Consider the following 57671-nt stretch of genomic DNA (forward strand, 5'->3'; position numbering starts at 1 on the left):
CTGACTAATACTAATCGATCGAGGACTTAACCTAAGAATTGATCATAATCGGATATGTTTTTCCTTGCCTTGTTATTTAGTTTTGAGTGAACAACATTTTTTTAAAAAACGCTTGCTTTTTCGAAAGAATGCTTGTATAATAGATAATGTTGCGTCACTTAACCAAAAGAATATGTCTGGTAACCATAGCCAAGAGGTCACACCTGTTCCCATGCCGAACACAGAAGTTAAGCTCTTGAGCGCCGATGGTAGTTGGGACTTTGTCCCTGTGAGAGTAGGACGTTGCCAGGCTAACCATATTCCACAGTAGCTCAGTGGTAGAGCTATCGGCTGTTAACCGATCGGTCGTAGGTTCGAATCCTACCTGTGGAGCCATTTGGAGAGCTGTCCGAGTGGTCGAAGGAGCACGATTGGAAATCGTGTAGGCGGCTAACGTTGTCTCAAGGGTTCGAATCCCTTGCTCTCCGCCACTACTCAACTTATGGCCCGTTGGTCAAGCGGTTAAGACACCGCCCTTTCACGGCGGTAACACGGGTTCGAATCCCGTACGGGTCACCATTTTACTATATTACATAGACTACTGTTTTTGTGGAGGATTAGCTCAGCTGGGAGAGCATCTGCCTTACAAGCAGAGGGTCGGCGGTTCGAGCCCGTCATCCTCCACCATTTAAACAACATATCGCGGGGTGGAGCAGTCTGGTAGCTCGTCGGGCTCATAACCCGAAGGTCGTAGGTTCAAATCCTGCCCCCGCAACCAAAAGGTCCCGTGGTGTAGCGGTTAACATGCCTGCCTGTCACGCAGGAGATCGCGGGTTCGATTCCCGTCGGGACCGCCATTATTTTGAAATTATATACGGCTCAGTAGCTCAGTTGGTAGAGCAATGGACTGAAAATCCATGTGTCGGCGGTTCGATTCCGTCCTGAGCCACCATTTATCATGTTTGACAATGAAGATGGAGGGGTAGCGAAGTGGCTAAACGCGGCAGACTGTAAATCTGCTCCCTCTGGGTTCGGCGGTTCGAATCCGTCCCCCTCCACCATTTCTTACAGGGGCATAGTTTAAAGGTAGAACAGAGGTCTCCAAAACCTCCGGTGTGGGTTCGATTCCTACTGCCCCTGCCAAATTAAAATGGCGGTTGTGGCGAAGTGGTTAACGCACCAGATTGTGGCTCTGGCACTCGTGGGTTCGATTCCCATCAATCGCCCCATTTAGTTTACATATAAAATACATATTATACTTTCAGGCATCATATAAATGGGCTATAGCCAAGCGGTAAGGCAACGGACTTTGACTCCGTCATGCGTTGGTTCGAATCCAGCTAGCCCAGCCAATATGCGGAAGTAGTTCAGTGGTAGAACACCACCTTGCCAAGGTGGGGGTCGCGGGTTCGAATCCCGTCTTCCGCTCCATCTATTTTAAGACGGCGGCATAGCCAAGTGGTAAGGCAGAGGTCTGCAAAACCTTTATCACCGGTTCAAATCCGGTTGCCGCCTTTTTTTGTATCTGCTATTTATAGCAGATTTGTTTTTTATATGCCGGTGTGGCGGAATTGGCAGACGCGCACGACTCAAAATCGTGTTCCTCTGGAGTGTCGGTTCGAACCCGACCACCGGTATCAGATATTGTAGTGAGATTAAGACTTCAACGATTAGGTTGAGGTCTTTTTTTGTGCTTGTTTAACATGATAAAATAAGCTTGAATTGTGTACGTATAGTTGTGTGCTTTAAGTTGTATTACTGAGAGGAAGTAGGAAATACACATAGAAATAAGTAAGAATAAATTCTTGCAAGAGAAAGTCTTTGAAGCATTTCTCAAAAGTTTATAATTTAAATATCATACATATAAAGAAGAAGAGAGGAAAGTATAAAAGTGGTTAAAGAATATTTTTGAAAATGTCTCATATGAAGGATTTTCCTCATATAGTTGCGAGTATGAAAGATATATCAATATATAAATGGAGTGGAGTATTATGTCCTTTAATGGAAGGGTTGTTGTTGTAACAGGAGCAGCAAATGGAATTGGGAAAGAGGTATCAAAACAATATGCAGCAAAAGGAGCAAACGTTATAATAGCTGATTTTGATGAAGAAGCAGGAAGAGAGCATGAAAAGCAAATTCGTCAAGATGGAGGCAAAGCAACCTTTATTAAAACAGATGTAAGAAATGAAAAGGATATTATCAACTTAATGACAGAAGCTGTTCGTACATATGGAAAGATTGATATTTTAATAAATAACGCTGGCGTTTCGAGATGGAAATCTCCTTATGAGCTATCCATTGAAGAATGGGATGACATAATTAATACAAACTTACGAAGCGTATTTTTATGTTCTAGAGAAGCTGCAAAGGAAATAAAGAAAAATGACATAGGTGGCGCTATTGTGAATATGGCTTCAACAAGGGCGGCAATGTCAGAACCACATACAGAAGGATACGCGGCAACAAAAGGAGGAATTGTGGCCTTAACGCATGCATTAGCTATTTCCTTTAGTGAGGATAAAATTACTGTTAATTCCATTTCACCAGGATGGATTGAAACAGATAATTATGAATCACTGCGCAACATTGATCATACTCAACATCCATCGCAACGAGTAGGAAAACCAAGTGATATTGCAAAAGCATGTTTATATCTAACACATCTTGACAATGATTTCGTAACAGGGACAAACCTTGTTGTAGATGGTGGAATGACCCGAAAAATGATTTATGAATATTGAAAGCAGGAGCAGTTCCTGCTTTTTTGGTAAGAAAAATTGAGGAGCCTAGAAACATTTGGTGAGGTATTCAACCTTTTAACCGATTTTCTTTGATAACTTACTTATGTCTATATTTATTATCAAAATGATAAGAGACCTTAAAGTAAAAACATTTATCATTTACAATAAAACGTATTCACTCTAACATGAAAAGTAACAAAGGTAATAAAGCTGGAATCTACGTATACATACCTCAAGCATTAATTATTGAAACTACATAAGGAATAGTTTAAGGAGGAAAATGAAGTGAAGAAAATCATTAATAATCCTGAAGATGTTGTTATGGAAATGTGCAATGGAATTGTAATGGCTCATCCAGAGCTTGAGCTTCTAAAGAAATATAAAGTGATTAAGAAAAAAGAAATGAACAACAACAAAGTGACGTTAATTAGCGGTGGTGGAAGCGGTCATGAACCATCACATGCGGGGCTGGTTGGAAAAGGTATGTTAGATGCAGCGGTATGTGGAGATATGTTTGCTTCTCCTTCTCAAATTCAAGTCTATCAAGCTATTAAAGCAACAGAGGGTAAAAAGGGCACACTACTAATCATTAAGAACTATAGCGGAGATATTATGAACTTTAAGAACGGAGCTCACTTAGCTTCAGAAGACGGTATTAATGTTGAATATGTTCGTGTTGACGATGATATTGCGGTAGAAGACAGTCTATATACAGTTGGTCGCCGTGGCGTAGCTGGTGTTGTGCTTGTGCACAAAATTGCTGGTGCTGCAGCTGAGGAAGGGAAAGACTTATTGGAAGTGAAGGCTATTGCAGAAAAGGCAGTGGAAAATGTGCGTAGTATAGGAGTTGCTCTTACATCTTGTACATTACCTGCAAGCGGTTCCCCAACGTTTAAGATTGATGAGGATGAAATGGAATATGGTGTAGGGATTCATGGAGAGCCAGGCATTAAACGAGAAAAAATTGCAAGTGCTGACGAGTTAGCAGAACGTATGGTGCGTGATTTACTAAAAGATTTAAACATAAAAGGTGAAGAGATAGCAGTATTAGTAAATGGATTCGGTGGAACGCCATTGCAGGAGCTTTATCTTTTTAACAATGCAGTAGCAAGAGAGTTCTCTAATCGAAAGATAAAAGTTAACCGAACTTTTGTTGGAAATTACATGACAAGCATTGATATGGCTGGTGTGTCACTATCTATTATGAAATTGGACGATGAATTAAAAACATTGCTTTCTAATAAATCAGATGCACCAGCATTTAAAGTAGATGGACCTGTTCAGCAAGTAGAGTATGCAGGTGTTGAGGAAGAAAAAACAGTAGGATCAGTTCATTTTGAAGTAGAGACAGAAGAAGAATATCGTGTTGTGAAAGATAATGTAATTTCGTTAGGAAATATGATTTATCTTGTTGATAAAATGAGTGAAGTGATTATTAAAAACGAGTTATCTTTTTGTAAGTTAGATTCTCATGCAGGTGACGGTGATTTTGGGACAAGTGTTGCTAAAGGGTTTAGACAGTTAAAGCGTGAGTGGAAAACAATTATCAATGAAGAGACATTAAGTATAGGTAGTTTCTTAGATAGCAGTTCAATGGTTATTATGGAACATTGTGGAGGAGCTTCTGGTCCAATATGGGGTGGGGCTTTTAGAGCAGCAGGTAAGGCTGTAGGAGAGAAACGTGCACTAACAGTGCAAGAGTTTTCTGACATGCTTCAAGCTGTTGTAGCGGGAATACAAGACATTGGAGAGCGTTCATTTGGCAGAGGAGCAGAAGTTGGCGATAAAACGCTCATAGATGCGCTTGTACCATGTGCCGATGCTTGGAAAGAGTGTGCAGAGCACGGTGAGGAGATGAAGACAGCCTTCCATAAAGGAGCAGAAGCGGCTGTAAACGGAGCTGAGAAGACAAAAGAAATCGTGGCTCGAATGGGACGGGCTGGTACTGTTGGAGAAAGAAGCTTAGGTCATCCTGATGCAGGAGCACATGCTTTAGGGTTTATTTTTACAGAACTTGCGGAGGTACTAAAATAAATGAATAAAGTTCAAGAGCCGGAAGAGCATAACGCTTCCGGCTCTTAATTTTATTTTTAATCTTCCAGCACTAAAATATCTAGCTGCTGTGCTGCTTTACAATCATATAGAGAGATAAGATCGATAAGAAGATAAGCGTCATATTCTCTGATTGCTTCTGCAACAGCCTCTAGGTCATCAAGTAGGTATAAGGTATTATCTTTACAACATAGCTCTTCCATGTATTTGAAAAGAAGCGCATTTTCTTTGAGTGGATGTATATTGAAGCCGTTTGCTAATACTTCAACGGCGCTTTTTACAAAATGATTTTCCAACGATTAGACTCCTTTATAAGATAATAAATGATGGTTATTCTTTTAAAAGTTTTCTTTCGCTAATACTTTTTCTAATTGAAGTTGAAAAAGTTCTGTTTGGAGAGGATCTTTTAATACTTCTTCAATGTTCGTTCTTTCAATAAAATTTCTCATTTCTGTATTCGCTTGAAACAGCGTTCCATATCTGTTCACTATTTCTTGAAACCATTTCTCTTTTTTTAGCCTTTTAAATTTAGTATTGATAAGTTTACTTCTGCATGACGAGACAGAGGTTAAGACTCCTTCAAGAATACTAAACAACAGGTTAGCCATTGTTGTTCCTCCTTTTGTTTCCTCAATATCTGTACTAATAAGACGGAGATAGTAAATGGAAGTTTCACTATAATTAGGAAAAAAGGCAATTTTTATTTTATAAGATGCGTCATTTTAACTTAAACTATAGGTTATAAAGGAAAGGGGACTTATTTAATGAAGGAGAACATTCGAGAATATACGTTGAAAAATGAGAAGTTAACAGTTAAGTTTATGAACTATGGTGCTTATATTACTCACATCTTATTGAAAAATGGGCAAAATGTTGTGATGAACTATGCTGATATTAATAGTTATTTTGATGATAAACACTGTTTGAATTGTTTTGTTGGTCCTGTTATTGGACGGATTGCAAATGCTGAATTTACGCTCGAAGAAAAAGAATATAAGCTTGAAAAAAATGATGGAGAACATAATTTGCATAGCGGATCTGCTAACTTAGCAACGAAGTTTTGGGATGTAGCTGTAAGCGAAGAAAATACTCTTGCTGTTCTTACATATCGTACAAAAGACGGAGAAGGCGGATTTCCTGGCAATGTTGACGTTTCGGTCACTTATAAACTAGAAGGAGAGACGCTAGTTATTAAAACAGAAGCAGAAACAGACAAACCGACTCTTTTTGCGCCATCCCTTCATTTTCATTTCAATCTTGAACATTTTGAAGAAGGGATTGAGAATCATATACTGAAAATCTCTGCCGAAAAGTTTACACAATTAACAGAGGAAGTTATACCGACAGGAACATTACTCAACGTAGAAGATACACCATTTGATTTTCGAGAGGATGTCAAGATAGGAAGATTCATCTCGAAAGATGACCCCCAGCTTAATATTGAAGGCGGATATGATCATGGGTTTTTACTTCAAGACAAAGAAGTTGTGCTGAAAAATAAAAACAAAACAGTTGAACTTCATGCAACAACAACAGAGCCAGCTGTTGTAATTTATACAAACAATGGGTTAACCGAAAAAGAGAGAATCAATGAAGGAAGGGCTGGCTTTAAACATGGTGCTATTTGCATTGAACTGCAAAAGTTACCTGATGCGATTCATCATGAGAATTTCCCTAGTGCTGTTCTTTATCCTGAAAAGCCGTTTCAAGAAGAAAGCCGTTATACATTTCGACTCAAATAGTAAAAAGAAGCACTTTAAAGTGCTTCTTTTTAAATTTTAACCGATTCATTTTGAGCATTCCACGTTCTTTTCCACGTTTGCTGGGCAACAACAAGAACGGTTAAAGCAACAAGAATAATGGCCGAAAAGGCGATAAAACCTGTTGCATACGTATTTGTCGTGCTTTTTAAAGTACCGAGTAAGTTTGGAACAAAAAAGCCTCCAATTCCGCCAGCAGCCCCAACAATTCCTGTAATCATACCGATTTGCTTTTGAAAGCGTTGTGGAACAAGTTGGAATACAGCGCCATTTCCCATACCAAGACAGGCCATAGCAATGAATAAAATGGCAATCGCAAGCCCAAGTCCAGGAAGTTGTGCAACACCAAACATACAAAGAGCAGCTCCAATATATAAGCACATAAGAATACGAGCTCCCCCAAATTTATCAGAAAGAAAACCACCGATTGGGCGAACGAAGCTTCCTGCTGCAACGCAAAGTGTGAGAAAGTCTCCTGCTGCAACTTTACTTAACCCATATTGATCAACGAAGAAAATACTTAAGAAGCTTGTAAGGCCCACAAATCCACCAAATGTTACGCTATAGAGAAGACAGAAAAACCATGTATCTCGATATTTAAAAACTTTAAGGTATTCTTTTAAAGGTTGTGGAGCAGGCTGTGAAGGAGCGTCTTTTGCTGTGAAAATAAAGATTAAGAATACGAGTAAAAGTGGGATAATAGCCATTCCCATTACACCGTGCCAACCGTATACTTCAGCAAGACGAGGGCCAAACAATGTAGCTAGAAGGGTTCCGCTATTTCCAGCGCCTGCAATCCCCATTGCAAGGCCTTGAAGATGTGGTGGATACCAGCGGCTTGCCATTGGTAAAGCAACAGAGAAGCTTGCACCTGCAACACCAAGCAAAATCCCGATTATGTACAGTTCGCCCATTGTATTTCCAAACTGCCATCCAAGCACAAGCGGAACTAGTGTGGCACACATGCCGATAATTGCTGTTTTCCTTGGTCCTATTCGGTCTGTTAGCATTCCTAAAAGAATACGGAAAATAGATCCTCCCAAAATAGGAATAGCGACAATTAAGCCTTTTTCACTTGGAGAAAGTCCAAAATCATTTGTAATATAAACGCCTAATGCACCGAGCATTACCCAAATCATAAAACTAACGTCAAAGTATAAAAAAGCTGAAAATAAAGATGGAGCATGACCACTTGTTCTCAATTGAGATAATTTCATTATTATTCCTCCTTCTAGTGATAAGTTGTAGATGACCTTCAAACTTAATAAAGATGTACGAAAAGGATATCTTTTTTTATTTATACTATCTGTGAAAAAATTAATAAATTGATATGTAAGGAAATGTAACGTGAAATAGGCGTTTTTTGTAGTGGATAGAAATGTTACTAGTTAATTTAACTAACGCGGAGAAGATTTTTTGGATAAGAAGTACAGTTGGTTGACTCGGTATTTAAAAATTTCGTACACTGACGAGTAGATAAGAAAAAGAAGGTGTTGGGCTATGTTAGAACAATTTGGCGTTTCTGAGCTGGTGTCACAAATGAAAGCGAAAAAACTTTCTCCAGTTGAAGTAACAGATTACTTTTTAAAACGAATTGAAGATCATAACGATAAAATTAATGCGTTTGTAACACTAAATGAAAAGGCAAGAGAAGAAGCAAAGAAAGCGGAAGAAAGATTAATGAAAGAAGAAAATGTAGGGGATTTTCACGGCATTCCAATTGCTATAAAAGATTTAACTTTAACAAATGGAATTCGCACCACGTTTGGTTCACCTGCTTTTCAAAACTATATTCCAGATCGAGATGCTGTAATTGTTGAACGATTGAAAAGGGCCGGAGCTATTGTGATTGGAAAAACAAACACCCCTGAGTTCGGTCATATTGGCACAACAGACAATCTATTGTTTGGGGCAACCAAAAATCCATGGAACGCTTCTAAAACATCGGGAGGATCGAGCGGTGGCTCTGCTGCAGCCGTTGGTGCTGGGCTTGTACCAATTGCAGAAGGAAATGACGGGGGAGGATCTATTCGTATTCCAGCCAGCTTTTGCGGAGTATACGGATTCAAGCCTACATATGGAGCTATTCCAAATACAAACAGCATAGCAAATGCTTTTGGTTCAACAGCTCCATTTGCCAATCATGGTGTTTTGAGTCATTCGCCACTGGATGCTGCCTTGTTTTTAGAAAATACACAAGGACCTTCCACAAGAGATCCTTTTTCATTGCCTGTGTACAACAAAGAGATAAGTCAAAAACTTAAAGAGGATTTAAAAGGAGTTAGAATTGCTTATACAGAAAACTTTGGTCTTTATGAAGTGGACAAGGAAGTTGCTCATATTGTTGAAAGTACGTTGTCAAAGTGGGAAGAGCTTGGTTGTACAGTTGAGAAAATTGATATGGATTTCGGCATGAACCTTGAGGGGTTTATCACCTTTTTCACAAGTATGTGGTATTCATCAGCAGCAGCTGGAAGCGGGCCTCTTTTAAATGAAAATCCAGAGTGGGTGACAGATTCCTATAAAGCAATGATTGAGGAAGGAACAAAATTAAATGCTGTACAATATAAAAATCTTGATCCAATCCGGACCTCTATTTGGAACAAAATGCAAGACTTTTTCGACTCGTATGATTTAATTTTATCTCCAACACTTGCTGTTCCAGCTTTTGATTACAGATTGCTTGGTCCTGATAAAATTAACGGTAAGAAAATCAGTTCTGTTTCAGACTGGCTGTTAACGCATTTATATAATACAACAGGATTTCCAGCAGCATCACTTCCTATTGGTTTTTCCGCCTCAGGGTTGCCAATTGGTCTTCAAATTGCAGGGAACCGATTTCAGGATGAATTAGTGCTGCGTGCTTCTTATGCTTATGATGAGGAATATAGTAAACAAAAGCGATTTCCATTTTAATCAAAAAAGGTTAGGGAAAATCCTAACCTTTTTTAGATAAAAGCCAATAGCTCAATCAATTGTAAAGTTTTTAAAAAAACTTTGTAAAAAACTCTTGCAATCTTAACAAAAAGTTAATATAATATTAATTGTCAGGTAGTTAAGAAACAAAATAAAGGACATGCGGGTGTAGTTTAGTGGTAAAACCTCAGCCTTCCAAGCTGATGTCGTGAGTTCGATTCTCATCACCCGCTCCAATAATACATAACCTAACCATCAATTACGTGTGCAACGCAGTGTTTCGTTTGATAATCAACGAAGCATTGCGTTTTTTATTATTTTTAAAAGAAGAGCGCTGGTTTTTAAGCGATAACCAGCGCTTTTCCTTCTCCACCGTGGATTTGATTAAACATTTGCTGAAGAGAAGAAAGTAATCGTTCTGCATTATCAAGGTCTGTTGACGGTTTTAGATAGACGATTTGCAGAGCATTTTTTGTTGTTTCCGTAACTTTTGTTCGGACAGAATCAACATAAGGACTGCCAAATGCACCTTGGTTATCAAGCGAAACAATACTGTTTGAAAACGTCACATTCCGTCCGTTCAGACCCTCATAATGAGCATTTTCATCTCCAATTGTAATAAGAATATCACCTTCTAAGGCATCGAGATCATAGAGACCTATTGGTACTTGATATTCTAAGGAGAAGAAATTATTTAAGTCTACTCCAGAATGGACAGGCTGTAGGTATGTATGTTTTTTGATACGTCTGTACAATGCCTCAATTGAAGGACGGTAGCGGCTTGGATCAGTTCCAACTGTTTTAAACACTTGGCGCCATTCTTTAATGCCATCGAAGTCTGTGATGTTTTTATCTTGTAAATCAAAATGAATTGATTCTTGGAATAACTGAAGTCTTCCACGCAGCATTTGGGGTGACTCCCCAATTTCGATGTTGTTGTATTGGATAACACCTACTTTAAAACCAGGAACTTTCTCAATAAGTGTATTAGAAAGTTTGATTTCCATTGGATTCCATCTCCTTTTTCAGTTCATTTCCTTTAGTATAAAGGGTAGAAAAGAAAACTACCAAAATTAAGTCTCAAACAGAAAGGAGGATTGGGATGGATATTAATCAACTTAAAGAAGAAATTATTGCTTATAGTAAAGAAATTGGTATTGATAAAATCGGCTTTGCGAGTGCTTCAGCATTTCAAACGTTAAAGAACCGCCTTGAACGTCATAGAGAGCTTGGTTATGAATCAGGGTTTGAAGAACCAGATTTAGAAAAGAGAACAAATCCAGAGCTTTTATTAGAAGAAGCAAAGTCTATTATTGCAATTGCCGTTGCTTATCCATCGAAAATGAAAGATGCTCCGCGGGGGACGAAGGAAGATCGTCGCGGTATTTTTTGTCGTGCTTCATGGGGGCATGATTATCATAACGTACTTCGTGATCGTCTTAATAAATTAGAAGCGTTTATTACAGAAAAAGTACCGGGTGCACGGTTGAAGTCGATGGTTGATACAGGAGAGCTTTCAGATCGCGCTGTTGCTGAGCGAGCAGGGATTGGCTGGAGCGGAAAGAACTGCGCCATTATTACCCCTGAATTTGGTTCCTATGTTTATCTTGGGGAGATGATTACAACTCTTCCATTAGAACCAGATCAGCCTGTTGAAGATGGCTGTGGCACGTGTAATAAATGTATTGATGTTTGCCCAACAGGTGCTCTTGTGCAAGGTGGACAGTTGAATTCAAATCGCTGTATTGCGTTCCTTACCCAAACAAAAGGATTTTTACCAGATGAATTTCGGACGAAAATTGGCAATCGCTTGTATGGGTGTGACACATGCCAGACGGTTTGTCCTGAAAACAAGGGAAAAGATTTTCATCTTCATGCTGAATTAGAACCAGATCCTGAAATTGCTAAACCAAAGTTAAAACCACTTCTTCAAATGAGCAATCGCGAATTTAAAGAGAAATATGGGCATGTTTCAGGTTCATGGAGAGGAAAGAAACCAATCCAACGTAATGCCATTATTGCGCTTGCTCATTTTAAAGACGAAACAGCAGTGCCAGAGTTAATAAAGCTTTTAAAGGCAGATGTGCGCCCTGTTATTAGAGGAACAGCAGCATGGGCACTGGGGAAAATCGGAACAAATGAAGCAGTAAGTGAATTAGAAATGGCTCTTTTAAAAGAAAAAGAGGAAGAAGTTATTGAAGAAATTAAGAAAGGGTTACGCCTTGTAAATAGTTAGCCTTTTTCCATCATAAGCTTTTAAGGGGTGATAAAGCTTATGAAAACAAAACGATATATTCTTCAGCTCTTAACAGAAGCAAGGGCGGCAAGTTATGCGAATGGAGAGATACGTAATGATTTTTGGACCCTTATTGAAGACCAATGTGAACGGAAGAAGGCTTCGTTAGAAAAAAGGGGAGCAATGATTGTTAAGTGTCAGGCAAAAGGGGCAGTTTCTTCTTATCGAGAAGAAGGAGAAGAAACGTTTGTTGAGTACAACGTTCATTTGAAGTCTTTTATTAAGCAAGGCGACTTCTTTTATATGGAAGAAAATGTGGAAAAACGCAGTGCTCAGTTTTTTAAAGATACACTTGTAAAAGATGAAGAGCATAATCCATTTATTAAAGAAACGAAAAGCAAAGCAGACTTGAAGTTTGAAGAAGTTGATACCCGCAGAACTTATAATCGTTTGCAAGCTATTCAATATGCGGAGCTTTGGTGGCAGGAACGAAATCCGAAGTATCATACATTTGAAGTGAACTGCACAAACTATATTTCTCAATGCCTTCACGAAGGTGGAATCTCGATGAGAGGGTATCCAAATCGTTCTAAAGGTTGGTGGATGCAAAATGATTCATGGAGCTACAGCTGGTCTGTTGCTAATGCTTTTCATCGCTTGCTGAAAAGTGGAGGACTTGGCGCGAAAGAAGTAGGAAGCGCCGAACAACTTATTCCAGGTGACGTTATTTGCTATGATTTTGAAGGCGATCGCAAGTGGAATCATACAACAATTGTTGTAAATCGGGATTTAAATGATATGCCACTTGTGAATGCTAACACGTATGACAGCAGAATGCGTTATTGGGACTATACAGACTCAACGGCTTATACGCCAAATATTAAATACGCTTTTTTTCATATTAATTCATAACCTTTAGTGGTATAATGATGGATAGATTTTTTTGTAGAGGTGACAATTGTGGGATTAAACGTTGTTTTATATCAACCAGAAATTCCGGCTAACACTGGAAACATTGCTCGTACATGCGCAGCAACAGATACAACATTACACTTAATTCGTCCATTAGGATTTTCAACAGACGATAAAATGTTAAAAAGAGCAGGACTTGATTATTGGCAGCACGTAAAAGTTGTTTATTATGATTCACTTGACGAACTATTTGAGAAAAATAAAGACGGCGATTTTTATTTTATTACAAAGTTCGGTGACCAAAACTATATGAAGTACGGGTTTGATCAACCTGACAAAGACTATTTCTTTGTATTTGGTCGTGAAACAAATGGTCTGCCAGACTATATTCAAGAAAAATATGCTGACAAATGCTTACGCTTGCCAATGAATGATAAAGTTCGAGCATTGAACTTATCAAATACGGCAGCTATTCTTGTGTATGAAGCGCTTCGTCAACAAAATTTCGCTCATTTAAAATAAAAATAACCCTAGCCTCTAGCTAGGGTTATTTTTTAGCTTTTCTACGACGTTTTGAATAAGCTGAACAATGGCTTCAGGCTGATCAATATGAAGGCCATGCCCTGCATTTTGGATAATCCTTCTTTCACTATGTACAGAAAGGCGAGTAAGGTCTCGCTGAAACAAATCCCATGCTGCAAAAGAGGCTTCTGTATGGTAGGAAGGCAAGCTTGCACTTGCTACAATGAGTGGGATATCTTCTAAAGAATGACAATTGCGAATTTGTTCTAGACTTTCTTCGAATTCTTCTAAAGAGGCTTCACTTCCTTCTGCAGAGAACTGTCCAAAATATCCTTCTTGTACTTCTTCGCTAAACAAAGGAGCCATCACTCTATTTTGATCTTCATGACAAGAATCTAAGAGAATCACTGCTTGTACTTCTTCGGGATATGTATGAGAAAATAATCTCGCATTTGCTCCTCCGAAAGAATGACCAATAAGAATATAGGGAGGTTGGATGTTAGCTTTTTGTAGAAGAAGGCGCAGATTTTCTACGCATTGTTTGCTGTGCTGGGGACGTCCATCATACGTGCTTTCTCCAATTCCTGCACGGTCATAGAAAAAGCAATTTGCAAATTCACTTACTTTATCTTTAATAGAATCCCAATAGATTGAAGGACATCCATAGCCCGATTCAAATATAAGTGTTGGCTGTTCTTCTTTTATATAAGAATGTTCATAATATAATTCAATTCCGCCAATATCTCTTTTTTTGATTTGTCTTACTTGCATTCTTTACATACTCCTATTCTGTAGTTGGTATAAATATAGTTGCTAACGTAAGTTTTGTCCGATCTTCATGAGGTGCTTTAGAAGAGAATTCTTCCATTAAAGCTTTATAACGGACGAAAAAATCTTTTTTCTCTTCTTTTGTTAAATGAAAAGGTGTAAATCCGTAGCCAAAATCTGTCGTTTTGTTTTCGTGTAATAAATAATTTTGTACTTCTGTTAAAAGGTGCGTATGATATGTCAAAAAGAAATGCAGATGTTCTTCATTTGAATAAGCTTGGAATTCTTCTCTAGAAATATTAACAGCACTTTTTACTGCCCCATATACTTTTTCAACAGATCCTTTAACCATTTTCTCTTCAATCACTTGTATGAGCTCTTCTTTGAGCAAAGTTTGGAGCTGTCGGTACATTGTAGCTTGTGGAACGTCTTTTAGTTCATGAATCAGCCCATAAGCTGTCATGTTTTCTTCAACAAGAGCTTGGACAATTCTCATCCTTACAGGGTGAAGCAGTAAGTCTGCTTTTTTCTTCATGAGGGCCATCTCCTTTACCATTATCATTATTGATAATAGTAGTATAAAAGAAAGTAAAAGTAAATATTTGGATAATACCTATATATGTGAATGGTTTTCATCTTTATGTAGCTTTATATAACATGAACAAAAATATTTTACTTTTATAGTTATCTTATCTGACATAAATGGTGAATCCCTTATTGTCTATTTTTATAATGTCATTAATTACAGTAAACAGTAAACAAAAAAAGGGAGAGATTTCATTGGGAATTAACAAAAAATTCGGAAATAAATTATTGGCTTTTATTTTGCCTTTTATGCTTCTTGTTGGATGTGGCACAACAGCGGAAGAGAAAGTCCAAGAAGATAGCAGTGTAAACGTATCCTCTTCAGAATCGAATGAAGAAGTAACAGACACAAAGGCTGGAGAAAATAACAAACTTCCAAACGTTCAAATTTTAGCAACTGGAGGTACTATTGCAGGGGGAGGAGAGTCAAATACTTCTACAACAGACTATAAAGCTGGGGAAGTTGGAGTTGATGAGCTTATTAAAGCCGTTCCTGAAATGAAGGAGATTGCTAATGTGGATGGGGAACAAGTTGTCAATATAGGCAGTGCTGATGTAACAAATGAGCTTCTTTTAAAATTAGGAAAACGAGTAAACGAGCTTCTCGCTTCAGATAATGTAGATGGAATTGTCATTACCCATGGTACAGATACATTGGAGGAAACGGCCTACTTTTTAAATCTTGTTGTAAAAAGTGACAAGCCTGTCGTTGTAGTAGGAGCAATGCGACCTGCAACAGCCATAAGTGCAGACGGCCCTTTAAATTTATACAATGCTGTGAAGGTAGCTTCAAGTAAAGAAGCACGAGGAAAAGGGACAATGGTTGTTTTGAACGACCGTATTGCTTCTGCTCGCTATGTGACAAAAACAAATACTACGGCTCCAGATACGTTTAAAGCTGAAGAAATGGGCTATTTAGGTACAATTGCTGATGATGTTTACTTTAATAATACGGTTACGCGTAAGCATACAACTGAAACAGACTTTGATATTTTAACAATCGAAAAGCTTCCGCAAGTTGATATTTTGTATGGGCACCAAAATGAAGGAACTTATTTATTCAAAGCAGCGGTTGATGCAGGTTCGAAAGGAATTGTTTATGCAGGTTCAGGAAATGGATCAATGTCAGAAGTAGCAGACGAAGCTGCGAAGGAAGCGGAAGGTGCTGGCGTAGAGGTTGTTAGATCTTCTCGCACAGGAAATGGAGTTGTAACACCTAAAGACTATATTTCTGCTAATTCCTTAAATCCTCAAAAGGCCCGAATTTTACTTATGCTCTCTTTAACAAAAACGGAGAATAAAGAGAAGATTCAAAAATACTTTGATGAATACTAATCAGCAGAATAGGGAAAGCAAAATCTTAGTTTTAAAGATTTTGCTTTCTTTTTTAATTTGTGCAGCTTTCGCTAGTGATTAATTACAAAAAAGAAAAAGACAAGGGAATGTTTTTCCTTGTCTTTCATATGTTAAAAACACGCTTCTATTTTCGTTTAACAGTCTGTTTGTCGTTATAACCTGCTGTAAAGATAGCTGATAAGAAAGCTAAGCTGACACCAATCATAATTAAAGTATGCATTGTTTGACATCTCCTTTCTTAAGCTCATTATAACGAATGAAGCGCTCTCTGTGAATGTGGTTATGGACAAAATTTAGCAATTATGTATTTAAAGAGCATGTTCAAGATTTTTGGTGCATAGAGTGTATTAATCTCGTTTTCTAGCATTGACGGTAGGAGGAGGTCCTGTTAATGGATATATTAAAAAAGGTGGAACAGTATAGAGAAGAAGAACAGCGCTTAAAGTGGGAAGGTACGTTTGGTGAGTATTTAGAGATGGTAAAGGAAAATCCTTGGATTGCTCAATCAGCACATGCTCGCGTTTATAACATGATTAAAAGCGCAGGAACAGAAAAAGTGAATGGAAAGAAGAAATATAACTTTTTTAGTGAAAGTTTATTTGGTCTTGAGGATTCGCTTGAGCGTTTAGTTGAAGAATACTTTCATCCAGCGGCAAAACGTCTTGATGTAAGAAAGCGTATTTTACTTCTCATGGGACCTGTTAGTGGCGGTAAATCAACGCTTGTAACAATGCTTAAAAGAGGACTTGAGCAATATTCTTTAACAGATGAAGGTGCAGTGTATGCGATCAAAGGATGCCCGATGCACGAAGATCCGCTTCATTTAATTCCACATCACCTTCGTGACGATTTCTTCAGTGAGTATGGCATTCGTATCGAAGGAAACTTATCACCGTTAAATACAATGCGCGTTGAACAAGACTATGATGGACGCATTGAAGATGTAATTGTTGAACGTATTTTCTTCTCAGAAGATAAACGAACAGGAATTGGAACATTCAGTCCATCAGATCCGAAATCTCAGGATATTGCAGATTTAACAGGAAGCATTGATTTTTCAACTATCGCAGAGTATGGATCTGAATCAGATCCACGCGCATACCGATTTGATGGAGAATTAAATAAAGCAAACCGAGGAATGATGGAGTTTCAGGAGATGTTAAAGTGTGATGAGAAGTTCCTTTGGCACCTTTTATCATTAACACAAGAAGGAAACTTCAAAGCAGGGCGCTTTGCATTAATTAGCGCTGATGAACTTATTGTGGCTCATACAAATGAAACAGAGTATCGCTCATTCATTGCAAATAAGAAGAATGAAGCATTGCATTCTCGAATTATTGTTATGCCTGTTCCATATAATTTAAAAGCAACGGAAGAAGAGAAAATTTATGAAAAAATGATTAGCGAAAGTGATGTATCTGACATCCACATTGCTCCACATACATTAAAAGTTGCTTCAATGTTTACGATTCTAACTCGTTTAAAAGAACCGAAAAAAGGCGATGTTGATCTTGTGAAGAAAATGCGCCTTTATGATGGTCAATCTGTTGAAGGCTATAATGAAGCAGATGTAGAGGAATTAAAAGCAGAGCATGCTGATGAAGGCATGAGCGGTATTGATCCACGTTATGTTATTAACCGCATATCTTCTACAATTATTCGAAAAGAGATGTCTACAATTAATGCTCTTGATGTGCTTCGTTCATTAAAAGAAGGGCTTGCACAGCATGCCTCAATCACCAATGAAGATAGAGAGCGTTACTTAAACTATATTTCACTTGCTCGTAAAGAGTATGATAACATCGCGAAAAAAGAAGTTCAAAAAGCTTTTGTCTACTCTTATGAAGAATCTGCTAAAACATTAATGGATAACTATCTTGATAATGTTGAAGCATACTGCAATAAAAATAAGCTTCGCGATCCGTTAACAGGAGAAGAAATGAGTCCAGATGAAAAACTTATGCGCTCCATTGAAGAACAAATTGGCATTTCAGAAAATGCGAAAAAAGCATTCCGTGAAGAGATCCTCATTCGTATTTCTGCCTATGCTCGCAAAGGAAAACGTTTTGACTACAATTCTCATGAACGTCTTCGTGAAGCCATTCAAAAGAAACTTTTTGCAGATTTAAAAGACGTTGTAAAAATCACAACGTCAACGAAAACACCTGATGAGCAGCAGCTGAAGAAAATTAATGAAGTTGTGGCACGCTTAATTGATGAACATGGATACAATTCTACGTCAGCAAATGATCTGCTTCGTTACGTTGGTAGTCTTTTGAACAGGTAACACGCTTATACCCCCACTGTTTAGCGATAAGTGGGGGTTTTCTTTTCATTACAAAAAGGTTGTCCAAATAGAAAGATAATTATCTAAAAAGTTTGTCAATTTCAGGGTAGTTTTGCATAGTATAGAGTAACAAACGCTTTAAGAGAGAGGAAGTCAGCATATTATATGCTGTTGAACTAGAAATTGTGAATATCGTGATTAATGGCTAACCAGATTTTTTCTGAGTTAGCCAAGTTTTTCTAAACATGTAAGGAGGGTACAAAATGAAAAAAGAAGATAAGCAAAGTTTTGCAATCTCACAGGAAAACTGGTCCCTCCACCGAAAAGGCTATGACGACCAAAAAAGACATCAGGAAAAAATTCAAGAAGCTATCAAAAACAATCTTCCAGATTTAATCTCAGAAGAAAACATTATTATGTCTAATGGTCGTGACGTTGTGAAAATCCCGATTCGTTCACTTGACGAATATCGTATTCGCTATAACTACGATAAAAACAAACATGTTGGTCAAGGGAATGGAAAAAGCAAAGTCGGAGATGTAGTAGCAAGAGATGGCTCAGGTGGGCAAGGTCAAAAAGGTGCAGGAAAAGGGCAAGGAGCAGGAGATCAAGCAGGAAATGATTATTATGAAGCAGAAGTATCCATTTTAGAGCTTGAAGAGGCATTGTTTTCGCAGCTTGAGCTTCCAAATTTAAAACGTAAAGAAAATGATGAAGTTACAATTGAACATATTGAATTTAATGACATTCGTCGAACAGGTCTTATGGGCAACATTGATAAAAAAAGAACAATGCTTTCTGCTTATAAGCGAAATGCAATGACAGGAAAGCCAAAATTTCATCCGATTTATCCAGAAGACTTAAAATTCAAAACGTGGAATGAGGTTCAAAAACGAGAATCCAAAGCAGTTGTACTTGCAATGATGGATACAAGTGGTTCGATGGGAATATGGGAGAAATATATGGCCCGAAGCTTTTTCTTTTGGATGGCTCGTTTCTTACGTACAAAGTATGAAACTGTAGATATTGAATTTATTGCTCATCATACAGAAGCTAAAGTTGTTACAGAAGAAGAATTCTTCTCAAAAGGAGAAAGCGGTGGAACGATTTGTTCGAGTGCTTACCGAAAAGCTCTTGAGCTTGTAAATGGTAAATACTCGCCAGAGCGATATAACATTTATCCGTTTCATTTCTCAGATGGAGATAATTTAACATCTGATAACGCTCGCTGTGTGAAACTTGTTGAAGAGCTTATGAAAGTGTCTAACATGTTTGGGTATGGAGAAGTGAATCAATATAACCGTCATTCAACGCTTATGAGTGCTTACCGAAACATGAATGATCCAAAGTTCCGCCACTTTATTTTAAAACAAAAAGCAGACGTTTTTCATGCAATGAAAAGCTTTTTCCGAAAAGAAGAAGATGGAACGAAATACGCATAGAAGCAGGCAATTTGCCTGTTTCTTTTTTTTGGAGAAAAACATCAAGAAAAAATTGGAATTAAAATACCTGTTTAGTTTTGGTCCATGGCGTGTACATAATTTATAAATCACTTTAGTTAAGGAGTGATAAACAAGTTGATTACGAGAAAGACGCTGTGGATTAGCAGTTTAATTTCTGGATTAGGAATCACCACAGCCTTTGCATTAAGAAAAAGAAAAATAAAAAAACGTAAAACCTTGAACCGAAGAAGAACAAAGTATTTAACAATGAATGAAGATAAGGCTTATGGTAATGAAACATATCAATACTATAGAAAACGTTTCCAGGGAGGGAAAGCACATGACTAAACAAGCAAAAAGTCAAACAGAAAAGAAAAGTGGAACTCGAAAAGGAACGACAAAACAAAGTAAATCTTCACAAGAAAAAAATGAATTAACGCTAGATTCATTGAAAGATGTTTTATCTGAGGTAGAACAAGAAGATGCGAAGGAAATTCTTCAATCTCTTATCGGAAAGTTATCACAGGAAGATCGTCAAGAAATCCGAAGCATGTTTCAAGATGAAGAAAGTGAAGAGAGCGGGGAAAGCGAGGAAAGCGAGGACTCCGTACAAGAAGCGCTATCTTCTCTCGATGAGAAGCTTTCACAAGTGTTAGACAACATCGAAAAATTAAGCGATGATTTCTCTTCTCAACAATCAGGCGGAGAAAAAACAGAGAGAGACGGTCTTATCGATAAAATTATTACGCTTCTAAATGGAGAATCGAAAGAAAGCGGAAGTATCGATGAAGTGAAAGACCTTGTTGGTCAACTTGATAGTGAAGGAAGAGACGGATTAATTGATAAGCTTATTACACTTTTGAATGGAGAATCAAAAGAAAGCGGAGACAGTGATGATGTAAAGAAGCTGCTAAGTCAGCTTGACGGAGGAGAGGAAATCGCAGATCAATTAAGCGATGAGCAGCTTCAGTCTTTGCAAGATAAGCTTTCAGGTGGAAAAGAAGAAAGTGGAAAAGAAGAAAGTGGAGAGGGCGATTCAAACGAATCAGATAATGAAGATCAGGAGACAAGCGGAATTAACAAGGAAGATCTTCAAAAAATGCTACAAGATTCAGATTCACAAGATAGCGGCGAGCTGCTTGGTCAGCTAACAGATCAGCTTAGCGATAATCAAATCAATGCTTTAACAGAGAAGTTGTCGGCTGGAGGAGATGAGGCAAAAAACCTTCTGAAGCAGCTTACATCTGGAGACGTACAGAACGTTGCCCAAGGATTAACAGGAAATCTGCTTGGCGGTAATGATAGCGATGATGATGGTGATCCGGTTGAACAGTTAACAGCACAGCTTCAAAACTTAGGGAACGATACAAGCGGAGTGAAGACAAGCTCTGACATTAAAGGGGCAAATGACATTAAAAACGTTACATCTTCTAAAGGAAAAAAACAGTAAAAATAAAGGAGTGATGCCAAATGGCTGCCATTCAGAAAAGTACTGATGGCTCAAGTCTTGCAGAAGTTGTTGACCGTATCCTCGATAAAGGAGTAGTAATTGATGCTTACGCAAAAATTTCTCTTGTTGGAATTGAGCTTATTACAGTAGAAGCCCGAGTTGTTATTGCAAGTGTTGATACATGGTTACGATATGCTGAAGCCGTTGGTTTAATCCGGGATGATCTAATGGATGAAGGAGAATTCCAACTTCAGCAACCAAGCAATGCTAGAGCAAGAGGATAAGAAAACAAAAGCCAGGGCAGTTTTCTGCCTTGGCTACTCCATTCATTAAGGGGACTTATAAAGATGAGTATGAGAAAGATTTTAGATGAAATTCATGTATTTTTTGAGGAATATATTAATCCTCCACACAAAGTAATTTCTGTAAAACCAAATGATGAAGGGTGGGAAGCTTTTGTAGAAGTGCTGGAAGAGCGAGAGTATATGAAAGCATACGCAAAAGATGAGCTTATCGGGGTCTATCATACCCAAGTAAATGAGGAAATGGAAGTCGTTTCTTTTGAACGAAGAAGTCTTAGACCACGCAGTGAAGTAATTGTTCCTGATTAGTCTTCTTCGCGTATTTGAGAAAGGAGAAGAATGATGAAAAATGGAAAAACTACAAGAACGACTCAACAACGAATTTATTCTTTATCCAGAGTTAGAAGACCTAGCAAATCGTGCTGTTGACTATTTATCCGCACGTTTTCCAGTTCATTTTACAGGACCATCTGGAGTCGGAAAAACATCACTTGCTCTTTATGTAGCAAGCCGCATGAATCGTCCACTAACTTTTTTGCAAGGAAACTATGAAATGAGAAATGAAGATTTACTTGGCGGAATGAGCGGTTATACGAGTAATAAGACAGTAGATAATTTCGTTCGCTCTGTTCGGAAACAAGAAGAGAAACTAACAGAAAATAGAGTTGATGGTCGCTTAGTAAGAGCTGTGAAAAATGGTCATACCGTTGTATACGATGAATTCACGAGATCAAAACCTGAAACAAACAATTTGTTTCTATCCGTTGTTGAAGAAGGAATTCTTCCTTTATACGGTATAAAAGGAGAAGAATCTCATATTCCAGTTCATCCCGATTTCTCCATCATTTTCACAAGCAATCCTGAAGAATACGTTGGTACTTATCGAACACAGGATGCGCTTCAAGACCGAATGATTACAATTGATGTAGATACAGTAGATGAGCGGACAGAGGCTTACATTTTAAAAGACCGCACAGAAGTTAGTGATAGAGAAGCAGCTTTTATTATTACATTCATGAAAAAAATTCGTTCAAAATGTATGGAAAATGGTGAAGGTGGTCCTGGTCTGCGTTCATCTATTATGATTGGCTCTATTGCCCAAAAAGCAAAAATTGAGATTAATCCAGACAATGAACGATTTCAAATGCTGATTTTTGACATTATTGAATTTACCATTCATAGAAATTTGGGGTATAAAAGCAAAGAGCAAACTCGCAATTATCTTGTAAGAGAAATGAAAAAATTATGGGGAGGAAACTAAGATGAGTGAAGAATTAGGGAAGTATCCATTTTGTATTATTAAAAAAGACAGTGTAGATGATTTAGGAAGGGCTGTACTTGAAGGAGAAGAACGTCAGCTTTTTGCTATCCCTTATAAAGAATTTGCAATGGTGGTAGCAGAGGCACCTATTAAAATTTATCACCCTAAAAAAGAAAATGTCATGAACCATCAAAATACGATTTCAGCTGTTATGGAGCAAACAGATGTGATTCCAATGAGTTTTGGTAACGTATTTCAATCAGAAGAAGACATTGAGCTTTTACTCCAAAATTTATATGAAAACCTTCAAGAACTCTTTCCACAAATCGAAGGTCGATTTGAAGTAGGGTTAAAAGTTATTGCGAAAAAGGAATGGCTGCAGGAAGAGATGAACAATCAGTCAAAAGCACAGAAGCTAAAGAAAAAAATCGAAAACAAATCAAAAGAAGCATCCTACTATGACAGAATTGAGCTTGGAGATTTTGCAAGAAACTTTATGAAAAGCAAAGGGGAAGAAGCCGCGCAAGCCATTTTTCTACCGTTAGCTGAGATTGCAGCTTCGGCTAAACAAACACAAACACTAGGAGAAAAAATGCTTCTTAATACATCATTTCTTGTTGACGCGGAAAAAGAAGAAGAATTTGATGCTAAAGTAAACGAGCTTTATGAACAGTGGGAAGATAAAGTAGAGTTTAAATATACAGGACCATGGCCTGCTTACAACTTTATTGATATCAAACTAGAGGCAAGGAAAGTTCAATGATTCAAAAAATCGTTACAGGGCCAATTGATCTTGTTGTAAAGCTCGGAGAAAAAATTAAAGAAGAAGCAGACAGACAGCTCTACGATATTAACCACATTCAGCAACAGCTCATGAATCTGCAAATGATGCACGAAATGGAAGAGATATCAGAGCGTGATTATGAAGAAAAGGAACAGGAGCTTCTAGAACGATACGAAGTTGCAAAGCGACGTGAGCAAGAGCAATGGGAAGAGATGAAAAACTCAAAGTAAGGAGGATACACATTGAAAACTGCGACAAGCACAAAATTAATTTACGTATATGGATTTGTTCCTTCATCTGAAGTTCCAGAAGGTAATTTGGAATCCTTCGTAGGATTTGATGGGGAACATCCTATATATACCCTAGAACAACAAGGAATCACTGCGATTGCCTGTAAATTAAATGATGAGCATTATAGTGAAGAGACATTAGAAAAGAAAACAGAAGACATGAAGTGGCTTCATGAAAAAGCTCTACATCACCATGAGACGCTTAAAAAGCTGAATAAAGAATATACACTTTTACCGCTTCATTTTTGCACAGTTTTCAAAAGTGAAGAAAATGTACAAGAGAAGATGAGTTCAGTGAACAAAGAACTTTCTAAGCTTTTTAAGGAGCTTGTAGGAAAAGAAGAGTGGACGCTAAAAATATATAGCGATGAAAAACAGTTAAAACCATATGTTGAAGAAAATAATAAAGATATAAAAACAAAAAGTGAGGAAATTAAGTCACTATCAAAAGGAAGACAGTATTTTGAACGTAAGAAGTTAGATCGGTTATTACAAGAGAAAATCAGTGAAGAGAAAAAAAGGCTTTCAAAAGAAATTCATGAAGAGCTAAGTGCTTTAACAAGTAAGTCAGGAATTAAAAAGAATTGGAATCAAAAGGTAACAGGACGACAAGATGAGATGAGCTGGAATAGTGTGTATCTTATTAAAGAAGGCGATGTAAAATGCTTTTTAGATGAAGTCGAAAAATTAGGAGAAAAATATAAGACGTACGGATTACAGCTTGAAGCAACAGGACCATGGCCTTGCTACTATTTCGCTAAAGTAGAAGGAGAGTGATGGGGAGTGCATGAAGAAGTAACTGTTGAAGATAGACATCAGGAAGTAACATTACTTGATATTCTTGACGTTATTTTAGATAAAGGAATCGCACTTCGAGGTGAGCTCGTTATTTCGATTGCCGATATTGATCTTGTGTATTTAGATTTACGTGTCCTCGTTGTAGCCGTTGAAAAAATGATGACTTTATCAACAAACACGATTGAAGGGAGTGCAGAAGAATATGGGAGCACTTAAGCAAGACAAGGGGCGAATTGAGCTTGATCCCGAAAATGCCGAGCAAGGTTTAGCACAGCTTGTTCTTACATTAGTAGAGCTCATCAGACAACTTGTTGAACGACATGCGATGCGTCGCGTTGAAGGGGGATCTTTGACAGACGAAGAGATTGAGAAGCTTGGAACAGCTCTTATGAACTTAGAAATGAAAATGGAAGAACTAAGAGATATATTTGATCTTGATGAAGAAGATCTAAACATTAATTTAGGCCCTCTTGGTAATTTAATGTAGCAAAGGAGTGTGAACAATGGAACATTCATCAAATTCAGCTACAATTGTAGATGTATTAGAAACAATTCTAGATAAAGGGGTTGTAATTGCAGGAGACATTAAAGTTGGTTTGGCAGATGTTGAACTTTTAACAATTAAAATTAGGCTTGTAGTTGCTTCAGTTGATAAAGCAAAAGAAATGGGAATGGACTGGTGGGAAACTGATTCCTACTTTTCTTCAAAAGCAACAGAACAGCTTGAGCATCAAAATTTAAAATTAAATGAGCGAATTGAGCAGTTAGAGAAAAAATTAGAAACAAAAGAAATTGAGGGTGAGAAAAAATGAGAGGAATAAAATTATACCATTGGAAAGGAAAAGAGAAAATGGTTTGCTCTTATCCTTTTCAATGGCATAAACAGGCTATTCGTTTAGATGAAGAATATATCCTTTACCACGGATAACTTCAATCGTAAAATCATTATGAAGTTTTCTTCTCATTCGATAAACAAGGGCATTTAGCTCTTCTGCATGAACATCAGGGACTCCGTCCTCTAAAAGTTCACGCTCAGGCCATACCTCTTTTTTTATATCTGTTTTTAAAACAAACTCATTTAAAGAATGAGCAAGCTTATGGAAGAAAAGAAATTCCTTGTCGGAAAGTGTACATGTTTGTTTTTTATATGTGACAGTTTGTTTGATTTCATCCATTGTAAAAGGTAAAGAAGGACCATTACATTGAATCATTTCATGTGAAATAGGTTGAAAATCAAGCGTTTGATCAAGATCTAATGAAGAAAAATGTAAAACTACTGTTTCATTTGCAGCTGAAATGATATCACCATGCTTTAATGTAAAAGGTAAGTGTGGAGTTAAAGAACGTTTATTTACCTTTGTTCCATGCTTGCTGTTTAAATCAACGATGGATGCTTGGCCATTGCTATATTGAATAGCGAAATGCCTTCTCGAAACGAAAGCATTCGAAAAAGCAATATCAGGTTTTGAGTTTGTTCCAACTCTACCAAATAAAATTTCAAACTGATCTACATATATATATGCTCCTTGTGTGAAAGGTTCTCCACATTCAACGAACAATTTTGGATAAGTATCCATTGGGACGACAGGCTCCTTTTTGGTATCTGTTTTTTCAGACAATTATCATCTTATTTTCAGTTTTCTTTCATTGTCACATCATTGCTTACTCGCTATGATAACATTAGACAATGTTAGCAAGGAGGGAAAACAATGAAAAGGACTGTTAGCCTTGTTATTGTTTTACTAATTGCTTTTGTGGTCATTTACCTTGTAGAACATACAAAAGCACAATCGGGTTTTCCAAAAGAACTAAGCGTTGAAAAAATGGACGTGCAAGATGAGTTTAATGGAAAGAAAGGCACATTCATCTTACGAGACTTAGAGAATAATAAGACATTAATATATAATAAAAAAAGAGCTTCGAGTCGTCAAGCACCTATTGGAACTTTTCAAATTCCTAGTTCTTTAATTGCTCTCGAAACGAAAACAGTTAAAGATGAATATGAAGTAAAAAGATGGGATGGAAGTGATCAAGGTGTGGACGAGTGGAACAAAGATCTTACCCTTGCTTCATCATTACGTAGCTCAGCTCCTTGGTATGAAAAAGAGATCGTCCAAGATATTGGAGTAAATAACATAAATAAATGGCTTCAGCGCTTAAACTACGGAAATGAAAAAACAGAGCAAAATCACTTGTTTTGGGAAGATAATAACTTACAGATATCTCCGCTTGAACAAGCTAATTTTTTAGAGTCTCTGTATCATGAAGATTTACCTTTTTCTTCATCTTCAATGAAAAAAGTGAAGAGAATAATGATTGAAAAAGAAACAGGAACATATACTCTTCATAGTGTAAAAGGTTCAAAAGGAGAGCACAAGAGTGGATGGTACATAGGGTTTGTGACTGTAAAAGGACATCCATATGTATTTGTTACAAATATCGAAGGTAGCGGTAAGAATGATGAGAGTGAACAAGCGAAAAAAATCACGGAAAAAATTTTTAAAAAATATAATGTATTAAAAGGTGCGTCTCTTTAAATAGAGACGCATTTTTATATTTATAGGAAAGAAGTCAATTTTTAATTTTTAGTTGACAGGTCGGAATTGTATGAATTAAAATGAAGACAAGAAAATAAAGAGTCGGAATCAAAGCTAAACATTGAAAAAGGGAGGCAAAACATGATGAAAGAACAGTACAAAGTAATGGACGGCGCTGAATCATTTTTTATAAAAGGAAATGAAGTTGGTATTTTAATTTCACATGGATTTATGGGAACTCCACAAAGTATGGAATATATTGGACACCGTTTAGCAGAACAAGGCTACACGGTATATGCTACAAGATTAAAAGGTCACGGTACTCATCATTATGACCTTGAAAAATGCACGTATAAGGATTGGGTAGCAAGCATTGAAGAAGGCTATAAAAAATTGAAAGCTCAGTGTAGCAAAGTATTTATGCTTGGCCAGTCAATGGGGGGAACATTAACAGCGAACTTAGCATTAACACATAAAGATATCGACGGTATTATGCTTATTAATCCTGCTATAAATTCAATTCCTGAAATGGAGCATTTAGATCAAACCGTAAATGATCGTTTTGTTGAAGAAGGAAGACCAGATATTCATAATGAAGAAGCGGTAGAGATTACGTATACGCATGCGCCGATGAAGTCTATTAGGGAGCTTCTTTCGTTTATAAAAGTTGTTTCATTTAAATTATCAGGTATTGAAGCACCGCTATTATGCTTAACATCACCTGAAGATCATGTTGTGCCTGCTTCAAATAGTACGTATTTGTTAAACCATGTATCTTCCCAAGATAAGAAACAAGTGATGCTCCCTAACTCTTATCATGTTGCTTCAATGGACTTTGATCAAGATACAATTGTAAAACAGTGCACTTCTTTTATTGAAAGCAACCTTCAAAAGTTTAATAATGTCATTCCACTAAGAGCAGCAAAATAAGGACCGATCAATGATGATCGGTCCTTATTTATTATTGTAGAGGGTTAGATGCATAATAATCTTCAAATACCTTTTTTACTTTCGGTACGACAGAGTGGCTTCCTCCGTCCGCATTGCTTACCATCATTGTTACAAGAAGAGAAGGGTTGTCAACATCTGTCATCACAAACCAACCGTTTTCAGCTCCTTGTTCGCCTTGAGACTTTTTAAGTTCTGCTGTTCCGGTTTTACCTGCCAGCGTTACTCCAGGAATTTTTGCGGCACGAGCTGTGCCGTGAGTATCTTTAATAACTCCAATTAATCCTTTTCGTACTTCTTCAGTTGTTTTTTCAGACATTACGTGTTCTTTCCAAACTTGACCACTTTTTTCACTTTTTAATAAAACAGGAGTTATCATATTCCCATTGTTTACAATAGACGTATAGATTGAAGCTAAATGAATGGGATTCACTTGTACTTCACCTTGTCCATATGCTGTATTAGCTAATAAAAGGTCAGATTCCATTTTGCCGTCTTTCGAAATAGTTGATGTAGACACATCGTATCCTTTAAGCGGAAGTTTCTCTCCAAAACCGTAATTTTTCGCTCCTTCGAGGAACTTTTCAGGGCCTAGCTTTACAGCTCCTTGTGCAAAGTAAATATTGTCTGATGTCACAAGGGCATCATAAAGATTAACGTTTGGTGAGCTTCCCACACGATTTACATGAAAGCTTCCCCAGCTTTTATCTTTTTGCCATGGTCCACTTATTGCAAGTTTCTGATCCGGAGACCATACATTGTTTTCTAAGAGCATGCCTGCTGTTAGAAGTTTAAATGTAGACCCAGGGGAAAAAGTAGCTTTGAAACGGTTTAGAAGTGGTTTATGCTCATTGTTAGAAAGAGCTTCATATTCATCTGCGCTTATCCCTAACACAAAATCGGCTGGATTATAAGAAGGAGCGCTAACAAGAGCTAAAATTTCTCCTGTTTTAGGTTGAAGAGCTACCCCAACGCCTTCTCCATCTTTTAACTGATTATAAATAGATTCTTGTACGTTTGAGTCAATCGTTAGCTGTATGTCTTGTCCATTTTCTGCATTCTTTTTCAAGATTTCTTTTCGTTTATTTCCATCTTGATCTGCAATATAAATGACTGCTCCGTCCTTGGCGCGAAGCTTTGATTCATAGAGAGATTCCAGACCTGTTTTACCAATAACAGAACTTGCTGTATATCCTTCATCCTTTTTCTTTTCTAGCATTTCAGCTGTGATGTCTCCAACATATCCAATAAGATGTGCACAAGATTCTCCACATTGGTAAACTCGTGAAGGTACGTCTTGTGTTCCGACACCTTGGAGTTCTTTTGCCTTAGTAATAATTTCTTCATTTGTTGAGCTTACGGTCTTTAATGGCACAAACAAGTTTTCTTTTACCCAAGACTGATTAAGTTTTTTATCAATCTCTTCTATACTCATATTTAAAATAGCTGCGAGTTTTTCTTTTGCACCATTTGTGTTTCCGAGTTCACCTGGAATAACACCAATTTGCGTAGCTGTCCCGTTGAAAGCAAGTGGTGTTCCATTTCGGTCTGTAATACTTCCACGCTCAGCTTTGATAGTAGAAACACGTACTTTTTCTTTATCCTTCAAATCAGGGACAATAAGAGAAGGTGACCAGTTTACATACCAACTTTTATCTTTTGATTGTTCCTCTTCAACAGCTTTAATCGTTTCATTCCATTGAAGTTTGCCAGCCATGGTCTCCATTTTCATTGTTACTTTGAAACGGTTATCTTTTTCCTCTTTAACACTTACTTTTAAGTTCTTTGTTTCAATTCCGCTATAAATATTTTCATATTTTGATATAAAGTCTTTTTCTGTAATAGAATTCTTAGATTTTTCATCAAGGTAAGTGTACATTTTCGTAAAATCTTGCTTGTTCCATGAAGCAACAAATTCTTTGATCCGTTCTTCGGCAGTTGGTTGATTTGAACAGGAAACAAGCGCTGTTATACATAAGCATAAAAAAGCGATAAAATATATTTTTTTCTTCAACGTCGTGCTCTCCCCCTTGTAGTATAAAACTATGTTATGTTTTCATCATAATGGAAAACATAGTAAAAGTAACCTAACAATTGGATGATAACAGATAAATAATATTAGTACAATCGATTGAGAAGAGACAGAGGGGAGAGAGACGTTCGATTTATTTTGGCTTATTCAACTGGAGCTTTGCTTGCTGAATTAGTTCTTTTACCATCTTGCTTCCAATTTGTCCGCCGATTTTCCCAGCATTTTCAGATGTTAATTCTCGATTTCTTCCTTTGTTTAAAGGGATATTCAATTCCTGTGCTATTTCATATTTTACGTCTTCTCCGTCAGTGCGATATCCCGCTTTTTTCATCACTTCTTTTTTGAATGCGATCATTTCAGGCTTTTTTTGTTTGCTCATTATATTTCCTCCTTTTTTATTTAGCGTTTGCTCTTTGCTAAAGAACTATGTAAAAAATGAAAAAAGCTTTCCTTTTTAAGTTCTAGAACTTAAAAAGGAAAGCTTTTATGAAGAGCTGTACATAGAGGATAATAAATTATTAGATTTTTTTAGCATATTATTTGCTTCAGCATAGTTTTGTTGTTCTTCGAGAATTTGTGCTTTAATTGCATAGCAATGTGATAGAATATAGGAAATATTGAATTCCTTACAAAATTTCTCACAATCATTAATATAAATAAGTGATTCACCAAGAGAACTTTGCTTGAATTTAATACGTGCCATCATTGCCAAAAGTTTAGCTTTTGATTCTTTAAAAGAATGAGAGTAAAGAATACCTTGCTGGCAATATTCTTCTGCTTCTTCTAGGTTTTGCTGTTCATATGCTGTTGCTGCTAACTCATAATAAGTATCAACAACGTGATGTTCCTGATGATGCGTCTTGGCAATAGTTAAGCTCTTCTTCAAATAGTCTTGAGATTTAGAAAGCTCTCCAACTTGGCGGTAAAGGATACCAAGATGTAAAAGACAATCACTATAGTTGGAATCTGGAGAGGATCTATCAATACGGCTTAAAGCATAAAGTGTCGATTGAATTCCATCTTTAGGTTGTCCAAGGTGAAGTTCTGCTAATCCCTTTAACATATAAAAACGGTCTTCTTGATAAAAAACAGAGCTTGTCTCCATAAGAGAGAGCGCTTCTTTAATATGAACAATTCCTCGCATAAATTGATTTGTTTTACAGTATCCATATGCTAAATTATAGAGAACTTTTAAATGCACGATTTTATCAAATTCATGATATTGTGTTCTCAATAAAATAGACGCATATAAGGCATGATCAATACAGCTTGAGTAGTTTTCTAACTGTCGATAACATGTTGCAAGAGAAGAGTATACTTCGATATGATAATTTAAATCAAATGGAGTAATATAAACAAGACAGTCATTAAGATAACGAATAGCTTCTTCATATTCTCCTCTATTCATCGAGATTTCAGACAACAGTTTAAGTGCTTTACCGCGGATTGTAAAATTATTTTCGTCATGTGCTAGTGGCTCTAGAGCTTTATAAGCATTTTCATATTTTTTAGAATTGATTAGCGCAATGCACATACTTATTACACGTTCTTTGTTGTTTGTCTCAACTTCCACTGAATCATTGCCTTCTGCTTCACCTAAAAGATAGCTTACGGAAACACCGAGTTTTGAAGCAATATGCTCAAGAGTTTTTAAAGAGGGCTTTGTATGATTTCGTTCAATCAAGCTAATCATTGAGTGACTTAAGTTTGGACCAGAAAGGTCACCTTGCGTGAAGCCAAGGCTTTTACGCTGCAGTTTTATTCGTTCTCCAACAGTTCTCATATAATCTCACACTTTCTAAAATAAGATATTGTACCTACAAATGTTTTTTAGTTGTATTTTAAGTATTTTCAATAAATTTTAATTACTATTATAAATAGATCGAGACTTATCCAATATTTGTTTTTTAATATTTGAATAAAAGGGTATTATATACATTTTTTCATTAAGCAATCGATAAGGTGTTTTGAAAATTCAGATTAATATTTCCTATTAATCCTCTTATTGCATATTTCAATCATATAGTTGTATATGAATAGAAAGACAATAAAACACATTAAAATCTAAATAAATAACAAAGAGTTAAAATAGAAAAAAATGTATAAATGGCTTAACAGCGCCTTTTATTATCTTTTGTATTACATATAGATACCATTTTAGTAATTAATAAATATTAAAGTGTTAATGGTTATACTTTAGATATTAACATAAATTGTATGTTATACATAGTTTAAAATAATGTAAAACGTAAAAAATCTAGGTATATTATCACTGTAAAATAAAATATTCGTATTCGAATATTTTTTAGTAGGTATATTTTTACATAAATATACATTTTCTCTCTTTAGAGTACTGACTATTAGCCTATCAACAGAAAACTAGTAAATAAGAAATAATTTGCCCAAGGGAAAAACAGTTTAGTTTTGTTTAAACTTTTTTCTTTAAGCTATAGTAGTTCATAGAGGCAATTATGTTTCTGTAGACCCACTATGACGCGGTTTGGTAAACTAATTTTGCTGCAAATAATGTCTTTTCTACATACGTTATAAAGTTGGTTAAAAGGAAAGAATGTAAGGAAGACTAAATATTCAGTAGCGCAGTTAGATGAAGGAGCGTGGATATAGTGAGCGCGGAGCGTGGCGCATGGGTTAGTATTTATACTTATCTTATCCTTTCAACGCTTAAACTGTTTATTGGGAACATAGCGAACTCAGAAGCTTTAAGTGCAGATGGATTAAATAACTTTACAGATATTATCGCCTCAGTAGCTGTTTTAATCGGTTTGAAAATTTCAAAGAAACCTCGAGATAAAAACCACCCGTACGGACATTCAAGAGCTGAAAACATTTCTTCTTTACTTGCCTCGTTTATTATGATGGTTATTGGATTCCAAGTTTTATATGAAGCGGTTCAATCTCTTTGGCATCAGGAAGCAACAACTCCAAGTCTTTTGGCCGCTTTAGTAGGAGCAGGAGCAGCCATTGTAATGTTCTGTGTTTTTCTTTACAACAAGCGCCTTGCTGATAAATTGCAAAGTGGAGCATTAAAAGCTGTTGCAAAAGACAATCTTTCAGATGCTCTCGTAAGCGTTGGGGCTGTTGTAGGAATCATTGGAGCATATTTTGGTCTTTCGTGGTTAGATCCACTTGCAGCTCTAGTTGTTGGGCTTATCATTTGTAAAACGGCTTTTGAAATTTTTAAAGAAACGTCGCTTTTATTAACAGATGGATTTGATGAAGACAAAATGGGTGAATATAAGGAAGCCGTCAAGGCTATTACAGGAGTAAATGATGTTAAAGATTTAAGAGCGCGCATGCATGGTAATGATGTTGTGCTTGATGTTACAGTGACCGTTAATCCAGAGCTTAGCGTTGTACGCAGTCATGAGATTGCAGATGAGATTGAAGAAGAGCTCGAAACTAAACATCAGATTTCGATGATTCATGTTCATATCGAACCAGATCATTAAGGAAAAGGAAGGAGAAAATTCTCCTTCCTTTTTTAGCTTAAAAATAGGATTTTGCCTTCTTTTCTAGAATAGAGTACAACGCATAAAAGAGGAGGTTAAAATATGGAAGAACATGAGTTAAAGGCCGTAATTCGTGAATATGATAAAGCTATTCAAAATGAGGAGCTTGATACGTTAATGAACTATTATACAGATGACGCAGTTCTAGTTGTGAAACAAGGAATGATTGCAAAAGGAAAAGAGGAAATCAAAAAAGCCTTTATTGCAATTGCGAAATATTTTAATAATAGCATTGTTCCAACCCAAGGAGAGATGGTGATCTTAGAAGCAGGAGATACAGCTCTTGTTCTTTCACAAACGTTTCTTGATGCCAATAAAGAAGATTCCAAATATCCAATGGAGAGAAGAGCAACATATGTATTTCGAAAAAATGCAGAAGGAAGATGGCTTTGTGCCATTGATAACTCATATGGTACAGATTTGATTCCAAGCGAAGAATAGTAATAGAAAACACCTATTTCCTTCCTTTTTTGTATAATAACAGCTAATATAGGCAAAATATTTTATGTTAAAAGTGAACTATGAGAAAATAAAGATGCTTATCAAAAAGAAAAAGAAGGAATTAAGGTGACAAACTCTTTACAATCTACAACAACTCTACATAATGGAATTGAAATGCCTTGGTTTGGGCTAGGTGTATTCAAAGTTGAGGATGGATCAGAAGTAATTGAATCTGTGAAATCAGCAATCAAAGCAGGTTACATTAGCATTGATACTGCTGCTGTATATGGAAATGAAGAAGGTGTTGGAAAAGGTATTGCTGATTCTGGAGTTGACCGTGAACGCCTCTTTGTAACCTCTAAAGTTTGGAACAGTGATCAAGGATATGAATCAACATTAAAAGCATTTGATACAACGCTTGAAAAGCTTGGTCTTGAATACCTTGATTTATATTTAATTCACTGGCCTGTTGAAGGAAAGTATAAAGAAACGTGGAAAGCACTTGAGAAATTATATAAAGATGGACGCATTCGTGCTATTGGGGTTAGTAACTTCCAAATTCATCATTTAGAAGATTTACTAACAGATGCTGAAATTGTACCGATGGTAAACCAAGTAGAGTATCATCCACACCTTACTCAAAAAGAACTTCATGCTTTTTGTAAAGATAAAGGTATTCAGCTTGAAGCATGGTCTCCGCTTAAGCAAGGGGAGCTTTTGCAAGATGAAACAATCACTCGTATTGCTGACAAGTATAATAAATCAGCAGCACAAGTAATTTTACGTTGGGATTTACAAAATGAAGTTGTAACAATTCCAAAATCAACAAAGGAACATCGTATTATTCAAAATGCTGATATTTTTGATTTCCAATTAACAAAAGAAGAAATGAATGAAATTAATGCTCTAAACAAAAATGAGCGAGTTGGTCCGGACCCAGATAATTTCGACTTCTAATAAAAAAGGTTCCCTTCTTTAGAAGGGAACCTTTTTTATTGTGCTTTTGTTATTTCCATAATAGTTAATTTATTGAAATTAAAATCATTATTTCATATGCGTGAAATAGGTCTAAAAAAACAAAAAAAGGAAATAAAATGTTATTTATCTAGGTTTTACGGCATGTTTTAGAAATAACTACCTCACCTTTTTAACTGGAAAATATGTTAGTATTGTAAGCAGAAGAAAAAGGATAAAAGAGGTGGAGGTAACGTGAAAGTTTTAAATGCCGCAACACCAGAGATGGAGACATACATAGAAGAGATGAGCGAGCACTTAGTCTACAATATTTTACCTTGCTACTTTTCTCAGGAAGAGATCCAAACATACAAAAATGTTCAGTTTCTCTCAATAAGCTATGCAAAGCAAAAAGTATATAATGGCTTTTTACATGAAGCTTTAAAGGTTATTAGCAGCATGCAAACGATTACTAATCTTATTGAAACTGTTCAAACGAGAGAAATTACAAACCAGGATCGAAAGCTTTTTCATCATAATATTTCTATTTTAGAGAAATATGGGTTTTTATTTCCGTTTGAAATGGATTATTTCTCGAAAGAACGTTATCAGATTACACAAGGACATTATGAATATCGCTTCATTGTGAACTAAATGGCAGCGGGTTTTCCCGCTGCCTTTTTCTAGTTCCCCTCTTTCGCTTTTCTGATTATAATAAAAGTACAGATTTGTAGTGATTCAGCTTAGAAAGTTTTACTTTTACAAAAAAGGGAACAATATAAAGAATGTTGAAAAAGGAGCTACAGATGCATGTCAGAAATCGATTTATCCAAATTTGAGAAGAAAGTTATTATGCGTAATATTGAACATAAAGACATTGAAAAAATTATTGAGCTTCAAGAGCTTTGCTTTCCTGGAATGAACCCATGGAAAAAAGATCAGCTTCAAAGTCATCTGGATATTTTTCCAGAAGGCCAGATCTGTGTCGAGTTTGATGGAGAAATTATTGGGTCTTGTTCAAGCTTAATTATAAACTTTGATGAGTATGACGATAAACACACGTGGGATGATATAACAGACGAAGGTTATATTACAAATCACAATAGTGATGGCTATAACTTGTATGGAATTGAAGTTATGGTTCACCCTCAATTTCGAGGAATGAAAATTGGGCGCCGTCTTTATGAAGCTCGTAGAGATTTAGCGCGAGCTCACAATTTAAAAAGCATTATTATTGGAGGAAGAATTCCTAATTATCATAAATATGCAGATGAATTTACGCCACGTGAATATGTAGAAGAAGTGAAAGAACATAAAATTTATGATCCTGTTCTTTCATTCCAGCTTATGAATGGGTTTACCGTTATGCGAATTAATCCAAACTATTTGCCTGATGATGCAGCTTCAAATCAGTATGCGACGCTTATGGAGTGGAACAATATTGATTATGTAGCAAAATCAAAGCGTCACTACAAAACATCTTTTCCAGTAAGGATTTGTGTAGTACAGTATGCAATGAAACAAATTAACTCATTTGAAGATTTTGCACAGCAAGCTGAATATTATATTGATGTTGCATATGATGCTGGAGCTGATTTCTGCGTATTCCCCGAAATCTTTACAACACAGCTTATGTCATTTTTAAATGAGCATATTCCTAGAAAAGCTGTTCAGCGTGTAACAGAGTATACTGAAGAATACATTGAGCTTTTTACAGATCTTGCTGTAAAGTACAATGTTAACATTATTGGTGGATCACATTTTGTAGAAGAAGATGAGCATATTTATAACATCGCGTATCTTTTCAGAAGAGATGGAACAATTGAAAAGCAATATAAGCTTCACATTACACCAAATGAGCGAAAATGGTGGGGAATTTCGGCTGGAGAAGAAGTGGAAGTATTTGATACAGACTGTGGGCCAATTGCTATTCAAATTTGCTATGACATTGAATTTCCTGAGCTTGCACGTATTGCGACAGAAAAAGGAGCCAAAATTATCTTTACTCCGTTCTGTACAGAGGATCGCCAAGGCTATTTACGTGTGCGCTATTGTGCTCAATCAAGAGCAGTGGAAAACCAGATTTATACTGTTATCGCAGGAACAGTTGGAAACTTACCGCAAGTGGAGAATATGGATATTCAATATGCTCAGTCCGCTATTTTTGCACCTTCTGATTTTGAATTTGCACGCGATGGCATTGTAGGCGAGTGCAATCCTAATATTGAAATGGTCGTTATTGGAGATGTTGATTTAGAAATTCTACGTCGCCAACGCCAGTCAGGAACAGTTCGACAGTTAAAAGATCGTCGTCGTGATATTTACACTGTTCACTATAAGAAGTAATGTTAAAAGGGCATCCTTATTTCCTTTTTCTCTAAGGATGCTTTTTTAATATGAAATAAATTATAATGGAGGAAAAATTGTGAGCTTTGAAGATCAACAAGTTATACCAGCTATTCGCGATATGAAGCAGCTTGAACGTTTTTTACGTTCTCCGTATCAATATGGAGTTTTATTGGAATGTTATTTAGGACATTTAAAGGGAATAGCACGTGCGGCTCAAGAGCACGATAAAAAGCTAATTTTCCATGTTGATTTAATTAGTGGTCTAAAACACGATGAACATGCTGTGGATTTTTTATGTCAGGAAATTAAGCCTGCTGGTATTATTTCAACGCGTTTAAATGTAATTCTAAAAGCTAAACAAAAAGGGGTATATGCCATTCAGCGCGTTTTTCTTTTAGACAGTCAAGCACTTGAAAAAAGCTTCGCTGTTATTAATAAAGGAAAACCAGACTACATAGAGCTCCTTCCTGGAGTTGTTCCACACCTTATTAAGGAAGTAAAGAAAAAAACGAATACCCCTGTCCTTGCAGGAGGACTTATTCGAGCAGAGCATGAAATTAAAAAAGCATTGGAAGCAGGAGCTGCAGCTGTTACAACGTCTAATGAGGAGCTTTGGAAAAAAAAGTAGTAAAAAGGGTTTGACAACGCTTTCACTTTCTAGTACTCTAGTATCAAAGTTAATACACGTGACGGAGACAAGAACCACAGTACATCCCTAATCAACCTTAGGGGTATACTGTGGTTTTTTGCAGTTTGTCACATCGCCATTAATAGATTTTTAGAAAAATATGAGCAAAGGGGATGAATTCCCATGGGTACTTTTACAGCGGAAATAGTCGGGACAATGATTTTAATTATACTAGGCGGAGGAGTTTGCGCAGGGGTTAACTTAAAAAAATCACTTGCTCATAAAAGTGACTGGATTGTAATTACTTTTGGCTGGGGATTAGCAGTAACAATGGGAGTTTACGCAGTTGGAAGTGTAAGCGGTGCACATTTGAATCCAGCTGTAACAATTGGAATGGCATTAGCTGGCCAGTTTGCTTGGGGAGATGTTCCACTTTATATTTTAGCTCAAATGATTGGAGCCTTTTTAGGAGCAGTTATTGTTTACTTTCATTATTTACCACACTGGAAAGCAACGGATGACCCAGGAGCAAAGCTTGGCGTATTTTCAACAGGACCAGCTATCTATCACCCGTTTTCAAACTTATTAAGTGAGATGATTGGAACATTCATTCTTGTTCTAGGATTATTAACAATAGGAGCAAATAAGTTTACAGAAGGCTTAAACCCGCTTATCGTTGGGTTCCTTATTTTAAGTATTGGTCTTTCTCTAGGGGGAACAACAGGATATGCAATTAACCCCGCAAGAGACTTAGGACCACGTATTGCACATGCATTACTTCCGATCGCAGGAAAAGGAGATTCAAACTGGAAATATGCATGGATTCCTGTTGTTGGGCCTATTCTTGGTGGAAGTTTAGGGGCAGTATTTTATAAAATAATATTTGAAGGAACAACAAGTGCTGTATATTGGGGAGTAGTAGCCATTGTGGTTGTAATATTAGCATTGGCGTACCGTATGTCTAAGAAACAAGACTACGTAGCAGGAGAAATAAAAAGAGAACTAAACTAATTTAGAGGGGGCAAAAGCTATGAGCACATACATTTTAGCATTAGATCAAGGAACAACAAGCTCAAGAGCTATTTTATTTAACAAAAAAGGCGAAATTGTTCATACATCACAGAAAGAATTTACACAATATTTTCCAAACCCTGGCTGGGTTGAACACAATGCAAATGAAATTTGGAGCTCCATTTTATCTTGTATTGCATCGTGTTTATCAGAATCCGGAGTAAAAGCAAATCAAGTTGAGGGAATTGGAATTACAAATCAGCGTGAAACAACAGTTGTATGGGATAAAAATACAGGCCAACCTGTTTATAATGCGATTGTTTGGCAATCACGCCAAACAAGCAGTATTTGCAATGAACTAAAAGAAAAAGGCTATAACGATACGTTCCGTGATAAAACAGGGCTTTTAATTGATGCTTATTTTGCAGGCACAAAAGTAAAATGGATTTTAGATAATGTAGATGGAGCACGTGAGAAAGCAGAAAATGGTGAGCTGTTATTTGGGACAATTGATACGTGGCTTATTTGGAAGCTATCTGGTGGAAAAGCGCACGTTACAGACTATTCAAATGCCTCACGTACGCTTATGTTTAATATCTATGATTTAAAATGGGATGAAGAATTGCTAGAGATTCTAGGTGTCCCAGCGTCTATGCTTCCAGAAGTAAAGGCGTCTTCAGAAGTATATGCAGAAACAATTGATTACCACTTTTTTGGTCAAAAAGTACCTATTGCAGGAGCAGCTGGTGACCAGCAGTCAGCACTCTTTGGGCAAGCGTGCTTTGAAAAAGGGATGGCTAAAAATACGTATGGCACAGGTTGTTTCATGCTTATGAACACAGGAGAAAAAGCTGTTAAGTCTGAGCACGGTTTGTTAACAACGATTGCATGGGGGATTGATGGAAAAGTAGAGTATGCGCTTGAAGGTAGTATTTTTGTAGCTGGTTCGGCTATTCAATGGCTTCGAGATGGGCTTCGTATGTTTAATAATGCTGCAGACAGTCAAAAATACGCGGAGCGTGTTGAATCAACAGATGGAGTTTATATGGTCCCTGCTTTTGTTGGATTAGGAACACCGTATTGGGATAGCGATGTACGTGGTGCAATGTTTGGATTGACTCGTGGAACTAAAAAAGAGCATTTTGTTCGAGCAACACTTGAATCACTAGCTTATCAAACACGTGATGTCCTTGATGCTATGAAAGAAGATGCAGAAATGGAAATCAAGCGTTTGCGTGTTGATGGAGGAGCTGTTAAAAATGATTTTCTCATGCAGTTCCAAAGCGATATTTTAGATGTTCCTGTTGAAAGACCTACAATTAATGAAACGACAGCTCTTGGAGCAGCATACCTTGCAGGGCTTGCTGTTGGGTTCTGGGAAAGTCGTGATGAAATAGCAGAGAAGTGGGATGTTGAAAAAGCATTTGAATCGAAAATGGAAGACGATCAGCGTACGAAGTTGTACGGTGGATGGAAAAAAGCTGTTGAAGCAGCAATGGTGTTCAAATAAAGAAAGAATCTTCTGAAGTGTGAAATAGAAAGATTCACAAAAAGATAAAAGTGTGATATATTAAAAATAAGTTAATAAATGGTTGGAGAATAGGAGAGACCACAGGACCTTATGGGTATATAAATATCATAAGGGACTTGTGGTCTCTTTTTATTTACTCTTAAAAGGAGGAATTATTCATGAGTTTTTCAGGGGAAAATCGTGCTGCGACATTAAGCGAAATGGAGAAGCAGCAGTTTGATGTATTAGTTATCGGTGGCGGTATTACAGGAAGTGGAATTGCTTTAGACGGAGCAACGCGCGGGTTGAAAATGGGACTTGTAGAAATGCAGGATTTCGCAGGAGGAACGTCAAGTCGTTCTACAAAGCTTGTGCACGGTGGACTGCGTTATTTAAAACAGTTTGAAGTAAAAATGGTAGCGGAAGTTGGAAAAGAAAGAGCTATTGTATACGAAAATGCACCGCATGTTACAACACCGGAGTGGATGATGCTTCCTTTCCATAAAGGAGGAACGTTTGGAAGTTTCACAACATCGATCGGTCTTCGCATGTATGACTTTCTTGCAGGTGTTAAACGAAGCGAGCGACGTCAAATGTTCTCCCGAAAAGAAACATTAAGACGTGAGCCGCTTGTGAAAGCTGAGAACCTACGAGGTGGCGGCTACTATGTTGAATATAAAACAGATGATGCTCGCCTGACTATCGAAGTAGCGAAGAAAGCAGTTGAAAAAGGAGCTACTCTTGTAAATTATGCCAAAGTAGAAAGCTTTCTTTACGAAGATAACAAAGTTGTGGGAGCGGTTGTTGTAGATCAGACAACTAAAAAAGCGTACCAAATTTATGCTAAAAAGATTATTAATGCTGCAGGACCTTGGGTTGATACACTTCGTGAAGAAGATCGCTCAAAAGAAGGCAAAACGCTTGTTCATACAAAAGGAATTCACTTAGTTATTGATGCAGAACGTTTCCCATTACAGCAAGCCATTTATTTTGATACACCTGATGGCCGCATGGTATTTGCCATTCCACGTGATGGAAAAACTTATGTTGGTACAACTGATACAGTTTATGATGGAGATCTTGTTCATCCGAGAATGACAAAAGCAGACCGTGAATATGTCATTAAATCAATTAACTACATGTTTCCGGCTGTAAACATTACCGAGAAAGATGTAGAATCAAGCTGGACGGGACTTCGCCCGCTTATTAATGAACAAGGAAAAGGGGCTTCTGAAATTTCGCGTAAAGATGAAATTTGGGAATCCAAATCAGGCTTAATTACAATTGCAGGGGGCAAGCTAACAGGCTATCGTAAAATGGCTGAAATGGTTTTAGATTCTGTAACGAAAAAAATCGAAGAGGAATACAATGTTTCGTTTCTTCCTTGTCAAACTAAACATCTTTCACTTTCAGGAGGAGAGTTTGGAGGATCTCAGAAATTTGAAAGATTTGTAAAACAAAAAGTGGAAGAAGGAACAAAGATTGGTCTTGATCGCAAACAAGCTGAAAAATTAGCGAAACGCTATGGTTCAAATGTTGATAAAGTATTTGAGTATGTGAAAAATGGTGAACATGCAAATGTTCCTCCCGCTGTTTATGCTCAAGTTATGTACGGACTAGAATATGAGATGGTTGTAAAACCTGTTGACTTTTTCATTCGCCGTACTGGAGCGCTTTTCTTCAATATTTCATGGGTACATGAATGGAAAGTTGAAGTTATTAATCTTATGGCTTCAAAACTAGGCTGGACGCATGAACAAAAAGAATTATATAGACAAGAACTTGAAAAACATCTTCATGATGCAGTTGTTCCTGTTGATGAAGAAGATGACACAGCTCTTGCACAGTAAGAAGAAAATCCCATCTTAAAAAGTGAAACGAGATGGGATTTTTTTTCGTTAAGTTATAAAAAAACATGGTAATATAAATGGAAGAGAATTTTATAAAACGAGATTTAAGATTCATCATTAAGGAGGAGAAAGATGAGCTGGCATCAGCATTTTTTGCGTTGGGATAATGAAATTGAATTAGAAAATGAAATGAGAAAAAGTTTAGATAGTATTAAACATGATGAGAGATTGCTTGAAGAGCATTTTTATAAAAATCTAGAATTTGGTACAGGTGGAATGAGAGGCGAAATTGGAGTTGGAACAAATCGTATGAATCTCTATACCGTAAGGAAGGCATCAGCTGGATTTGCTCAGTATATTGAAAACGCGGGAGAAGAAGCGAAAAACCGCGGAGTTGTGATTGCGTACGATTCTCGCCATAAGTCCCCACAATTTGCTCTTGAAGCAGCTAAAACTCTTTCTTCATATGGAATTAAAACCTACCTTTTTACAGAACTTAAGCCAACACCACAGCTTTCATTTGCTGTTCGAGAGTTGCATGCTTTTGGTGGTATTGTTATAACAGCAAGTCATAATCCACCTGAATATAATGGTTATAAAGTATATGGGATGGATGGAGGGCAGCTTCCGCCTAAAAGTGCTGATGAGTTAATTTCTTATGTAAACGGTATCGAAAATGAGCTAAAGATTAAAGTGAAAGAAAAAGAAGAGCTAAAAGAAGAAGGTTTGCTTGTTATGCTTGACGATACACTTGATGAAGCATACAACAAGAAACTTCAAGAAGTTAGCGTTTCAAAAGAACTTTCACAGGAAGCTAAAGACAACGTAAGTGTAGTTTTTACACCTTTACATGGAACAGCTTATAAATCAGCAACAAAAGCGCTTGAAACGCTCGGTTATAAACATGTTCACGTTGTAGCAAAACAAGCAATGCCAGATCCTAATTTTACAACCGTGCTTTCTCCGAATCCTGAAGAAGCTGAGGCTTTTTCATATGCAATTAAAGATGGAAAAGATGTAAAAGCAGACGTTCTTCTTGCAACAGATCCTGATGCAGACCGAGTTGGACTTGCTGTTCGAAAAGACGATGGAGAATATACGCTTCTAACAGGAAATCAAACAGGAGCACTTTTACTAAAATATCTTTTATCTCAGCTTGAAAAGAGCGGAAATCTTCCTGAAAACGGAGCTGTTCTAAAAACAATTGTAACTTCTGAGCTTGGGCGCAAGATTGCAGAGGATTATAAGCTTACAGCAATTGATACCCTTACTGGATTTAAATTTATCGGCGAAAAAATTAAACAGTTTGAACAAACAAATGACCAGACATTTTTATTCGGCTATGAAGAGAGCTACGGCTATTTAGTTAAAGACTTTTGCCGAGATAAAGATGCGATTCAAGCACTGATCTTAGCTGTAGAAGCGTGTGCATTTTATAAACAACAGGGCAAAACGCTTTGGCACGTTATACAAAATATCTATGAAGAATACGGCTATTATAAAGAAAATTTAAAATCACTTACGTTAAAAGGAAAAGAAGGATCTGCTCAGATTGAGCACCTTTTAACATCTTTCCGTGCTACGCCCCCAGGAGAAGTAGCTGGCTTACGAGTTAAAACAATCGAAGATTATCAAGTGCAAAAAAGAGCGCACTTAGAAAGTGGAGAAACAGAAACAATGTCTCTTCCTTCCTCAAATGTTTTAAAGTATTTCTTAGAAGATGGCTCATGGTTTTGTCTTCGTCCGTCTGGTACAGAGCCAAAAGTGAAGTTTTACTTTGGAGTAGTTTCCACTACTGATGAGGAAAGTGTGTTAAAGTTAGAACAGCTTAACAATAGTATTATGGACAAAGTAGCAGCTATTTTAGAAAGTAATGAAGAAGAAATCAAAAAATAAAGAAATGTTTCTTCATTTACACTAGGGAAACTTTCTTTTAATAATATTAAGATAGCGGAAGAAGGGAAAAATATGGTACGTTTAATAAATGAAGACTTTTATAGAAAAAGTCCATTGACAACACCATATTATAGGAGGATTTTATAATGAAAATTGTTGTGATTAATGGAACACCACGTGAGAGTGGAAGAACGCGTATTTTAAGCCGTTTTTTAGCGGAAAAGTACAGCTTAGATTTGATAGATTTAAGTGAAACAGTGTTACCTGTTTTTAACGGAACAAGTGAGCAATACGAATTAGAAAACGTAGTAAAAGTAAAAGAGCTTGTACATAGTGCAGATGCTATTATTTTAACAACGCCAGAATATCATGGAAGCATGAGTGGAGCACTGAAAAATATGCTTGATTTCTTAACGTTTGAACAGTTTAAAGGAAAGCCAGTTGGACTTCTTGCAGTAGCAGGCGGTGGAAAGGGTGGTATTAACGCATTGAACAGCATGCGTGATGTAATGCGTGCTCTTTATGCGAATGCATTACCAAAACAAATTGTATTTGATCCACCGATGTTTGAAAAAGATAGCGATCTCCTTGTTCCAGAGGCTTCAGAAGCGCTAGAAGGGTTTATGGAAGAGCTTAAAAAATATACAAAGCTTTATAAAGAATTTGCAAAAGCATAAAAAAATAAGAGGCAGGATGAAATCTTGCCTCTTATTTTTTTTGAAATCCTGTCTTTTTAAATAAAGCATGAAAACGGGGAGCAATAAGACCACCTAAAAATGTGAAAATTACATCTTTAATAAAAAATCCAGCCATGAAAATCCACAGTGCTTTATAAGACATTGGAGTATTAATCCACGTATTAAGAGCTAAGTACATATAGTTAACGCTAAACAGATAAATGAAAATAATGCCAATATACGATGCAACCATAAATGTACCAAGCGTTGGATTTTCTTTTCGCTCGACAATTTTACCTACAATATAAGCGGCAAAAATATAGGAAATGATAAATCCGCCTGTTTGGGTAAATAAAGCGCTAAGCCCACTATAAAACTCAGCAAACACTGGCGCTCCAGCAAGTCCTACAACCATGTAAGCGAGCATAGAAAAAGCACCTAACCGGCTACCGAGCAAAGCACCAGCTAGAATAGCAAAAAATGGCTGAAGTGTTGGAGTTACATTTCCAAAATGTAAAAATGGAGCAAAAGAAGCAATGTTAGCTCCAATTGCAGTAAGGGCTACAAAGACACTTGCATATGTAATGTCAATCGCCCGAAATTGTCTTTTGTTCACGTAGTGTTCCTCCTGATGATAGAATACGCTTTCTATCTTATCGAAAGAGAGTTACAGTAGTCAACAGATAATATTTCTCAGTTTACATTCAAAAAATGAATAAAAACAAAAAAGGAGCAGAAAATAAGTATAAAAGAAAAAAGGCATACCTTTTTAGGGGTATGCATTAAAAAGTTTGTTTATAAAGATTGTTCCATTGCGTTCAGCTCAGACTGAAGCGCTTGTTCTCCTGCATAGTCAATATAACATAGCAAAGAGTATAAATTTTCTTCCACAATTCGCTCGTTTCGCTCGAAGTTATAGGCGTGTAAAAAGTGTTCAATCCTCTTTGATAACAAATCATCGTTTGTTCGCACCATCAAAATCAACAGGTTGTCCCACTGTGATCGATGTGTGTAATAAAGCGCTCTGTCATAGTCCAACATGTTCATTGCTTTTCCTCCCCTTTGAAGGAGTCGATATTATTGTATGACAGTTTTGCTGATTTGTTACTGAACAAATGTTGGACGAAAAAGCAAAATAGTGACAGTGTGATAAGAACAAGACTGTTAACTTTTTCTGTTGCATAAAATTGATTTCAAAGAACAAATAATACGAGCAAGCCTTCTGTAAGGTTACTTTAACAACTTTTTCACATATTTTAAGCTGTTTTTAAACGAAGGATAGCGAACAGGAAGATCAAACTTTGTTGTTTGTTTTAGAATGCCTTTTTCATGTGTAAAAGCATCAAAGCTTCCTTCCCCGTGGTATTTGCCCATTCCGCTTTCTCCCACTCCTCCAAAAGGAAGGTGTATATTCGCTACATGCATAACCGTATCATTTATACAGCCTCCACCAAAGGAAAAAGAGTTAATAATCTTTTCTTGCTTTTTCTCATCTTCTGAAAAGTAATAAAGTGCAAGTGGATTTGGAGCTTGATCCAGATGATATTTCAGGTCTTCAAATTTTGTGAAAGAAAAGAGAGGTAAAATAGGACCGAAAATTTCTTCCTTCATTACGCTATCTTCCCACGTTACATTTTCTAAAAGGGTAGGAGATATGCGATTTTCGACTTCTTCATATTGGCCTCCAAACACAATATCCCCATCTTGTAAAAATGTGATCAGTCTTGTGAAATGACGTTTGCTCACAATTTTTCCGAACTTTTCACTGTTAAGAGGAGTTTTTCCGTAGAACTCTTGTACAACGGCTTTCAGCTGTTGTACAAAGTCCGCTCTTATTTGCTCATGAACAATAACATAGTCGGGAGCAATGCATGTTTGGCCGGCATTGGTGAATTTCCCCCAGGCAATTCGTTTGGTGGCAAGCTCTATATTTGCATCTTGATCAACAATGCAAGGACTCTTGCCACCAAGCTCAAGTGTGAGCGGTGTTAAATAGTTTGCAGCAGCTTTCATCACTTCTTTTCCTACTGCAACGCTTCCTGTAAAGAAGATATAATCAAAACGTTCATTCAAAAGGGCCTGACTTTCTTCAACTCCTCCTTCAACAACGGCAATATATTCAGAAGGAAAAGTTTCTTGGATAAGCTCAGAAATCCATCTAGAAACGGTAGGCGTATATTCAGATGGTTTTAATAGAGCTGTATTTCCTCCTGCAATTGCTCCAATAAGTGGGGAGAACTGAAGCTGAACAGGATAATTCCAAGGTGCAATAATCAAGGTCACGCCATATGGCTCTCTATAAAGATAACTTTTGGATCCGAGATGACTTACAGGTGTTTTTACTTTTTGAGGTTTTGTCCATGAATCAAGATTTTTTAGAACAAAACGAATTTCCTCATATATAAAAGCGATTTCCGTCATATACGCTTCTGTCTCAGATTTATGTAAATCTTTGTGCAAAGCATCTAGCAATTGTTGTTCGTAGCGTTTTACAGCACTTTTAAGCTTTTTTAAGTTTTCTTTGCGAAAAGCAACATATTTTGTAGTATCAGTCCCAAAAAAAGTTCGCTGCTTTTCAATAAGAGATAAAATCCTGTCTTTCATCGAACCCCTCCTTATAACCCAGCTTTCTCTTAGAATATAAAACGTTTTCCTTTCCTAAACAACAAATAACGTCTTTCTCTCTCTTTTTCTATACAAAAAAGAGAGAAAAAATGTATCTCTTCATCATGAATAAACAAGCATATTCATACTATAGGATATGAAGGTGAAAGGGGAGAGCCTATGAACGACACTCAGCAAAAGCAACTTTATCGTGCAATTGAGGAGATAACGGAGATTGCTGAAGGCTTTGGATTAGATTTTTATCCAATGCGCTATGAGATTTGTCCGTCTGAAATTATTTATACATTTGGATCATATGGAATGCCTACTCGTTTCTCGCACTGGAGTTTTGGTAAACAGTTTCACAAAATGAAGCTTCACTATGATTTAGGATTAAGTAAAATCTATGAGCTTGTCATCAACTCAAACCCATGCTATGCATTTCTGCTTGATTCTAATTCTCTTATTCAAAATAAGCTTATTGTTGCTCACGTTTTAGCACACTGCGACTTTTTTAAAAACAATGCGCGCTTTGCCAATACGAACCGAGATATGGTAGACAGCATGGCAGCTACTGCTGAAAGAATTACTCAATATGAAATTTTGCATGGAAAACGTGAAGTTGAAAAATTTTTGGATGCTGTTTTATCTATCCAGGAGCATATTGATCCATCACTTATGCGTCCAAAACTTTCTTGGACGATGGATGAAGAAGAGGAAGAAGAAACAACAGTTGAAACACCTTACGATGATCTTTGGGCTCTTGACGGAGATAAAGCGAAAAAAGAGAAGAGAAAAAAGAAGAAAAAGTTACCGCCACAGCCTGAAAAAGATATTCTCTTATTTATCGAACAGTACAGTCGTGAATTAGAAGAATGGCAGCGCGATATTTTAACGATGATGAGAGAAGAAATGCTATATTTTTGGCCTCAGCTTGAGACAAAAGTAATGAACGAAGGGTGGGCTTCTTTCTGGCATGCACGCATCATTCGTGAACTGGAGCTAACAAGCAGTGAAGCCATTGAGTTTGCTAAATTAAATGCAGATGTTGTGCAGCCCTCGCGTACAACGATTAATCCTTACTATTTAGGAGTGAAAATCTTTGAAGATATTGAAGAACGGTATAACAATCCAACGGAGGAAATGAAACGTCTTGGAGTTAAAGAGAATTCAGGACGAGACAAAATGTTTGAAGTACGTGAAGTTGAATCTGATATTTCATTTATTCGAAATTACTTAACAAAAGATCTCGTTATGCGTGAAGATATGTATCTGTTTGCAAAACAAGGACGTGATTATAAAATTGTTGATAAGCAATGGACGGAAGTACGTGATCAACTTGTAAGTATGAGAGTAAATGGGGGATTCCCTTATATCACAGTTACAGATGGAGATTATCTAAAAAATGGAGAGCTTTATTTAAAACACTGGTATGAAGATATTGAACTTGATGTGAAGTACTTAGAAAAAGTACTTCCCTATACGTATCAGCTTTGGGGACGTACTGTTCATATGGAAACGAGCTTAGAAGGAAAGCAAGTGCTATTTTCATATGATGGAAATGCTGTGCATCGAAAAATCTTATGAAAAAAGGCGAGTGTCATATATGACACTCGCCTTTTAATATTTATAAAAAGTTAATACTAGATTAATAGTAGGTTAATGAAAGGAAGATATCATCTTAGATGGAAAAGAAAAACTAATTTATTCAGGGGAGAGAATCAGAAATGTTCAAAAAAGCAATAAAGAAAAAATTAATCCCATTTGCAGCGATGTCTACCATTGCCGTTAGCGGTTTATTAGGCGGAGGAGCAGGAAGCGTTGATGCGGCAGAGAAGAAAGAACCAGAAATTAAAAATATCATTTTCCTTGTTGGGGATGGTATGGGAACGTCATATACGACAGCACAGCGTTATATGAAAGATAATAAAGAAACACAAAAGATGGAGCCAACAGCTTTTGATCCGGATCTAGTTGGTTTACAAAGTACATATCCATATGCCCAAAATACCATAACTGATTCAGCTGCTGCAGGTACAGCTTTAGCAACAGGACATAAAACATACAATGGAGCTGTTTCTGTTGATTCTAATAAAAAGGAAGTAAAAACAGTTCTTGAGCAGGCAAAAGAAGAAGGTTTAGCAACAGGCCTTGTTACAACATCAGATATAACAGATGCAACACCAGCTTCATTTGGAGCGCATGATCCAGATCGTAAAAATAAAGATGGAATTGCAGACGATTATTATAATGAAATGATTAATGGAGAACATAAAATTGACGTTATTTTAGGTGGAGGTTTAACAAACTTTAAAAGAGATGATAAAGATTTAACAAAAGCCTTCCAAGAAGACGGATATAGCTATGTTTCTAATCGTGAAGATATGTTAAAAGACGAAAATAAACAAGTTTTAGGTCTCTTCTCTGAAGTTGGAATGCCAAAAATGCTTGATCGTTCCCAAGAAGATCCTTCATTAAAGGAAATGACAGATTCTGCGTTAGATCGTTTGGAACAAGATGAAGATGGATTTTTCCTTATGGTTGAAGGAAGTCAAATTGATTGGGCAGCACATGATCATGATATTGTGGGAGCAATGAGTGAAGTAGAAGATTTTGAAAGAGCATACGAATCAGCGATTGAATTTGCTAAAAAGGACAAGCATACGCTTGTTGTGGCAACAGCTGATCACTCAACAGGTGGTTTCACACTAGGAGCAAATGATAAGAATGGTGCAGGTGTCCAAAAGTGGGTTCCAGAAGCAGTAAAAGCTGCGAAACGCACGCCAGACTTTATGGCTCAGCAAATTGCTGATGGGGAGAGCGTTGAATCTGTATTAGGGGAGTACCTTGACCTTGAATTAACAAAAGAAGAAATCAACAGTGTAAAAGAAGCAGCTAAAAATGATCAACAAGTAGATGATGAGACAGGAAATATGAAAAAAGTAGATGAGAGCGCTCTTGTTACAAACATTGACAACGCTATTGAGCGTATTATTGATGCGCATTCATATACAGGATGGACAACAACAGCCCATACTGGTGAAGATGTTCCTGTTTATGCATATGGACCTGGAAAAGAAATGTTTGCAGGTATGAGTGATAATGTTGATCAAGCTAAGCGCATGTTCAAAATTTTAGAAGAGAATCATAAAGGTAATGGAGATAGCGAAAAAATTCAGTTCAGTGATATCAATGAGAAAACATTTGGCTATGAAGCAATTATGGCATTAGCGGAAAAAGGCATTGTAAAAGGAAACAATGGAAAGTTTAATCCATCACAGCAGTTAACGCGTGTTCAAGCTGCAATTATGCTTCAGCGTGCACTAGATTTACCAGTTCCACAAGATTTAAATTCATTTAAAGATGTAGATAAAGATGCTGAATATGCTGAAGCTGTTGCAGCTTTGAAACAAGCAGGTATTTTTAACGGTTATGGAGATGGAACGTTTGGTGTAAATGACAAGCTTTCTCGTGAACAAATGGCAAGTGTACTTGTTAAAGCATTTGACTTAAAGAAAAATAATAAAGAAGTAAATCTATCAGATCTTGATTCTGTATCTCCTTCTCACAAAGAGAATGTCAAAATTCTTTACCAAAATGGCATCACAACAGGGAAAGAGGATGGCACATATGCTCCATTTGAAAAAATCAAGCGTGATCAGTTCTCTGTCTTCATGCACCGCGTATTAACAAAATAAAACAAGCTAACTTAGCCGCTGTCAACTCGCAGCGGTTTTTCGCGTTTCTTCTTTTTTGAAGTGGGAAAATATAAAAGAAAGTAAAAGATAGAAGAAATAATAAGGAGGAAAAAAGATGAAGGCGGTTGGTCTTTATAAATACTTACCAATAACAAGAGAAGAGAGTTTAGTAGATGTTGAAGTTGAAAAAGGACATCCTACAGGTCATGATTTATTAATTCGTGTACAAGCAGTCTCTGTTAATCCTGTTGATACGAAAGTTCGAGCACCAAAAGATAGGGAAGAAGAGAAACCAAAAATTCTTGGCTTTGATGCATCAGGTGTTGTTGAAGAGGTAGGAGAAGAATGTTCACTTTTTAAAAAAGGGGATAAAGTTTATTACGCAGGAAGCATTGGTAGACAAGGAACAAATAGCCAGTATCATCTTGTTGATGAACGCATTGTTGGACGAAAACCTGAAAATCTCTCTTTTGCTGAAGCAGCAGCAATGCCTCTCACAACTCTTACTGCTTGGGAAGGATTATTTCAACGTCTTCATGTTCAAGAAGGAGAAAGCATTCTGATTATTAATGGAGGTGGCGGAGTGGGATCTATTGCCATTCAGCTTGCGAAGCAGGCAGGACTAACTGTTATTGCAACATCTTCTCGTATTGAAACAAGTGAATGGTGTAAAGGTCTTGGAGCTGATTTCATTATTAATCATTATGAATCAATGGAAGAACAGTTAAAAGAGCATGGAATGGAGAGTGTTGACAATATCTTCTGTTTGCATAGTACAGATAAACATTGGGAAGAGATGGGTAAAGTAATTCGTCCACAAGGGAAGATTTGTTCCATTGTTGAAAATGAAGAGCCTATCGATTTAAAACTTTTACAAGATAAAAGCGTTTCTTTCTTTTGGGAATTTATGTTTACAAGACCTCTCTATGAAACAGATGATATGGTTGAACAGCATCATATTTTAAACAAGGTTGGAGAAGAGTTAGAAAAGGGAAACTTACAGCATACTTTGCAAGAGACGATAAGTCCAATCAATGCTGAAAATATGAGAAAAGCACATGGAAAAGTTGAAGAAGGAAAAATGATTGGAAAAATTGTTGTAGAAGGATGGGGACAATAACATTTTTTTAGTTATAATGGTAGTTGACTTATTCTACAATGTTAGCTACACTCATCACAGACAAAAGAATATACCTCGTTAGGTGAGGCTCCTGTACGGAGAAATGCTGCTGCCCAAAAATGTCCAAAGACGCCAATGGGTCAACAGGAATTATCGACATAAGGTAATTCTTAACGTAGCTGGTTTTAGAACCTATGCCGTACAGTGCTAAAGCTCTACGAATGGAGGGTATGAAGCGTTATTTAGTATGCAAAAAAACAAAAACACACCTTCCTTAAGGTGTGTTTTTTTGTGCTTTTGTTACAGCATAAGAGAGGAGGAATCAATCATGATTCAAGATATGACATACGAAGAAATCGTAGCAAGAATTTCGCATCTTCTGGAGCAAGAAAAAACAAATGGTATTCAAGTAATTCTTGAAGAACTACAGCCTTATGATATTGCTGAAATATATGTGATGCTTTCAGAAGAACAGCGTCCTAAGTTTTTAGATGTACTTGAAACAGAGCAGCAAGCATCACTTATTGAAGAAATTGATCGCGACGAGCAACTGGAGCTTGTTGAACAAATCAATGTTAATGACCTTGGGGAAGTATTAGATTTAATGGACAATGATGATCTTGCGCATCTTTTAGATGAAGTAACGCCAGATGTGAAAGAGCAGTATTTATCAGGGATGACAACAGAAGAATCTACAGCAGTTCAGAAACTAATGGAATACGAAGCTGAAACAGCTGGACGGATTATGACCAACCGCTATGTTTGGATTCCTGAACAATATACTGTAAGAGAGACAGTAGACAAAATAAAAATTTTCGCCGAGATTGCCGAATCCATTAACTATATTTACGTGATTAATAATGAAAAGCAACTCATGGGAGTTGTTTCATACAGAGATTTAATCTTAGCTGAAATGGATGAGAAAATTGCAGACATTATGTTTTCACGTGTTATTTCCGTTCCTGTAGAGATGGACCAGGAAGAAGTTGCGAGCATTATTGAAAGATACGATTTTCTAGCTATTCCAGTTGTTGAAGAAAACAATGTGCTTGTTGGGATTATTACGGTTGATGACATTATTGACGTTGTAATTCAAGAAGCGAACGAAGACATTGAAAAGCTTTCAGCAACAGGGAAATCAATCGATTTTGATACAAAAGTATGGGTTGCTTCTTATCGACGCCTTCCATGGCTTGTTTTGCTTTTATTTGTTGGACTTATTTCAGGAAGTATTATTAGTCAGTTTGAAGAAACGTTGCAAAAGGTTGTGGCCTTATCGTTTTTTATGCCACTTATTTCTGGAATGACAGGAAATACAGGGACGCAGTCACTTGCTGTTGTTGTAAGAGGTATTGTTGGTCAAGAAATGAACAAAGCGGTTGTTACTCGTCTTATCCTACGTGAATTTGGAGTAGGAGCTTTAATTGGAATTACTTGTTCTATTTTGCTTTTTATTATCGCTTATGTTTGGCAAGGAAGTCTTGTATTAAGTTTTGTTGTAAGTTCATCTCTTGTTTTTACTTTAATCATTGGAACACTTGCAGGAACTATTATTCCGCTCTTATTATCCAAATTAAAGGTTGACCCTGCAATTGCTTCAGGACCGCTGATTACAACACTAAACGATATTTTATCACTGCTTATTTATTTTAAAATAGCTACAGTTTTCTTACATCACTTATTATAAAGATGGGAAAAGAGTAAAAAGAAGAAAATTCTTTTTACTCTTTTTATTTTTCGACACTTTCTTCATTGACAATAAGAAGAGAGAGGAATATTATAATGTTAAAAGTTGCGTTAGGTAAAAAAATATAGCTGACAGAAAAATAGATAGTTTCGCGACAAATAAATGACTGAAGTGAAAAGGTGATAAAATGAGTGAACAGTTTATGGATAAAATAGATCCTGCTCAACATGTTTTAAGCGGAAAAACAAAAGGAATAAGAGGTTTTCTTCCTTTTTTAGGCCCTGCTTTTATTGCCGCTGTTGCTTATATTGATCCAGGCAACTTTGCGACAAACATTTCAGCTGGGTCTCAATATGGCTACCTTTTGCTGTGGGTTATTCTGTTTTCTAATATTATGGCATTATTAATTCAAACTTTATCAGCAAAGCTTGGAATTGCGACAGGCAAAAACTTACCTGAAGTAGCAAGTGAGCGTTTTTCTAAATGGATTTCCATTGGACTGTGGATTCAAGCAGAGCTTGTTATTATGGCAACAGATCTTGCTGAGTTTATTGGTGCTGCTTTAGGGTTCAACTTGCTTTTTCATATTCCACTTTTACCGTCTGCTTGTATTGCCGCTGTTGGCTCTTTCTTAATCTTAGAGCTGCAAAGACGAGGAGTCAGACGCCTTGAGGCGGGGATTACCAGCCTCTTGTTCATGGTGGCCCTGTCATTTGTAATCGAAGTGTTTTATGCAAAACCAGAACCAGGAGCAGTTATGCATGGTCTCTTTGTACCAGGACTAGAAGGAATGAATAGCCTATTGTTAGCTGTTGGAATTCTAGGAGCTACAGTGATGCCACATGCAATTTATTTACACTCAGGCTTAACTCAAAGAAGGGTTGTCGGAAAAAGTGAAGCAGAACGTAAAAAAATCTTTCAGTTTGAGTTTGTAGATATCGTTATTGCAATGGTTATTGCAGGAGCTGTCAATGCAAGTATGCTGATTGTTGCTGCTGCTTTGTTTTTCAAAAATGGTCTGCATGTAGAAGATATCGATGTAGCCTACACTGAATTAGGAAATCTTGTTGGCCCAGCAGCTGCTGTTATCTTTGGAATTGGTCTTTTGATTGCTGGTCTTTCTAGCTCGTCTGTTGGAACGATGGCAGGGGATATGGTAATGCAAGGTTTTATTAAAAAACGGATTCCGTTATACGTTAGACGTTTTGTAACAATTGTTCCTCCTATTGTTATTATCGCGCTAGGAATTAATCCAACAAAAGCGCTTGTCATTAGCCAAGTGATTTTATCGTTTGGGATTGGTTTTGCACTTGTTCCTTTAATTATGTTTACAAGCAATAAGAAACTGATGGGAAGTCTTGTAAACCGCCGAATAACAACGATTGTAGCATGGGGAGTAGCAGCACTTGTGATCAGTCTTAATATTTTTCTACTTTTAGACTTTGTATAGGAAAGCTCCCCCTGTATTCAGGGGGAGTTTCTTGTTTATTCTCTGAAAGTTTGAGTTTGCCGTCTCTTTTGTAGAGTGTAAGTGGCCCAGCAGTGAGAAAGCTAAGTTTAAGACCAACAAGTTGGCCAAAGAACAGATGTCCTAGTACATGGATAAAAATCGTAATAAACCAAATTAAAAGCCCGATCTATATAAAAGAGAGTGTGGATGAGAATGATGAAGGTACAAAACTAATAAGAAGGTGAGATAAGCCCTGCTCCTAATAGGAAAAACAAAGGTCTTTTTAAAACTAGAATAATGATCAACCTCCCTTATAATAACTGTATTAATTTTCTTTTTTTTCTATAATTAGGATAACGTATTGTAGTATATTAGAAGTAGAAAGAAAATGAATAGGGGGAGGAGATACAAATGATTAAAGTATTAGTAAATGAAGATGAAGTTTTATCTGCTTTTCCTGTCATAAATCAGTTGAGACCACATTTAACAATTGATACGTATAAAAAACGAGTTCAAGAAGCGAAGAAAGCTCATCAATATGAGCTAGCGGGAGTTTTTAATGAGAAAGGAGAACTTGTTGCTGCAACAGGATATATGCCTAAACTGATGCTTTATGATGGTCATTCTGTATGGGTTTGTGATCTTGTTGTAAGTGAAAAGGAGCGTTCAAAAGGACATGGAGAAAGACTTCTACGTTTCGTTGAGGAAAGATCGAAAAAGTGGGGTTGTGTTAACATGACTCTTTCATCTGGATTACAGAGACAAGATGCCCACCGCTTCTACGAAGAAAAAGCAGGCTTTGAAAGAAAAAGCTATACGTTTAAGCGAGAATTTATATAAAAAGCCGCCCACCTTTATTGGTTGGACGACTTTTCATTTTCATCATCTAAAAATTCTTGTAAAGCTTCTTTATTTTTATCAATATCAAGAACAAGAGCAGCACCAATACTACCACCTAGGTTTTCTTCAGTAAATCCGTCTTCTATAGGGAGGCGGAAACTTTCAACTTCGCGGTTATCACTTGATAGAAACTCTTTAGCGATCCATGCAAGCTGTCCTGTGCCTAAATTTGTTTCAAGATTTGAATTTACAATTCCTGCTAACTTTGGAATTTTTAAGATGTTTGTCACTTGAACTGCTTGATCTTTTAGTTTTCCGATGACTTCCTGCTGTCTTTTAACCCGCCCAAAATCGCTTTGGGCATCATGGCGGAAGCGTACATATCCAAGAAGTTCTTCACCGTGAAGGGTTTGTTTACCGGGCTTTAAAGTCATATGGATACCGTGTGACATTTCATATGGAATGTCCACTTCAATTCCGTCTGGGGCAATGGTGTCTACAATTTTGGGAAAGCCTTTGAAGTCAACAATAGCATAATAGTGAACATTCACTCCAAAATTCTCTTTAATTGTTTTTCGAAGAAGTTCTGGGCCACCAATAGCATATGCTGCATTAATTTTATTTTTTCCATGACCAGGAATCTTTACATAAGAATCACGCATGATAGAAACTACTTTTGCTTTGTTTGTATCAAAGTTGTAGTGTGCGATCATAATGGTGTCTGTTCTCGGTGTTTCCTCACCTCTGGCATCTCCACCAAGAATTAAAACATTTGTCCGTGTTGGAAGCTCATCAGCTCCTTTAAAATCTTGAAACTGATTAAGATTAGAATCAGAACGATCAAAGCCTTGTATGTATTGATAAATTGAATAACCTGCTACAACCAAAAATAGAAGCAATAAAATTCTTAAAAAATTCCGAGTTCGTTTCTTGCGATTTTTTCTTCTTTGCCTTCGTGCTTCTTGTCGCATGGATTCGCACCTCTTGCACTCTAAATAATAGTTTCTTTTGATACATAGTTCTTTTGTACAGTATACCATATGTCATAAACGTAGGAATATTTATCAATAAAATCAATTTCTTGTTTAAATTATCCTGCTAATAAAAGGTCTATTTACCGATTGAGAACAATGGGTTCTTTTATTATTTTAAGAAGAGGAGAGAAATATACTTTATTTCTAATGCAAGACGTGTAATAAAGGGATAAAAAGGACATAAAACTCATCATTTTACATTTTAAGGATATATTTAGGTAAAAAGAATCATTTTTAAATTATCGATACTTTTTTATGTTATACTTTTCCTTCTTTCCCTTAAAATAGAGATAAGTCTGTAGTAGAATAGTAATAGAGTGAGTTCAAGGGGATGAACGTATGAACGAGTATTATATTGGACAGAAGATTAAAAACCTGAGAAAGAAGATGGGCTTAAGACAGTCTGAATTAGCTGAAGGCATTTGTTCTCAATC

General features: G+C 36.7%; 55 protein-coding genes, 15 tRNA genes, 1 rRNA gene and 1 riboswitch (1 of these 72 running past the window's edge). Of the genes, 57 read left to right on the forward strand and 14 right to left on the reverse strand.

Features of this window, described 5'->3' with window-relative positions; translation table 11 throughout:
• The first annotated feature begins 175 nt into the window (after positions 1-175).
• From rrf to dhaK, 17 genes are all read left to right on the forward strand, one after another.
• Positions 176-291: ribosomal RNA gene (gene rrf, locus B9N79_RS16100) — 5S ribosomal RNA — on the forward strand.
• Between the two features lie 9 nt (positions 292-300).
• A tRNA-Asn gene (locus B9N79_RS16105) sits at positions 301-375 on the forward strand.
• Positions 376-378: 3 nt separating this feature from the next.
• Positions 379-470: transfer RNA gene (locus tag B9N79_RS16110), tRNA-Ser, on the forward strand.
• A gap of 13 nt (positions 471-483) precedes the next feature.
• Positions 484-558: transfer RNA gene (locus B9N79_RS16115), tRNA-Glu, on the forward strand.
• A gap of 32 nt (positions 559-590) precedes the next feature.
• Positions 591-666 (forward strand) — tRNA-Val (locus tag B9N79_RS16120).
• A 14-nt stretch (positions 667-680) separates the two neighbouring features.
• Positions 681-757, forward strand: a tRNA-Met gene (locus B9N79_RS16125).
• Positions 758-760: 3 nt separating this feature from the next.
• A tRNA-Asp gene (locus B9N79_RS16130) sits at positions 761-836 on the forward strand.
• Positions 837-855: 19 nt separating this feature from the next.
• A tRNA-Phe gene (locus B9N79_RS16135) sits at positions 856-931 on the forward strand.
• Between the two features lie 24 nt (positions 932-955).
• A tRNA-Tyr gene (locus B9N79_RS16140) sits at positions 956-1040 on the forward strand.
• Positions 1041-1048: 8 nt separating this feature from the next.
• Positions 1049-1122, forward strand: a tRNA-Trp gene (locus B9N79_RS16145).
• Positions 1123-1132: 10 nt separating this feature from the next.
• Positions 1133-1208 (forward strand) — tRNA-His (locus tag B9N79_RS16150).
• A gap of 48 nt (positions 1209-1256) precedes the next feature.
• Positions 1257-1331, forward strand: a tRNA-Gln gene (locus tag B9N79_RS16155).
• 4 nt (positions 1332-1335) lie between these two features.
• A tRNA-Gly gene (locus tag B9N79_RS16160) sits at positions 1336-1410 on the forward strand.
• A 13-nt stretch (positions 1411-1423) separates the two neighbouring features.
• A tRNA-Cys gene (locus B9N79_RS16165) sits at positions 1424-1494 on the forward strand.
• Between the two features lie 41 nt (positions 1495-1535).
• Positions 1536-1616, forward strand: a tRNA-Leu gene (locus B9N79_RS16170).
• Between the two features lie 354 nt (positions 1617-1970).
• Positions 1971-2720, forward strand: coding sequence for a glucose 1-dehydrogenase (locus B9N79_RS16175; protein WP_019394004.1), 750 nt, complete (start codon positions 1971-1973; stop codon positions 2718-2720).
• A 285-nt stretch (positions 2721-3005) separates the two neighbouring features.
• Entirely contained in the window at positions 3006-4754 is a 1749-nt protein-coding gene (dhaK, locus tag B9N79_RS16180) for a dihydroxyacetone kinase subunit DhaK (protein WP_046216694.1), read from the forward strand.
• 56 nt (positions 4755-4810) lie between these two features.
• On the opposite strand, the gene B9N79_RS16185 is transcribed toward dhaK, so the two are convergent.
• Entirely contained in the window at positions 4811-5068 is a 258-nt protein-coding gene (locus B9N79_RS16185) for a hypothetical protein (protein ID WP_040057236.1), read from the reverse strand.
• Between the two features lie 42 nt (positions 5069-5110).
• On the reverse strand, positions 5111-5380 hold the full coding sequence (locus B9N79_RS16190) for a hypothetical protein (protein WP_040057235.1): 270 nt from the start codon (positions 5378-5380) through the stop codon (positions 5111-5113).
• A 156-nt stretch (positions 5381-5536) separates the two neighbouring features.
• Here B9N79_RS16190 and B9N79_RS16195 point away from each other — a divergent pair, with 156 nt between their 5' ends.
• Complete coding sequence (locus B9N79_RS16195; protein WP_046216695.1) at positions 5537-6514, forward strand: aldose epimerase family protein; 978 nt, start codon at positions 5537-5539, stop codon at positions 6512-6514.
• A 29-nt stretch (positions 6515-6543) separates the two neighbouring features.
• On the opposite strand, the gene B9N79_RS16200 is transcribed toward B9N79_RS16195, so the two are convergent.
• Positions 6544-7749, reverse strand: a complete 1206-nt coding sequence (locus B9N79_RS16200) for a nitrate/nitrite transporter (RefSeq protein ID WP_040057233.1) — start codon at positions 7747-7749, stop codon at positions 6544-6546.
• A gap of 283 nt (positions 7750-8032) precedes the next feature.
• Here B9N79_RS16200 and B9N79_RS16205 point away from each other — a divergent pair, with 283 nt between their 5' ends.
• A complete protein-coding gene (locus B9N79_RS16205; protein ID WP_040057232.1) occupies positions 8033-9448 on the forward strand; it encodes an amidase in 1416 nt (471 codons plus the stop codon).
• Positions 9449-9610: 162 nt separating this feature from the next.
• A tRNA-Gly gene (locus B9N79_RS16210) sits at positions 9611-9684 on the forward strand.
• 105 nt (positions 9685-9789) lie between these two features.
• On the opposite strand, the gene B9N79_RS16215 is transcribed toward B9N79_RS16210, so the two are convergent.
• On the reverse strand, positions 9790-10455 hold the full coding sequence (locus B9N79_RS16215; protein ID WP_040057231.1) for a B3/B4 domain-containing protein: 666 nt from the start codon (positions 10453-10455) through the stop codon (positions 9790-9792).
• A 95-nt stretch (positions 10456-10550) separates the two neighbouring features.
• On the opposite strand from B9N79_RS16215, the gene queG reads away from it, so the two are divergent.
• The 3 genes from queG to trmL are packed head-to-tail and all read left to right on the forward strand — an operon-like array spanning position 10551 to position 13118.
• On the forward strand, positions 10551-11684 hold the full coding sequence (gene queG / locus B9N79_RS16220; RefSeq protein WP_040057230.1) for a tRNA epoxyqueuosine(34) reductase QueG: 1134 nt from the start codon (positions 10551-10553) through the stop codon (positions 11682-11684).
• Positions 11685-11723: 39 nt separating this feature from the next.
• Positions 11724-12596, forward strand: coding sequence for an amidase domain-containing protein (locus B9N79_RS16225; protein WP_046216696.1), 873 nt, complete (start codon positions 11724-11726; stop codon positions 12594-12596).
• A gap of 48 nt (positions 12597-12644) precedes the next feature.
• Positions 12645-13118, forward strand: coding sequence for a tRNA (uridine(34)/cytosine(34)/5-carboxymethylaminomethyluridine(34)-2'-O)-methyltransferase TrmL (gene trmL / locus B9N79_RS16230; protein WP_019393994.1), 474 nt, complete (start codon positions 12645-12647; stop codon positions 13116-13118).
• Between the two features lie 15 nt (positions 13119-13133).
• Here the strand turns inward: trmL and B9N79_RS16235 are convergent, their stop codons facing one another.
• Together B9N79_RS16235 and B9N79_RS16240 are read right to left on the reverse strand one after the other, a co-directional pair.
• Positions 13134-13889 (reverse strand): alpha/beta fold hydrolase, encoded by a 756-nt coding sequence (locus B9N79_RS16235; protein WP_040057228.1) that lies wholly within the window; start codon positions 13887-13889, stop codon positions 13134-13136.
• A 13-nt stretch (positions 13890-13902) separates the two neighbouring features.
• Positions 13903-14421, reverse strand: a complete 519-nt coding sequence (locus B9N79_RS16240; RefSeq protein ID WP_046216698.1) for a helix-turn-helix domain-containing protein — start codon at positions 14419-14421, stop codon at positions 13903-13905.
• Positions 14422-14720: 299 nt separating this feature from the next.
• Here B9N79_RS16240 and B9N79_RS16245 point away from each other — a divergent pair, with 299 nt between their 5' ends.
• The 14 genes from B9N79_RS16245 (at position 14721) to B9N79_RS16310 (ending at position 25253) form a co-directional block, all read left to right on the forward strand.
• Complete coding sequence (locus B9N79_RS16245) at positions 14721-15806, forward strand: type II asparaginase (protein ID WP_046217440.1); 1086 nt, start codon at positions 14721-14723, stop codon at positions 15804-15806.
• A 412-nt stretch (positions 15807-16218) separates the two neighbouring features.
• Positions 16219-18114 carry a PrkA family serine protein kinase gene (locus tag B9N79_RS16250; RefSeq protein ID WP_040057225.1) on the forward strand — a complete coding sequence of 632 codons (1896 nt, stop codon included), beginning with the start codon at positions 16219-16221 and terminating at the stop codon, positions 18112-18114.
• Between the two features lie 263 nt (positions 18115-18377).
• Complete coding sequence (gene yhbH, locus B9N79_RS16255) at positions 18378-19556, forward strand: sporulation protein YhbH (protein ID WP_019393988.1); 1179 nt, start codon at positions 18378-18380, stop codon at positions 19554-19556.
• A gap of 135 nt (positions 19557-19691) precedes the next feature.
• Positions 19692-19904: a hypothetical protein gene (locus B9N79_RS16260; protein WP_019393987.1), complete on the forward strand. Its 213-nt coding sequence runs from the start codon at positions 19692-19694 to the stop codon at positions 19902-19904.
• On the forward strand, positions 19897-21006 hold the full coding sequence (locus B9N79_RS16265; RefSeq protein ID WP_085118689.1) for a hypothetical protein: 1110 nt from the start codon (positions 19897-19899) through the stop codon (positions 21004-21006). Before B9N79_RS16260 ends, B9N79_RS16265 begins: the two co-directional genes overlap by 8 nt.
• 20 nt (positions 21007-21026) lie before the next feature.
• A complete protein-coding gene (gene gvpA / locus B9N79_RS16270) occupies positions 21027-21290 on the forward strand; it encodes a gas vesicle structural protein GvpA (RefSeq protein ID WP_019393985.1) in 264 nt (87 codons plus the stop codon).
• A 63-nt stretch (positions 21291-21353) separates the two neighbouring features.
• Positions 21354-21617: a gas vesicle protein GvpO gene (gvpO, locus tag B9N79_RS16275; protein WP_019393984.1), complete on the forward strand. Its 264-nt coding sequence runs from the start codon at positions 21354-21356 to the stop codon at positions 21615-21617.
• Between the two features lie 40 nt (positions 21618-21657).
• Positions 21658-22569 (forward strand): gas vesicle protein GvpN, encoded by a 912-nt coding sequence (gvpN, locus tag B9N79_RS16280; RefSeq protein WP_019393983.1) that lies wholly within the window; start codon positions 21658-21660, stop codon positions 22567-22569.
• Between the two features lies 1 nt (position 22570).
• On the forward strand, positions 22571-23332 hold the full coding sequence (locus tag B9N79_RS16285; RefSeq protein ID WP_019393982.1) for a GvpL/GvpF family gas vesicle protein: 762 nt from the start codon (positions 22571-22573) through the stop codon (positions 23330-23332).
• Positions 23329-23583, forward strand: coding sequence for a gas vesicle protein GvpG (locus tag B9N79_RS16290; protein WP_019393981.1), 255 nt, complete (start codon positions 23329-23331; stop codon positions 23581-23583). The genes B9N79_RS16285 and B9N79_RS16290 overlap by 4 nt, the downstream gene beginning before the upstream one ends.
• 12 nt (positions 23584-23595) lie before the next feature.
• Entirely contained in the window at positions 23596-24420 is an 825-nt protein-coding gene (locus B9N79_RS16295; protein ID WP_019393980.1) for a GvpL/GvpF family gas vesicle protein, read from the forward strand.
• A 6-nt stretch (positions 24421-24426) separates the two neighbouring features.
• Positions 24427-24657: a gas vesicle protein gene (locus B9N79_RS16300; protein ID WP_019393979.1), complete on the forward strand. Its 231-nt coding sequence runs from the start codon at positions 24427-24429 to the stop codon at positions 24655-24657.
• Positions 24644-24928, forward strand: a complete 285-nt coding sequence (locus tag B9N79_RS16305) for a gas vesicle protein K (RefSeq protein WP_040057223.1) — start codon at positions 24644-24646, stop codon at positions 24926-24928. The genes B9N79_RS16300 and B9N79_RS16305 overlap by 14 nt, the downstream gene beginning before the upstream one ends.
• 16 nt (positions 24929-24944) lie before the next feature.
• On the forward strand, positions 24945-25253 hold the full coding sequence (locus tag B9N79_RS16310) for a gas vesicle protein (RefSeq protein ID WP_019393977.1): 309 nt from the start codon (positions 24945-24947) through the stop codon (positions 25251-25253).
• 75 nt (positions 25254-25328) lie between these two features.
• On the opposite strand, the gene B9N79_RS16315 is transcribed toward B9N79_RS16310, so the two are convergent.
• A complete protein-coding gene (locus B9N79_RS16315; protein ID WP_040057222.1) occupies positions 25329-26018 on the reverse strand; it encodes an FHA domain-containing protein in 690 nt (229 codons plus the stop codon).
• A 132-nt stretch (positions 26019-26150) separates the two neighbouring features.
• Between B9N79_RS16315 and B9N79_RS16320 the strand changes: the two genes are divergently transcribed.
• Entirely contained in the window at positions 26151-26978 is an 828-nt protein-coding gene (locus B9N79_RS16320) for a penicillin-binding transpeptidase domain-containing protein (protein WP_019393975.1), read from the forward strand.
• A 144-nt stretch (positions 26979-27122) separates the two neighbouring features.
• Positions 27123-27908 (forward strand): alpha/beta hydrolase, encoded by a 786-nt coding sequence (locus B9N79_RS16325; protein ID WP_040057262.1) that lies wholly within the window; start codon positions 27123-27125, stop codon positions 27906-27908.
• Positions 27909-27939: 31 nt separating this feature from the next.
• Here B9N79_RS16325 and B9N79_RS16330 read toward each other — a convergent pair whose 3' ends face one another.
• From B9N79_RS16330 to B9N79_RS16340, 3 genes are all read right to left on the reverse strand, one after another.
• The gene (locus tag B9N79_RS16330) at positions 27940-29940 is read right to left on the reverse strand and encodes a penicillin-binding transpeptidase domain-containing protein (RefSeq protein ID WP_040057220.1); all 2001 of its coding nucleotides are present in this window, start codon (positions 29938-29940) and stop codon (positions 27940-27942) included.
• Positions 29941-30091: 151 nt separating this feature from the next.
• A complete protein-coding gene (locus B9N79_RS16335; protein ID WP_019393972.1) occupies positions 30092-30337 on the reverse strand; it encodes an alpha/beta-type small acid-soluble spore protein in 246 nt (81 codons plus the stop codon).
• A gap of 105 nt (positions 30338-30442) precedes the next feature.
• Positions 30443-31741, reverse strand: coding sequence for a tetratricopeptide repeat protein (locus tag B9N79_RS16340; RefSeq protein ID WP_019393971.1), 1299 nt, complete (start codon positions 31739-31741; stop codon positions 30443-30445).
• Between the two features lie 832 nt (positions 31742-32573).
• On the opposite strand from B9N79_RS16340, the gene B9N79_RS16345 reads away from it, so the two are divergent.
• The 11 genes from B9N79_RS16345 to B9N79_RS16395 all read left to right on the forward strand — a co-directional run bounded on the left by B9N79_RS16345 (position 32574) and on the right by B9N79_RS16395 (position 44804).
• Positions 32574-33428, forward strand: a complete 855-nt coding sequence (locus tag B9N79_RS16345) for a cation diffusion facilitator family transporter (RefSeq protein WP_040057218.1) — start codon at positions 32574-32576, stop codon at positions 33426-33428.
• Positions 33429-33530: 102 nt separating this feature from the next.
• Entirely contained in the window at positions 33531-33929 is a 399-nt protein-coding gene (locus tag B9N79_RS16350) for a YybH family protein (RefSeq protein WP_040057217.1), read from the forward strand.
• A 174-nt stretch (positions 33930-34103) separates the two neighbouring features.
• The gene (locus B9N79_RS16355) at positions 34104-34886 is read left to right on the forward strand and encodes an aldo/keto reductase (protein WP_046217441.1); all 783 of its coding nucleotides are present in this window, start codon (positions 34104-34106) and stop codon (positions 34884-34886) included.
• Between the two features lie 252 nt (positions 34887-35138).
• Entirely contained in the window at positions 35139-35537 is a 399-nt protein-coding gene (locus B9N79_RS16360) for a YhcU family protein (protein ID WP_019393967.1), read from the forward strand.
• A 156-nt stretch (positions 35538-35693) separates the two neighbouring features.
• Positions 35694-37229, forward strand: coding sequence for a bifunctional GNAT family N-acetyltransferase/carbon-nitrogen hydrolase family protein (locus tag B9N79_RS16365; protein ID WP_040057215.1), 1536 nt, complete (start codon positions 35694-35696; stop codon positions 37227-37229).
• Positions 37230-37308: 79 nt separating this feature from the next.
• On the forward strand, positions 37309-37860 hold the full coding sequence (locus B9N79_RS16370) for a glycerol-3-phosphate responsive antiterminator (RefSeq protein ID WP_019393965.1): 552 nt from the start codon (positions 37309-37311) through the stop codon (positions 37858-37860).
• A 183-nt stretch (positions 37861-38043) separates the two neighbouring features.
• Positions 38044-38871 (forward strand): MIP/aquaporin family protein, encoded by an 828-nt coding sequence (locus B9N79_RS16375; protein WP_040057214.1) that lies wholly within the window; start codon positions 38044-38046, stop codon positions 38869-38871.
• A 19-nt stretch (positions 38872-38890) separates the two neighbouring features.
• Positions 38891-40381: a glycerol kinase GlpK gene (glpK, locus tag B9N79_RS16380; protein WP_019393963.1), complete on the forward strand. Its 1491-nt coding sequence runs from the start codon at positions 38891-38893 to the stop codon at positions 40379-40381.
• Between the two features lie 179 nt (positions 40382-40560).
• Complete coding sequence (locus tag B9N79_RS16385) at positions 40561-42231, forward strand: glycerol-3-phosphate dehydrogenase/oxidase (RefSeq protein ID WP_085118691.1); 1671 nt, start codon at positions 40561-40563, stop codon at positions 42229-42231.
• 132 nt (positions 42232-42363) lie between these two features.
• Positions 42364-44127, forward strand: coding sequence for a phospho-sugar mutase (locus B9N79_RS16390; RefSeq protein WP_040057212.1), 1764 nt, complete (start codon positions 42364-42366; stop codon positions 44125-44127).
• A gap of 146 nt (positions 44128-44273) precedes the next feature.
• On the forward strand, positions 44274-44804 hold the full coding sequence (locus tag B9N79_RS16395; RefSeq protein ID WP_019393960.1) for an NADPH-dependent FMN reductase: 531 nt from the start codon (positions 44274-44276) through the stop codon (positions 44802-44804).
• 31 nt (positions 44805-44835) lie between these two features.
• On the opposite strand, the gene B9N79_RS16400 is transcribed toward B9N79_RS16395, so the two are convergent.
• The 3 genes from B9N79_RS16400 to B9N79_RS16410 all read right to left on the reverse strand — a co-directional run bounded on the left by B9N79_RS16400 (position 44836) and on the right by B9N79_RS16410 (position 47408).
• Positions 44836-45420, reverse strand: a complete 585-nt coding sequence (locus B9N79_RS16400) for a biotin transporter BioY (protein ID WP_019393959.1) — start codon at positions 45418-45420, stop codon at positions 44836-44838.
• Between the two features lie 179 nt (positions 45421-45599).
• Entirely contained in the window at positions 45600-45851 is a 252-nt protein-coding gene (locus tag B9N79_RS16405) for a YhdB family protein (protein ID WP_019393958.1), read from the reverse strand.
• A gap of 183 nt (positions 45852-46034) precedes the next feature.
• On the reverse strand, positions 46035-47408 hold the full coding sequence (locus B9N79_RS16410) for an aldehyde dehydrogenase (protein ID WP_085118693.1): 1374 nt from the start codon (positions 47406-47408) through the stop codon (positions 46035-46037).
• A gap of 180 nt (positions 47409-47588) precedes the next feature.
• On the opposite strand from B9N79_RS16410, the gene B9N79_RS16415 reads away from it, so the two are divergent.
• The 6 genes from B9N79_RS16415 (at position 47589) to B9N79_RS16440 (ending at position 56203) form a co-directional block, all read left to right on the forward strand.
• Positions 47589-48995, forward strand: coding sequence for a SpoVR family protein (locus B9N79_RS16415; RefSeq protein ID WP_019393956.1), 1407 nt, complete (start codon positions 47589-47591; stop codon positions 48993-48995).
• 140 nt (positions 48996-49135) lie between these two features.
• The gene (locus B9N79_RS16420; RefSeq protein WP_040057210.1) at positions 49136-51106 is read left to right on the forward strand and encodes an alkaline phosphatase; all 1971 of its coding nucleotides are present in this window, start codon (positions 49136-49138) and stop codon (positions 51104-51106) included.
• Positions 51107-51221: 115 nt separating this feature from the next.
• A complete protein-coding gene (locus tag B9N79_RS16425; protein WP_040057209.1) occupies positions 51222-52226 on the forward strand; it encodes a zinc-binding alcohol dehydrogenase family protein in 1005 nt (334 codons plus the stop codon).
• A 67-nt stretch (positions 52227-52293) separates the two neighbouring features.
• Positions 52294-52460, forward strand: a riboswitch (M-box (ykoK) riboswitch).
• A gap of 94 nt (positions 52461-52554) precedes the next feature.
• Complete coding sequence (gene mgtE, locus B9N79_RS16430) at positions 52555-53913, forward strand: magnesium transporter (RefSeq protein ID WP_019393953.1); 1359 nt, start codon at positions 52555-52557, stop codon at positions 53911-53913.
• Positions 53914-54100: 187 nt separating this feature from the next.
• Entirely contained in the window at positions 54101-55363 is a 1263-nt protein-coding gene (locus B9N79_RS16435) for an Nramp family divalent metal transporter (protein ID WP_019393952.1), read from the forward strand.
• 411 nt (positions 55364-55774) lie between these two features.
• On the forward strand, positions 55775-56203 hold the full coding sequence (locus B9N79_RS16440; protein WP_040057208.1) for a GNAT family N-acetyltransferase: 429 nt from the start codon (positions 55775-55777) through the stop codon (positions 56201-56203).
• A 14-nt stretch (positions 56204-56217) separates the two neighbouring features.
• On the opposite strand, the gene B9N79_RS16445 is transcribed toward B9N79_RS16440, so the two are convergent.
• The gene (locus B9N79_RS16445; RefSeq protein ID WP_376752410.1) at positions 56218-57243 is read right to left on the reverse strand and encodes an LCP family protein; all 1026 of its coding nucleotides are present in this window, start codon (positions 57241-57243) and stop codon (positions 56218-56220) included.
• A gap of 333 nt (positions 57244-57576) precedes the next feature.
• Between B9N79_RS16445 and B9N79_RS16450 the strand changes: the two genes are divergently transcribed.
• On the forward strand, positions 57577-57671 hold the 5' portion of the coding sequence (locus tag B9N79_RS16450) for a helix-turn-helix domain-containing protein (RefSeq protein ID WP_048896693.1). The gene runs 778 nt beyond the window's last position; only the first 95 of its 873 coding nucleotides appear in the window; its start codon is at positions 57577-57579; its stop codon lies beyond the right edge, outside the window.

Origin of the sequence: Priestia filamentosa (genome assembly GCF_900177535.1) — a bacterium.
Classification (GTDB): Bacteria; Bacillota; Bacilli; order Bacillales; family Bacillaceae_H; genus Bacillus_I; species Bacillus_I filamentosa.

Coding starts and splice junctions, on each gene's coding strand:
- B9N79_RS16225 (WP_046216696.1), top strand. CDS start 11,724: ATGAAAACAAAACGATATATTCTTCAGCTCTTAACAGAAGCAAGGGCG.
- B9N79_RS16240 (WP_046216698.1), bottom strand. CDS start 14,421: ATGAAGAAAAAAGCAGACTTACTGCTTCACCCTGTAAGGATGAGAATT.
- B9N79_RS16410 (WP_085118693.1), bottom strand. CDS start 47,408: ATGAAAGACAGGATTTTATCTCTTATTGAAAAGCAGCGAACTTTTTTT.
- B9N79_RS16245 (WP_046217440.1), top strand. CDS start 14,721: ATGCTTCTTGTTGGATGTGGCACAACAGCGGAAGAGAAAGTCCAAGAA.
- B9N79_RS16315 (WP_040057222.1), bottom strand. CDS start 26,018: ATGGATACTTATCCAAAATTGTTCGTTGAATGTGGAGAACCTTTCACA.
- B9N79_RS16200 (WP_040057233.1), bottom strand. CDS start 7,749: ATGAAATTATCTCAATTGAGAACAAGTGGTCATGCTCCATCTTTATTT.
- B9N79_RS16435 (WP_019393952.1), top strand. CDS start 54,101: ATGAGTGAACAGTTTATGGATAAAATAGATCCTGCTCAACATGTTTTA.
- B9N79_RS16205 (WP_040057232.1), top strand. CDS start 8,033: ATGTTAGAACAATTTGGCGTTTCTGAGCTGGTGTCACAAATGAAAGCG.
- B9N79_RS16355 (WP_046217441.1), top strand. CDS start 34,104: ATGCCTTGGTTTGGGCTAGGTGTATTCAAAGTTGAGGATGGATCAGAA.
- gvpN (WP_019393983.1), top strand. CDS start 21,658: ATGGAAAAACTACAAGAACGACTCAACAACGAATTTATTCTTTATCCA.
- B9N79_RS16285 (WP_019393982.1), top strand. CDS start 22,571: ATGAGTGAAGAATTAGGGAAGTATCCATTTTGTATTATTAAAAAAGAC.
- B9N79_RS16335 (WP_019393972.1), bottom strand. CDS start 30,337: ATGAGCAAACAAAAAAAGCCTGAAATGATCGCATTCAAAAAAGAAGTG.
- B9N79_RS16405 (WP_019393958.1), bottom strand. CDS start 45,851: ATGAACATGTTGGACTATGACAGAGCGCTTTATTACACACATCGATCA.
- B9N79_RS16320 (WP_019393975.1), top strand. CDS start 26,151: ATGAAAAGGACTGTTAGCCTTGTTATTGTTTTACTAATTGCTTTTGTG.
- glpK (WP_019393963.1), top strand. CDS start 38,891: ATGAGCACATACATTTTAGCATTAGATCAAGGAACAACAAGCTCAAGA.
- B9N79_RS16290 (WP_019393981.1), top strand. CDS start 23,329: ATGATTCAAAAAATCGTTACAGGGCCAATTGATCTTGTTGTAAAGCTC.
- B9N79_RS16375 (WP_040057214.1), top strand. CDS start 38,044: ATGGGTACTTTTACAGCGGAAATAGTCGGGACAATGATTTTAATTATA.
- B9N79_RS16265 (WP_085118689.1), top strand. CDS start 19,897: ATGACTAAACAAGCAAAAAGTCAAACAGAAAAGAAAAGTGGAACTCGA.
- mgtE (WP_019393953.1), top strand. CDS start 52,555: ATGATTCAAGATATGACATACGAAGAAATCGTAGCAAGAATTTCGCAT.
- B9N79_RS16425 (WP_040057209.1), top strand. CDS start 51,222: ATGAAGGCGGTTGGTCTTTATAAATACTTACCAATAACAAGAGAAGAG.
- B9N79_RS16420 (WP_040057210.1), top strand. CDS start 49,136: ATGTTCAAAAAAGCAATAAAGAAAAAATTAATCCCATTTGCAGCGATG.
- queG (WP_040057230.1), top strand. CDS start 10,551: ATGGATATTAATCAACTTAAAGAAGAAATTATTGCTTATAGTAAAGAA.
- B9N79_RS16310 (WP_019393977.1), top strand. CDS start 24,945: ATGGAACATTCATCAAATTCAGCTACAATTGTAGATGTATTAGAAACA.
- B9N79_RS16395 (WP_019393960.1), top strand. CDS start 44,274: ATGAAAATTGTTGTGATTAATGGAACACCACGTGAGAGTGGAAGAACG.
- gvpO (WP_019393984.1), top strand. CDS start 21,354: ATGAGTATGAGAAAGATTTTAGATGAAATTCATGTATTTTTTGAGGAA.
- B9N79_RS16385 (WP_085118691.1), top strand. CDS start 40,561: ATGAGTTTTTCAGGGGAAAATCGTGCTGCGACATTAAGCGAAATGGAG.
- B9N79_RS16325 (WP_040057262.1), top strand. CDS start 27,123: ATGAAAGAACAGTACAAAGTAATGGACGGCGCTGAATCATTTTTTATA.
- B9N79_RS16365 (WP_040057215.1), top strand. CDS start 35,694: ATGTCAGAAATCGATTTATCCAAATTTGAGAAGAAAGTTATTATGCGT.
- B9N79_RS16250 (WP_040057225.1), top strand. CDS start 16,219: ATGGATATATTAAAAAAGGTGGAACAGTATAGAGAAGAAGAACAGCGC.
- B9N79_RS16415 (WP_019393956.1), top strand. CDS start 47,589: ATGAACGACACTCAGCAAAAGCAACTTTATCGTGCAATTGAGGAGATA.
- B9N79_RS16215 (WP_040057231.1), bottom strand. CDS start 10,455: ATGGAAATCAAACTTTCTAATACACTTATTGAGAAAGTTCCTGGTTTT.
- B9N79_RS16190 (WP_040057235.1), bottom strand. CDS start 5,380: ATGGCTAACCTGTTGTTTAGTATTCTTGAAGGAGTCTTAACCTCTGTC.
- B9N79_RS16390 (WP_040057212.1), top strand. CDS start 42,364: ATGAGCTGGCATCAGCATTTTTTGCGTTGGGATAATGAAATTGAATTA.
- B9N79_RS16305 (WP_040057223.1), top strand. CDS start 24,644: ATGGGAGCACTTAAGCAAGACAAGGGGCGAATTGAGCTTGATCCCGAA.
- B9N79_RS16445 (WP_376752410.1), bottom strand. CDS start 57,243: ATGGTATACTGTACAAAAGAACTATGTATCAAAAGAAACTATTATTTA.
- B9N79_RS16340 (WP_019393971.1), bottom strand. CDS start 31,741: ATGAGAACTGTTGGAGAACGAATAAAACTGCAGCGTAAAAGCCTTGGC.
- yhbH (WP_019393988.1), top strand. CDS start 18,378: ATGAAAAAAGAAGATAAGCAAAGTTTTGCAATCTCACAGGAAAACTGG.
- B9N79_RS16440 (WP_040057208.1), top strand. CDS start 55,775: ATGATTAAAGTATTAGTAAATGAAGATGAAGTTTTATCTGCTTTTCCT.
- gvpA (WP_019393985.1), top strand. CDS start 21,027: ATGGCTGCCATTCAGAAAAGTACTGATGGCTCAAGTCTTGCAGAAGTT.
- B9N79_RS16235 (WP_040057228.1), bottom strand. CDS start 13,889: ATGCAAGTAAGACAAATCAAAAAAAGAGATATTGGCGGAATTGAATTA.
- B9N79_RS16350 (WP_040057217.1), top strand. CDS start 33,531: ATGGAAGAACATGAGTTAAAGGCCGTAATTCGTGAATATGATAAAGCT.
- B9N79_RS16175 (WP_019394004.1), top strand. CDS start 1,971: ATGTCCTTTAATGGAAGGGTTGTTGTTGTAACAGGAGCAGCAAATGGA.
- B9N79_RS16195 (WP_046216695.1), top strand. CDS start 5,537: ATGAAGGAGAACATTCGAGAATATACGTTGAAAAATGAGAAGTTAACA.